The organism is Frankia sp. CpI1-P (genome assembly GCF_001421075.1).
Taxonomy (GTDB): domain Bacteria; phylum Actinomycetota; class Actinomycetes; order Frankiales; family Frankiaceae; genus Frankia; species Frankia torreyi.
This window is the reverse complement of record NZ_LJJX01000020.1, coordinates 1-56,694: the sequence shown is the minus strand read 5'-3', so window position 1 is coordinate 56,694 and position 56,694 is coordinate 1. Positions and strand designations below refer to the sequence as shown.

Sequence of the window (56,694 nt, the reverse complement as noted above, 5' to 3'; positions counted from 1 at the left end):
TGTGGCCGTCGTGGCCGTCGTGGCCGTCGTGGCCGTCGTGGCCGTCGTGGCCGTCGTGGCCGTCCAGGGTGTCACTTCCACTGGCACCATCAGCAGGCTCCTGGTCTGCGTTCCAACCTTCGACCACGCTGGTGGACGTGATTCGTATCGGCGTCAACCTTGCTGCCGGCCTCGGCACTCCCGGTTCCGGCAACCTCATCGACGACCTTGTGGCGATCGCCCGGACGGTGGCCGCCGCCGGGGTGTCCACCGCNTGGCTGCCGCAGGGCTACGGCTACGACGCCATCGGTGTACTGACCGCGGTGGCCCGCGAGGTGCCGGGCATCGAGCTGGGCACCTCCGTCGTCGTCGTCCAGCCGCGCCATCCCCGGGTGCTGGCCGGGCAGGCGTTGACGGCGCAGGCTGCGGCGCACGGCCGGTTCACCCTGGGGCTCGGCGTCAGCCACCCCGGGCTGTTGGAGATCTACGGGCAGCCATTCCACCGGCCGGTCGCCGCGCTGCGCACCCACCTCGACACCCTGCTGCCGATCCTCGACGGACGCCGTGTTCCCGGCGCCACGGGAATCGGATCCGACCCCGCCGGCAGCGCCGTGCCCGGCGCGAGGGTCCGCGTCCCGGTGCTGCTNGGCGCTCTCGGCCCCACGATGCTGCGGCTGGCCGGGGAACGCACCGACGGCACGATTACCTTCCTGGCCGGACCCCGCACCATCGGTGACCACGTGGTCCCGCTGATCGGCGCGGGCGCCCGGGACGCCGGCCGGCCGGCGCCGCGCGTCGTCGTCGGGCTGCCGGTGGCGGTGACGTCCGCACCGGACCGGATTCGCACCGAGCTCAACGCCGAGTACGCCGACTACGCGGCACTGCCGTCCTACCGCACGGCCCTCGACCGCGACGGTTTCACCGAGCCGGGCGCGATCGCCGTCGTAGGCGACGAGAGTGCGGTCGTCGACCGGCTGGCCGCCTATGCCGCGCTCGGCGCCACCGATGTGCTGGTGAGCCTGGTCGGCACGGCCGAGGAACGCGCGCGGACCCTGCACCTGCTCGGCGCCGGCCCGCTCGTCCACGCGAACCAGCCGGCCTCGCCGCGCCGCGGGATCTGACGCCGCAGCCGCTTACCCATCCTCGCGCCCACCGGTGCGCCTCCTTCCACGGCAGGCGGCCGTCACCGTCCCGTTCCCGCGGTCTGGACCGGTGGGGTGCGCAGGACGGCGCGGGCGGGGAGCAGGCTGCCGGCCATGGCCAGGAGCAGGCCCGAGCCCAGCAGAGCGGCGGCCCACTGCGGTGGCACGTACGGCGTGCTGGTCCCGCTGATGCCCCGGCTGAAGGGCACCAGCGTGACGGCGGTGATGGCGGCGCCGACGACGAGGGCGATGGCGGTGATGAGGACGGTGACGGCCTCCGCAGCGAGACGTCCGCGACCACGCCGACCACGCCGACCACGCCGGGGAGGGCACGTAGCCGGGCGGCGAGGTCCGCCGTGGGGCGTACCCGCTCCGGCAGGGCCATGTGCTCGGTGTTTCTCCCATCCCCCGAGCCGTAGGCGAAGGCCAGGTACTGCCGGCGCGCGACCACCAAGGGGACGTCCCGGTAGCGCTCGGTGGGCGGTGAATGGCGGCGCTCATGCAGCGCCTCGGGAGTCCGCTTCCTGTCCTGCTTTCACGCTGCGTGACGTCGCGATGTGGCTAGAGCCGGGCGCTGCACGGACGACGGCCCGCGGTTCGGGGCAGATGCGTGGGAGAGCCGCCACCGTGGTTCTTCTGTACGGTTCGGCGTCCGATTTGTCCGTACAGAACAACCACGTGGCTCCGTTCCCACGCACACCTCTCGCGGGGCGGTTCCGGCGAACCGTCCGGCGGCGAGACGGCACCGTCGGACATCACAGGCCGTCACCGAACACCGGAAAAGGCGCAGGTGAGNGGCTGCGCTAGGCCCCCGGGCGTCCCGTACACGAGCATCTGCCGGTCATCAGGACGCGGAGCGTTCCTCGATCTCGGCGGGCTCGGGCCGGAAGGAGGGGATCTGCTCGCCCGCTTCGATCGGGATCGGGAGGCGGTTCTGCGGCGGGGCAAGCGGGCAGGGAGCGTACGGGGTGTAGGCGCACTGCAGGTTCCCCGCGCGGTTGAGGCGGGTGCGCCAGAGCGAGTCCGGCCCCGCGGGCGACCCGGCGCGGGCGGCGGAGATCCTCGTCGCCCTGGCCCGGCGCCGCGACATCCCGGAGCACCTGCCGCTGGGCGTGAACGCCGCCGAGGGGTCGATCGCCCTGGACCGCCGCCTCCTGGCGGCGGACCTCGCCTGGCACGACGTGAGCCGTTCGNCCGACTTCACCGAGCCCTACCCGGTCGAGTTCCCACCGGACTCCGTGCTCTGACGGAGCTCGGAGGCACGCCGTGCGGTCCGCTCTTCCCATTCCCCCGGCGCCTCCTGTACCCCGGCGCTTCCTGGACGAGTAAGTCCGATCCGGGGCGGGGCGGATTGCGGCGAGGGGTTCTGGTCCGAGGCTACTCAACGTCGATCATCTGCGACCCCGAGTAGATAGGACGTCCAGACCGGCGTGGAACCGCAGCACCTGGGCTCGATGATCGCCGAGGATCGGGCGGGCAGCTTCGATCAGGCCGGCGAGCTCGGCGGCGCGCTCGCGGCTCGGCTCGTGGAACGTCGCGGCCGCCTCCCTGACCAGCCACGCGGTCACGTCGGCCCGCGCGCTGGCACGCAGCCGTTCGTCGGCGTCGCCGAGCAGTCTCAGGTTGGTGGCCAGCCGCTGCCAGGCATCCCCGGCGATCAGCAGCCGGTAACCGGCGAGCCGCAGGGACGGCGGGTTGTCCGCGTCGAGCAGCCCTTCCAGGACGGCCGGTGCGACGGCGCCGATCTGACCCCGCAGAGACGCCACCGCCTGGCGGGCGACCGCGGGCGACTCGTCCCGCAGCATCGGCACCAGCTCGGCTGGCCGAGTGACCCCGAGGCGCCGCAGCGCGCGGATCGCCTCCGCCCGGACGCGGGCCCGCGGATGCGCCAGCCATCGTGCGACGACGTCGGCGTCGTCAGCCACGCCGGTCTCCCCGAGCCCCGCGACGACCCCGAGCTCCCCGGTGACCTCGAGCCCCGCGATCACCCCGAGCTCCGGTGCCTGCCGCGCGGCGAGCCGGCGGTAGTGCTCGGCCGGATCCCCGCCCGTGCGGCGCACAGNCGCCTGCGCGATGCCCCGCACCAGCGGATGCCGATCGGCCAACGCCGCCTCGGCCACGTCGAGGTCACCGGTCACGATCAGCGCCTGCAGCGCCTCGGCCCGGACCAGCGCGGTGCGGCTGGCCAGCATCGCGTGCAGGTGCGCCGGACCGGCCGCGGCCCGGACCGCGGCCCGGGCGCACATCGTTCGGATCGGCAGGTCACCCTCCCTGATCGCCGCCGTCGTCAGCCGGTCGAGGCTCAACTGGCCGGCGGCGATCGCGGCGCAGTAGGCGGCCCGCCGCGTTCCGCGGTCCCGGGCCGACAGCAGCGGGTCCAGCCGCTGCGCCGGCAGGTCCCGCAGCACCTGGTCGACCCGCTGCGCCAACCAGCCGCCCGCACGCCGTCCGCGCAGCGCGAACGCCAGCTCCGCCAGCGTGCTCAGCGCCGGCCCGCCCGGCGGCGACGGCCAACCCTCGACAACCGACCGCGCCCGGCTCCGCACCTCGGCCACCCAGTCGCAGGCACGAAGCGCGAGCACCGCGACCGCCGCCGGGTGTTCGCAGTCGGCCAGGCGGACGACCGCCGCCTCGCGGATCCGCCCGTCATGGTGGCAGCCGGCCACGACCAGCCGCAGCTCGTCCACCTCGCCGTCGGCCAGGTCCGCCGCGAGGCGCCGCGACCAGGCCGGCGCCCACCACCACCGCTGCCGCAACGCCTGGTCCACCGCCAACCACCACGGTGCCCCGGCCGTGCCGAGCGCGGTCACGACCGCCGCCCGCAGGGCCGGGTCGCCGTCGCGGGCCACGATCAGCAGCGCGGTCGCGAACTCCGCCGGACCGACGTTCGGATCGGCTCCCCCGGCCGCGGCAAGGACCCGCTCGGTCGTCGCGGGTGCCGGCAGATGATCCCGCTCGCCCCACCCGTCGGAGGCGGCGGCGACGGCGGGGCGGCGCAGCCACCGCCGCAACCGCCTACCCATCCTCGGGGCCACAGGTGCGCCTGCTTGCCCGGCAGGCGGCCATCACCGTCCCGTTCCCGCGGTCTGGACCGGTGGGGTGCGCAGGACGGCACGGGCGGGAAGCAGGCTGCCGGCCATGGCCAGGAGCAGGCCCGAGCCCAGCAGAGCGGCGGCCCACTGCGGTGGCACATACGGTGTGCCGGTCCCGCTGATGCCCCGGCTGAAGGGCACCAGCGTGACGGCGGTGATGGCGGCGCCGACGACGAGGGCGATGGCGGTGATGAGGACGGCCTCCCAGCGCACCATGCGTAGCACCTGGCGGCGGGTGGCGCCGGTCAGTCGCAGAGTGGCGAACTCCCGGCCGCGTTCGAGGGTGGCCGTGACCAGGGTGTTGACGACGGCGATCGCGGCGAACGCGAGGAGNAGGGCGACCAGGAGGTAGTTGGTCCAGGCGTTGAGGTCTTCCTGCCGCTGTTCGGCGTCGGTGAGGGCGGCATGGTCATGGACGTGCAACCCGGGGTAGGCGGTGGTCAGTGTCTGCCAGTCGAGGTGGGCTCCGGGTGCGGTGTCGACCAGGACGGTCTGGATCAGGGGGCTGGTGGTGTGGGTGGCGACGACCGCGTACGGCAGGAGGTAGTCGCCGAACCCGATGTTGCGCCGGTAGACGGCGACCAGTCGCAGGTCGCGTCGGGTGCCGTCGCCGAGCCACAGCCGGACCGTACGGCCCACGTGTTTGCCGTGGGCCTGATCGGCGCTCAGGGCGACGGTGTCGCCGCGCAGGTCGGCCAGTGAGCCGGCGGTGACGTCGAGGTCGAGCAGGCCGGAGGTGCCACCGGGGGTGCCAGGCGCGCCGCCGAAGGTGACGGCCTGGGCGGCGTAGCCATCCGATCCGCCGGTGACGACGGTGGTGGGGGTGAGGCCGGCCGCCGCGGTGACGCCGGGGGTGGCGCGGACGGTGTCGACGAAGCCGGCCGGCAGTCCCTGCCGGGTGGTCAACGCCTGGTCGGCCAGGACGCGGTCGCGGCCCTGCACCTCGCTGGCGTGGGAGCGGCTGGTCTGGAGAAACAGCAGTGTTCCGCCCAGCGCGGTGCACAGCACGAGAGGGGTGAACACCGCGGTGACCCGGCGGGTGTGGGCCCTGCTGTTGGCCACGGCGAGGAAGCCGGAGGTGCGGGACAGGCCGCGGATGAAGGGGCCGAGCAGGGCGAGGGTCAGGCGGGCCACCAGCGGTCCGAGCAGGCCGGCGGCGAACAGGTGGAGCAGGACGGCTCCGGCGGCGATGGCGGTGAGCACGCCGCCGGTGAGGAAGCGGGTCGTGGCGACCACGGCGATCCCGCCGGCCGCGCACAGCAGCCCGAGCAGGAACCGGCCGAAGCCGAGGCGGGCAGGCGGCGCGGAGGCATCGGACAGGGCCTGCGCCGGGCGCAGGCGACCCGCGCGCAGCCCGCTTACCAGGACGGCGAGCTGCGCGGTGAGCACGGTGGCGCCCGCAGCGACGAGCAGCGGGATCCATCCCACGTCCAGGCGCATCGCTGCGGGCGCCACCCCGTGGTCGACCAGGACGGCGCGAAGAACCCAGGCCAGCGCGGCGCCGCCCACCAGGCCAGGCAGGCAGGCGAGCAGGCTGAGCNCCAGGGTCTCCCCGCCGACCAGGCGGCGGATCTGGCGTCCGGTGGCACCGACCGCGCGCAGCAGGGCCAGTTCGCGCCGGCGCTGCTGCACCGACAACGCCAGGGTGCCGGCGAGGACGAACAGCGCGACCGCCATCGAGATGCCGCCGAAGGTCGCGCTGAGCGCGACGACGTTCTCCAGGGCGCTGTCCACGTCGAGGAACTCGGCGGTGCCCCGGCCGTCGCCGGTGCGCACCGACAGCGGCAGGCCCCGCACGGCCCGGCGGACCGCCTTGGCCACGGCGGTGGAGTCGGCATCGGGGGCGGGATAGACACCGAAGACGTCCACCAGGCCCGCGGTGAGGCGGCTCGCCTCGGCGTCGGAGACGAAGACGGCGGGCCTCGGATCGGCGCTGTGGGGGGCGGCGACACCGACGACGGTGTAACCGCCTGCTACCCGGTCGGTGGCGGCCACGGTCACCCGGCTTCCGGGGGCGAGATGCGCGCCGCGGGCGAGGTCTGTGTCGACCACCACCTCCCCGGGGCCGGCCGGTGCGCGTCCCTTCGTCAACCGGTAGGGGGTGAGCCGGGCGCTGCCCCAGCCGTGGAGCTGCACGGTGTCGGGGGTGATGATCTCGGTTCCGGCTATGGCCAGTCCGACGGGCAGCGAGACGTCCGGGACCACCCCGGCCACGCCGGGGACGGCACGCAGCCGGTCGGCGAGGTCCGCCGCGGGGCGCACCCGCTCCGGCAGGGCCACGTGCTCGGTGTTCTTCCCGTCCCCCGAGCCGTAGGTGAAGGCCAGTGACTGCCTGCCCGCGACCACTAGGGGAACGTCCCGGTAGCGCTCGGTCGGCGGATGGGAGGTGAGCGCGGACTGGAACAATAGCCCGCACGCGGTGATCAGCGCACAGGTACACACCAGGGCGACGACCGAGCCGAGGAAGACGGACCTGCGCGTCCGCAGGGTCCGCAGCGCCAACCAGAGCACCGTCACCCCCCGAGCCCGAGCAGGCGCCGGGCCACCGCCTCCGCCGACGGGTGGGGCACGGTGTCCACGATGCGGCCGTCGGAGAGGAACACGACCTCGTCGGCGAACACGATCTCCGGACAGGTGACCAGCGCCCGGGCGATGGCCACCCGCTGCTGCTGCCCGCCGGACAGCGCCGCCGGGCGGTGTCGGACCCGCTCCTGCAGGCCGGTGCGCGCCACCGCCTCGCGCACCCAGGCGCGGTCGGCGCGGGTTCCGGACAACCGGAACGGCAGCGTGATGTTCTCCAGCGCCGTCACCGCGGCCAGACCACCGCCATAGGACTTGACGACCCGCTCCAGCCCAACCACATCCGCGTCACCGTGCATGACCCATATCTTCCTGCCCCACCGCAACCGCGCGCGTACGCTCGCGACAATCTCGTGGGTGCCCCGCGTGCCGCCAAGGTCGAGGGATGGAGAGATTCCGCCGTTCACCCGTTCACCCCAACCGGGAGGTCGGGGCTGCTGGAAGGGACGTCCGACCGGCCGGTCCAGCGGCATCTGCCGGACCTACTACACCCAGCCATTCCTGGCCCGGATCGCCCAGGACAGCATCGCGTTCCTCGCGCAGTTCGCCGAGCACACCGACGGCGGCATCGACATCCGCGACGGCGACGGCGGCACCGGCGGCGGCCTCCAATGCCACCGCGAGGATCTTGACCAGGCGGTTGTGCCGCTTGGACGCGCCGGGGCTCACGACGACCATGCCCGTCCACGATCTCGATGCCCGCGCACTGCTCCTCGGACCACGACTCGTACTCCCCCGCCGTGATCCGCTGATGCATCCAGACAAGGCTGATCATCCCCGACGTGCTGGCGGGCCTCCTTCGGAGGGCCGGACAGACCACATCCGTTCACCCAGCGTAACGCCGATTTCGCCGCCCCCGATCTGTGGATGGCCGGCTCAACCCGACCTGACCTGAGCCTCGCCGCGGTTCCGCGGAACCGCGGACCCGGCCGGCGGCCCCGCGACCGATCGAGCAGTCATGCCGACCCGACTCGACGCCGACCCCCGACTCGATGCCGACCCCCGACTCGATGCCGGCCCCCGACTCGATGCCGGCCACAGAGCAGGCGTCGAATTTTCGTCCGGGTNCCGTGTCGATCGGCGGCTGTGCCGTTCGACCTGGTGGTGAGAGGGTCGGTAGGCGACCCGTGCTCGAGGAGGTCAACGATGGCGAAGTACATGCTGATCATGCGGGCCACGGACGAGTCCCTGGCGAAGATGATGTCGACACCCTTCGAGGAGATGCTCGAGACGGTGGGCCGTTTCAACGAGGAGCTGATCCGGGCCGGCGTACTCNTCGCCNCCGAGGGCCTCGACGATCCGGCCCAGGGCGTGGTGGTCGACTTCGGCGGCGAGACTCCGGTGGTCACCGACGGCCCCTACGGCGAGACGAAGGAGCTGTTCGGCGGCTTCTACCTGATCGACGTCGCGTCGAAGGAGGAGGCGGTGCAGTGGGCCCGGCGCCTGCCGGCGAGTGCCGGCGCAAAGTGCGAGATCCGCCGGGTGCCGACCATCGACGAGTTCCCGCAGGACAACGAGTGGGTCATCAGGGAGCGGGCGTGGCGCGAGCGGACCGGCCAGCTCTGATGCCCGCGGCCGTCGATGGTCCGCCGCGTGACGAGTCGGCCCGGCGGGCCGTCGAGGCCGTCTGGCGGATGTCCTCCGCCCGGATCGTCGGCGCGCTGGCCCGCTACACCGGGGACGTCGACCTCGCCGAGGATGTCGCGCAGGAGGCGGTGGCCCAGGCGCTCGTCGCCTGGTCGCGCGACGGCGTGCCGGCGAACCCGGTGGGCTGGCTACTCACGACCGCCCGGCGGCGCGCCATCGACGGTTTCCGCCGCCGGTCGGCCCTCGACGAGCGCCACGCCCTGCTCGCCGGCCAGCTCGCCGAGGGCGAGACCAGCTCGAGCCTGTACTCGGCCTCGGGCTCTGCCTCGGCCTCGGGCTCGGCCTCGGGCTCGGTGCCACCGGCGGACCGGTCGGACGACCTGCCGTGGGATCCCGACCGGATCGACGACGACGTCCTCGCGCTGACGTTCGTCGCCTGCCACCCGGTGCTCTCCCCCGAGGCCCGCGTGGCGTTGACGCTGCGCGCGGTCGGCGGGCTGACGAGCGAGGAGATAGCCCGGGCGTTCCTGGTACCCGTCGCGACGGTCCAGGCGCGGATCACCCGGGCGAAGAAGACCCTCAGCGCGGCCAGGGTGCCGTTCGCCCTGCCGCCGGCCGAGGAACGACGCGGCCGGCTCGGTGGTGTCCTGAGCGTGCTCTACGTGATCTTCACGGAGGGCTCGACGGCGACCACCGGGGACAGCCTGCTGCGCCCCGACCTCGCCTACGAGGCCATCCGGCTGGCCCGGACGCTGGCCGCCCTGATGCCCGCCGAACCGGAGGTGCACGGGCTGCTCGCCCTGTGCGAACTCACCGCCGCCCGCTTCCCCGCCCGCACCGGTCCCGACGGCGAGGCCGTGCTCCTGGCGGATCAGGACCGGCGCCGCTGGGACCGCTCGGCGATCCGCCGCGGCCTGGCCGCCCTCGACCGGGCCGCGGCGCTCGGGGCCGCCGGCCTCGGACCGTACGGGCTGCAGGCGGCGATCGCCGGCTGCCACGCGTCAGCGCCGTCGGTTCCGGAGACCGACTGGGAGCGGATCGTGCTCCTCTACGAGGCGCTCGGCCGCGTCGCTCCGTCCCCCGTCGTCGAACTCAACCGAGCCGTCGCCGTCGCGATGGCGCAGGGACCGCGGCAGGCACTGGCCATCGTCGACGACCTCGTCGCCACCGACCGGCTGGCGGGGTCGTACCTGCTCCCGAGCGTGCGCGGCGAGCTGCTCGGCCGGCTCGGCCGAACGACGGAGGCCCGATCCGAGCTGGAACTCGCCGCCCGACTCTGCCGCAACGCCCGCGAACGAGCGGTCCTCATACACAAGGCGGCCGCGCTGGCGTGACCGTCTTCCGCGGTTCCGCGGTTCCGCGCCGCGGGGTCGATGTTCACCCTGTCCGGAAGAAAAAGGGCACCTCAGATCGACCGCTCCACTCATCTGATCGAGCGATCCTGCGCCNCTGCGGGCGGCGGCCTCACCAGCGATGAATGGCGGAGCTATGCCCCCGTGTCCCGGACAAGAGCACCTGCCGGTAATCAGGACGCGGGGTGCTCCCCGGTCTCGGCGGGCTCGGGACGGAAGGTGGGGATCTGCTCGCCCGCCTCGATCGGGATCGTGAGGCGGTTCTGCGGCGGGGCGAGCGGGCAGGGGGCGTACGGGGTGTAGGCGCACTGCAGGTTTCCGGCGCGGTTGAAGTCGAGCACGAGCTGCATGCTGCCCGGGACGGGCAGGGGCGTGATCAGCCGGCGGCTGGCGCGGTAGGTGGTGACGCCGCTCGTCGCATCGGTGAACAGGATGAGTCCGGCGCCCGCGAGATGCTCGGCGCGCAGGAGGATCAGCCGCAGCTCGGCACCGTCGAGGGCGAAGACGGCTTCTCCGATGGCCTCGTGGGTGTGCACGATGCCGTCGACCGCCGCGGCGACCTCGATCGGGCGCGGGGCGGAATACGGCGCGAACTCGGCCGGGATCACCCAGGCGGGGTCGTAGTCGAACGCCGGCGTCCGGACGTAGGTCTCGCGCAGCGGGTGCCGGGGATCGAGCGAGCGGAGCAGGTCGTGCCCGCCGCGGCGGGACAGCTCGACGACGACGTCGCCGAACGACGCCGCCCTGCGGAACTCCCGCTCGCGGACGGGGCCGAAGACATGGCGCCCGGTCACGGCTTCACCGTCGACGGTGAGGGACTCTCCCTCGTCGAGCTCGACGATCGGCCCCTGTTCGCCCGTGGCCCACCGTCCCGGGAAGCCCTCGACGCGGCCGGGCTCGCCGTCGAGGAAGTGCAGTGCGCTGTAGGCGAGGAATCCGTATGGCTCGCGCCGCTGCTGCTCCGCCTCCTCCCGCCACGCGTCCCATTCGGCTCGCGCGGTCTCGGTTGCAGTTGCGGTCTCGGTGGCGGTCGCGGTCTCGGTGGCAGTCGCGGTCTCGGTGNCAGTCGCGGTCTCGGTGGCAGTGGTCATGGTCGATTCCTCACCTTCGATGGTCCGTGCACGTTGACGTCGTTGCCGGTCACGCCGTCGTTGCCGGTCACGCCGTCGTTGCCGGTCACGCCGTCGGGGCCCGGTCGTGCGCCGGGAGACGCGGGAAGATCTCCTGCGCGATCAGCCGAAGTCCGTCGCGGAACTGGGGGGAGGACTGCGGCAGCGGGACGCTGAACAGGTAGTCGGTCGACCGCGTGAACGCGGCGTCCTGCAGGAGCTGCTCGACGACGTCGTCCGGGTCGCCGTACTTCACGTTCGACCTGGTCAGGAACTCCTCGGCCGTGGCCGGCGGGCCGCCCGGGGTGACGTACTGGCCGGGGTTGCGGCGCAGCTCGGAGTCGAGCAGAGCGATCGCGTCGCGCTTGGACGCCGCCGGGAGCACGACGCGGGAGATGCCGATCCGCGGGCTGCGCTCACCGGTGTGGGCGTCGAGGTAGTCGCTGATGAGACCCGCCTGGACCTCGCCGGCGTCCCCGGACGGGACGAGGCGGTGCAGGAGCAGCCGGTCACCGGCGCGCCCGATCTCGGCCGCCGTCCGCGGGTTCCCGGTCGCCTGCCACAGCCGCGGCAGCAGCCCGGCCGGCGGCGGGTACACGCTCACCTCCTTGTCGCCGGCGGCGATCGTGCCACCGAGGGCCCGACGCAGGTCGGCGAGCGCGTGGGCGTACAGCGACTCGCGGTCGTCCTCGGACAGGTTGAAAGCCTCGAAGGCGACGGTGGAGAAACCCCCGCCGTTGCTCTTGCCGACGCCGAACTCCAGCCGCTCGCCGCTGAGCGCGTCGACCAGCGCCGCCGTTTCGGCCAACCGGATCGGGTTGTCGAAGGTGAGCGGGACCACCGCGGTTCCCAGCCTGATCGTCGTCGTGGTCTGCGACGCCGCCGCGAGGAAGGTGAGCGCGGACGGGAGCCCGATGAGGGTGAAGTGCGCCTCCGCGGCCCAGGCCGTCTCGTAGCCGAGTTCCTCCGCGAGGCGGATGACCTCGAGCGACTGGTTGTACGTGCGGGCGGGCTCGCCGTCCGCGGGGATCGTCAGGAACAGCGACAGGCCGCGCTGCGGAGACGACGTCACGTCCACGGTCACCGTCAGGACCTCCAATGCAGGATTGTGGTGAAGTGCGGGCCGCCGACCAGCGCCCGGGGAACGGACCGCGAGCAGCGGGTCCTCACCGTTCGGTCGAGTCGACGAGTTGGCGGGAGTCGGCGGTGCGGGCCGGGGCTTGGGCCTGGGGCTGAGCCGGGGGCTGGGCTGAGAGCTGGCCGCGGCCGTAGACCAGATCCAGCACCGCGCCCGCGTCGAGGCCGCCGAGGTCGCTGCCGTCGCCGCGCCAGGCGACGTGATGGTCCGGCCGGACGAGCGCGTACGGGGCGCCGTACAGCTCGCGCGCCGCCGGATCCGGCAGGTGGATGACCTCGAGCTCGATGCCCCGGGCGTCGGCCGCCGCCTCGAAGGCGCCGACGGTGCTGGCGGTGCCGACGGTGCTGGCGGTGCTGGCGGTGCTGGCGGTGCCGGTGGTGCCGGTGTCGTCGGCGAGGACGAGCAGCGCGACGTGGGAGCCGATCCGGTCGTAGAGGGTGAACCCGAAGGGGTCGAGGTTGCCGTTCGGCGCCCGGTGGCCCGGTCGCGCGTCGTCGGCGTACGCGAAGGCATCCCAGGGCGCCTCGGCCTCGATCTGCCCATCCTCGTACCGGATGACCGACGAGGCGTCGTACCGCTCGTCGAAGACCACCCCGAGCGGCAGGCTGCGGCCCGCCCCGAGGATCTCGCCGATCTCGGCGCGCCGGCGGGCCGCGTCCGGGCTGGTGTCGGCGTCGGCCGGGACCCCGAGGGCGCGGACATGCTCGTACGCGGCCGTGTGCCGCTGATCCTCCGCCAGGGCGTAGTCGGCGATCCGCCAGTTGTGCGGGCGGCGCTCCTCGTCGTAGGAGTCGAGCAGGCGCGGGCCGGCCTGGCCGCGCAGCACGGCCGCGAGCTTCCAGCCGAGGTTCACCACGTCGCCGAAGCCCTCGCACAGGTTGCCGCCCGGCGTGCGGACATGCGCCGCGTCGCCCACCAGCGCGACCCGGTCGCGGTAGAAGGTGTCGGCGATGCGGGTGCTTTTGAAGAACGGGGTGAGCGACACGACCTCGAGGTCGACGTCGAAGCCGAACGCCGCCCGGGCCTGTTTGATCAGCTCGTCCGTGGTCGGATCACGGTCGAGCGGGTACGGCCCGGCGTACGCCCGCCAGTCCGTCTCGTTCAGGGCCGCGAGGAACCCGCAGTAGCGGTCGTTGTAGATCACGGCGGTGGCGGGCNGGAACGCCCCGAGCGCGGCCGAGGTGTCCGAGGTGGTCCGCACGACGAACCGGAAGTACCGCTCCTCGGCGTAGCTGCCCGAGCGCGGAATCTGTGCCAGCGTGCGGACCGTGCTTGTCCCGCCGTCGGCGCCGACGACGTACCGGGAGCGGATCGTGCGCCGCCGGNCGGTCTCGACCTCGACCACCGTCGTCGTCACGCCGTCGGGGTCGCTCGCCAGGTCCTCGACTCGCCAGCCGCCCGAGACCGCGGTGCCGATCTCCGCGAGCCGGTCGAGGAAGACGCGCTGCAACACCGTCTGCGGCCGGCGCAGCATGGTCTCGGTGGAGTACCGGCCGGTCGTGCCGAGCCCGAACGACCGCAGGGTGGTCCCCGCGAGCTGGTGCCCGGCGAGCGAGGTGAGCAGGAGATTGCCGGTGTTCCACTCCGGCGGGAAGGTCCACGCGTGCTGGATCCGTTGCAGCAGCCCCCACCCGCGGATGACCTCGAGCGCGCGGGGCGTGTACCCGGCGGCGCCGGCCCGGACCAGCGTCGCCCCGGGCGCGGCATCCACCACCGCGGCCCCCACCCCGTGCCGGTGGAGCTCGAGGGCGGTGCCGAGGCCGTTGGGTCCGGCGCCGACCACGAGGACGTCGACCCGCTCGGCGGGGTCGGTCCGCGGGAACACGAGGGCGTCGACCTGCCGCTTGCCGCGACTGATCTCGTTGCGTGCGGGCATGGCTACCGCCGCCCCCCGTCGCGGACCGGATCGCTGGACTCCCCCGTCGCGGNGGCGCCGCGCGCCGCGCCGGAGATCCCGAGGTTGTCCCGCAGGGTGTCGTGGGCGTACTCGCGCCGGAACCGGCCGCGGTCCTGCAGCTCCGTCACCACGCCGTCGATGAACTCGACGAAGCCCGCGGGCTGGACGTCGATGTTGATGACGAAGCCGTCCGACGCCCGGGTGTCGACCCATTCCACGATGTCGTCGGCGACCTGCTCCGGGGTGCCCACGATCATTCGCTGGCCGCCGGAGAGGTTGTGGAACAGCAACTGGCGGATGGTGAGCCCCCGGCGTCGCGCCTCGGCGACGAGCTGGTCCCGACGCGCGGTCACCGCCGGCGCGGCCGCGCGCGCCGCCAGCTCGGAGTAGGGCAACTGCGCGTCGAGGTCGAGCCCGGAGACGTCGAACTCCAACTGTGCGGTGAGGAGCTCGACCAGCGGCCCCANGGCGAGCAGCTCGTCCAGCTCCCGCTTGCGCTCGCGGGCCGCGGCCTCGGTCGCCCCGAGGACGGTGAACAGACCTGGCAGGACGAGGAGATCGTCGGGATCCCGCCCGTTCTTCGCCGCGAGCCCCTTGACCTCGGCCGAGAACTCCCGCGACAGCTCCGGAAGCCGCTGCGAGGTGAACAGCGCGTCCGCCCAGCGGGCGCCCAGTTCCTTGCTCTGTCTCGACGCCCCGGCCTGGAAGAGCACCGGGCGGCGGCCCTGGTAGCCGCCGGGCAGCGGGAGCACCCCGGACGTCCGGTAGAACTCGCCCGCGACGTCCACCGGCCGGGTGCGCCGCGCGTCGATGTAAAGGTCGGCCTCCGCGTCGGCGACCACCGCCTCCTCGGGAAGCGAGGCCCACAGTGCGTCGACGGCGGCGATGAACTCCTCGGCCTTGCGGTAGCGCGCCTGCGGTTCGAGGATCTCGTCGACGCCGAGCGCGGAGCGGGTGACGTCCTCCTGGCTGGTGATGATGTTCCAGCCGGCGCGTCCCTTGCTGACGTGGTCGAGGGTCGCGATCGAGCGGGCGAGCAGGAACGGGTTGCCGTGGATGGCCGGGTTGGTCGACACGAGTCCGATGTGCTCGGTCTCGCGCGCCAGCGCGGCGAGCAGGACGGTCGGATCCGTCCCGCGCCAGGGCCGACGGTAGGAGGCGGCGTCGAGCGAACCAAGGCGGTCCGCGATGAAGATCGCATCGAAGCGGGCCCGTTCGGCGAGCCGCGCGATCTCGGTGTAGTAGTCGATGCCGGCGATCCAGTCCGAGGTCGGCGGCAGGGTCTTCCAGGCCGCGTCGTGGCGGCCGGTCGCCTGCAGGTTCAGGCAGAGCCGCACCTGTCTTGTCATGGTCTTCCCTTGTGATCGTCGGGATCAGGTGGTCGGCGGCGTCAGGTGGTCGGCGGCGTCAGGAGACGGCGAGTCCGGCCCGCAACCGTTCGCGCTGCACGCGGTCGGTCGGTCCGGAGGTGAGGGTCGGCGCCGAGCCCACGAGCAGCCGGGTGTAGGGGTGCGTGGGGGCGGTGACGATGCGCGCGGTGTCGCCGGCCTCGACGATCCGGCTGCGGTAGAGCACGATCGTCCGGTCGGAGATCCCCGCGACCGACCCGAGATCGTGGGAGATGAACAGCATCGCGACGTCGACGGTGGAGCGCAGTTCGCGGAGCAGTTCGAGGATCGCGACGCNGTTGGCCGAGTCCAGGGCACTCACCGGCTCGTCCAGGATCAGCAGGCGCGGCTCGCCGATGAGCGCGCGGGCGATCGCCACCCGCTGGCGCTGCCCGCCGGAGAGCTCGCCGGGGAACCGGTCCAGCAGTGACTCGTCGAGCCGGACAGCGCGGAACTGACGGCGGACGGCGGCGTCGATCGCCGCCCGGTCGAACCCGCCGCGGATGCGCAGCGGTTCCGCGACGGACGCGGCGACGGTGTGCTCCGGATCGAGGCTGCGCAGCGGATCCTGGAACACGTACTGGACGACACCGTCGCGGCCGAACGCCCGCCGCTCCCGCCCCGACAGGTGGGTGACGTCGCGTCCGCCGACGTGCACGGAGCCGGCCGTGGCCCGCACCAGGCCGAGCACCGCGCGCGCGAGGGTGGACTTGCCCGCCCCGGACTCGCCGATGACGCCGACGGTCTCGCCCGGGCGGATCACCAGCGAGGCGTCCTCGAGCGCCTGCTTGCGCCCGCGGCCACGGCCGAAGTGGACGCCCAGCCCGTCGACCCGCAGGACCGGCTCCGTCGACTCAGGCGCGCTCGAACTCCTGGGCGCCGGTACCGACACCGATACCGACACCGGCTCCAACACCGACACCGACACCGGCTCCGACACCGGCAGGCGCGGACCGGAGGCGGAGGAGGCGGCGGCGCTCAGGCCGTACTGCTCGTGCTCGGCGACCAGCAGCCGCGTGTATTCGTGCTGCGGAGCGTGCAGGATCGCGGCCGTGGGGCCCTGCTCGACGACGTGCCCCTCACGCATGACGAGCACCTCGTCGCAGAGCTGCGCCACGACGGCGAGATCGTGCGAGACGACGATGAGCGACAGCCCGATCCGTTCCTTCAGCTCGACGAGCAGGTCGAGGATGCCGGCCTGCACCGTGGTGTCGAGCGCGGTCGTCGCCTCGTCCGCGATGAGCACCTCGGGCTCGAGGGAGATCGCGATGGCGATGAGAACGCGTTGCAGCATCCCGCCGGACAGCTCNTGCACGTACTGCTCGTAGACGTAGTCGGGATCACGCAGGTGGACGGCGTCGAGCAGCTCGATGGCCCGCTGCTTCGCCGCGGCCCGGCTGAGCCCCTGCTTGACCCGCAGTACCTCCTGGACCTGCTTGCCGACCCGGATCGACGGGTTGAGGTACGACGCCGGGTCCTGGAAGACGGCGCTGATCGAGGTGCCGCGCAGGGCCGTCCACTCCGGCCGGGACAGGCCGGTGACGTCGCGGCCGAGCAGCTCGATCGAGCCGCCTGCGACCTCGATGTGCTCCGGCAGGACGCCGAGCACGGCCTTGCAGGTCAGCGACTTGCCGCTGCCGGACTCCCCGACGATGCCGACGACCCCGCCGCGCCTCAGCCGCAGGCTCACGCCGTGCACCAGCTCCTCGTCGGCGGCGTCGTTGTGGATCCGCACATCGGTCAGCGTGAGCACCGTGTCGCGGTCGACCGCGTCTCGGTCGGCGGGACCAGCCACGCTCGGCGTCATCTGCTGCTCCTCAGTCATGGCCGGGACGGATCTGCCGGGTCCGCCAGGTCTGCCAGGGCGGCGAGCCGCCGTGTCCGGTTGGACCTGGCGGTCTTCGCGCCGGTCAGGGCGCGGCCGGTCTCGCCCGCGGCGTCCCGGATGGCGTCCGCGAGGAGGTTGNAGGCCAGGACGGCGGCGAGGATGAGCAGGGTCGGGAAGATCGGTGCGTACGGCTTCTGAGCGAGGTAACCCAGATCGGACGCGAGGATCCCGCCCCAGGTCGGGGTGGGCGGCTGGATCCCGATCCCGAGGAAGGTCAGGCTCGAGATCACCACCAGCCCGATGCCGAGGGTGGTGGCCAGGGTGACGGCGATCGACGGCAGCACCTTGGACCACACGTGACTGCGGACGATCCAGGACGTCGACGCCCCGGCGATGGAGGCCGCCTCCACGTACTGCGACCGGGCGACGGACATCGTCGCCGCCCGGCTTACCCGGTAGAACACGGGCGCGAGGAGCATGCCGACAACGATCATGGCCTGGGTGATCCCGTTGCCGAGCAACGCCGTCATGGCGACCGCGAAGACGAGGAACGGCANGGCGATGAACGTGTCGACGACCCGCAGGCTCAGCCACTCGAACACCGAGCCGAGATAGACCGACAGGATGCCGGGGATCGTGCCGAGCACCAGGGCGATCCCGGCGACCTCCAGCGCGCTCACGATGCTCAGCGGCGCGCCGGCGAGGATGCGACTGAGCACGTCGCGGCCGATGTAGTCGGTGCCCAGCCAGTGCTTGGCCGAGGGCCCCGCGAGCGTCTGGTCGCCGCCCTTGAGCGGGTCGTAGGGCGCCAGGACGGGGCCCAGCACGGTCACGAGGGCGATGATCGCGAGCAGCGCGAGGGCGACCCGCGCGGTCGTGAGCCGCAACACGGTTCTGATCACGCCTCAGACTCCCCGGTCGGCGTCAGGGGTGACGCGGTTGAGCACGATGTTGACGAGCAGGTTGAACACCACGACGAGGACGACCGAGACGACGAGCACGCCTTGGACGGCCGGCACGTCGCCGCGGACCGCGGCCTGGCTGGCGTACACGCCGTACCCGGAGAGCCCGAAGATCGCCTCGATGATCACCGCGCCGCCCAGCAGGTTGGGGAACTTCAGGCCGAGGACCGCCAACGCCGGCGCGATGCCGTTGCGCAGCACGTGCACGAAGAAGATCCGGCGCGGGCCGAGGCCGCGCACGATCGCGCCGGTGACGTAGTTCCCGCGGTAGGCCGACACCAGGCCGTTGCGCAGCTGCCGAGCCACGTCGGCGGCCGTGTCGAAGCTGAGCGCGATCGCGGGGAGGAGGAGATGGCTCAGCCACGGGCCCAGCCCGGCCTGGATCGGCACGTAGCCGGCGGCCGGCAGGAGCTGCAGGCTCACCGCGAACACCGCCGCCAGCCCGATCCCCACGATGAACGGCGGCAGCACCGAGATGACCGTGGTGAAGGTGGTGATCGCCCGGTCGGGCCAGCGGGTGTGGAAGTGGGCGGCGAGCGCGCCGAGCAGGAATCCGAACACGATGCCGAGGACGAGGGCGACCCCGGCGGCCGAGAGCGTGATCGCGGCCCGCTGGNCGAGCGCGTGCGCCACGCTGAGCCCGTTGTACCAGCTCGTTCCCAGGTCGCCGTGCAGGACCGAGCCGAGCCAGTCCCCGTACTGGACGAGAAAGGGGCGGTCGAGGCCCCACTTGTGCTCGATGACCGCCACGGCCTGCGGGGAGGCCGCGTCGCCGAGCTGCAGGTAGGCGGGGCTGCGCCCGCTGAGATGCCCGAGCAGGTAGGTGAGGAAGGTGCCGAGCAGGAACACCGGAACGAAGATCGCGAGCAGCCGGGCGGTCGAGGCGGCCNCCCGGCCGATCCGGTGAGCGACCACGCCACGATGGGCGGCAGGCGGCGCGGTGAGCGCGGGCGGTGGTGCGGACACTGGCTTCTACTCCCGTTGATCTTTCGTCGTGCGGGCTACTCGCTGGTCGGCGGGGTCGGTCGGGTCGGCGGGGTCGGTCGGGTCGGCGGGGTCGGTCGGGCAGGCGGGGCCCGTCTGCACGGACCCCGCCTGCGCCGGTTCAGTCGCCGTGGGTGAAGGTGACGCCCTTCCAGCTCAGGAAGCCGTCGATCGCGGGCAGGTCGGACAGCGACTTCTTCTTGGCGATGGCGGAGGCGTAGGTGTAGAGCGACACCGTGGAGCCGTTCTCGTAGCCGGCCTTCGCGGCGGCCTGCAGGCGGGACGGGTAGTCCGGCGAGTCGAGGGGCGTGGCCCGGACCGCCTTGAGCGCCTGCTGGAAGGGCGCGGACGTGTACGGCGAGCTCAGGTTGAGCACCCCGCCGGTGTCGTAGTGCTCGGTGAGCGCCTGGACGTGGGAGTCACGGCCGACGTAGCCGAAGATCGACGCGGCGAGCGTCTTGCCGTAGTACCCCTTGCCCCAGTTGGCGAAGTCGGTCAGCTTGATGGTCGTCCTGATGCCGACGGCCTTGAGCTGCCCCTGGAGGACTTCCGCAACCTGGTCGAAGTTGGTGGCGACGCCGGCGATGTCGAAGGAGATGGCACCGTCCGCGTAGCCGGCCTTCGCCAGGATCTCCCGAGCCCGGGCCGGGTTGTAGGGGTGCTCGGAGTCCAGCGCGTCGACGTAGGCCGGGTGCCCCTTGGGGAAGGGCTGGTGGCTGGGCTCGCCCTCACCGAATCCGANCTTGGTGGCGAACTCGGCGGGGTTGACGGCGTAGCGGATCGCCTCGACGACCTTCGGGTCAGTGAACGGCGCCTTGTTGACGTTGAGGCTCAGGAAGGTCGACCCCCACTGGCGGTTGACTCCCGCCAGGATGTCGAAACCCGCGCTGCGGGCCTGCTGGATCTGCGAGCCGTCGATCTGGGCGAAGTTGTACACGCCGGACTGCAGGCCCGGCACGAGCGTGTTCGCGTCGATGCCGAAGTTGATCTCGATCCGCTTGACGTGGATGTTCGCCGCGTCCCAGTAGCCGTCCCACTTCTCCAGGACGATCTTCGATTCGGGGACGATCTCCACGACCTTGTACGGACCGGCGCCGACCGGGTTCGTCTGGCTGAGCTTGACCGGATCCGCCTGCGCGGCCGCCTTGCTGGGCAGCATGCCGCCGCGCACGGAGAGCAGGCGGGGGATCTGGTAGTCCTGCTGGCCGAGGTCGAGCCGCACCGTGAGGTCGTCGATCACGGTCGCCGACTTGACGTTGTTGTACGACCCCTTCAGCGCCGAGTTCTGCTGCGACTTGATCCGGTCGATGTGGAACTTGACGGCCTCGGCGTTGACCGGCGTCCCGTCCTGGAAGGTCAGCTTGGGCTTCAGCCGGATGGTGATCTGGTCGCCGGCCTGGTTGTACGAGTAGCTCTCGGCGAGAGCCGGCTTCACCTCACGCTTCTCGTTCAGCGTGAACAGCGACTCGTAGATGGGCGTGAGGTAGTTCGTCGCCCCGGTCGATCCGGTGACGACCGGGTCCCAGGCAGTCGCGATCTGCTTGGTCCCCCAGTGGACCGTGTCCGAGCCGCTCCCCCCGCCGGCGGCCGCGCTGGTCGAGCATCCGGCCAGAAGTGCGCCGGCCGTCACCAGTGCGGTGAGCACGCCGATGCGCCGCTTCCTCGTTCTGATCATGTCTCTCCGATCGGGGGATCGTTCGGGTGCCGCCATGGCTGTGCCGGCGGTCGTCGCACGACGGGCGTGATGGTTCGCGCGACGGGAGGGAGGTCCCGTCGCTGTTGTCGACGTCGTTGTCGGGGTTGCCGTCCTCGGCCCGACCGTCCGGCCGGGTCTGGGGGCCCGGCGACGGCGCATCAGGGGGACGTGTCCGAACCCGGCGCCACGCCTCTGGAGCGCGGGTGGACTGTGGAGGGGGAACTACTCAGGAGGGGCCGCTGTTCGGGAGGGGCCGCTGTTCGGGAGGGGATCTGTGCGTGTGGAGCGCTCACGCTCGGGGGCACCGCCTGGGGGCCCCGCCCCTCATCGACAGATGGCGCTACCGGTACGCATGAAGTCGACCTCACGACAGGNGACGAGCGGCATGAGCGCGCGAAGGCCCGGCACCAGGCCCGGCACATCCGCCCTCGGTTCNTCGATCGTCACGCGACCGATCAAAGCCGGCCGGAGCGGCGATGTCAACCCATGTTGTAATGATTCTGTGCAGGTAACCCGATGCAACCCCAGCATGACGTGCGACAGCGACCCCGCATCTCATGCCATCATCCCTTGACGATGACCTGCAGGTTCCGGCAGTCCAAGGAGTCCCTTGACCAGATCCGTTGCGGCCGAACCCACCCCGATGCGCACGACCGCCCGCTCCAGGCCGGTCGACACCGGCAGCCTCTGTCTCGACCTCGTCGCCACCCGCACCCCGGGCGGCCCGGATCTGCTCACCGCGACAGCCGGCGCGGCGGCGTGGCTCGGCACGTTCGACCTGCCGACCCCGGCGGCCGGGCTCACGTCGCGTGACCTGGACCGGATCCAGGAACTGCGCGCCGCCGTGGACCGCCTCGTCCAGGCCCGGCTCGCCGGCACCGGCCCCGATCCCGAGGATGTCGGGCACCTCAACACCTGCGCCGCGGCGCCGACGCCGACATCCTTCCTCCGCGGGGATGCGTGGGCGCGGATCGAGGTCCCGCAGCCCGACCTGGCCGGCGTGCTGTCCGTTCTCGCGCGCGACGCGGTCCACCTGTTGACCACGAGCGAGCCGAGCCGCCTGCGCTCCTGCGAGGGCTGCGGGCTCGCCTTCTACGACCGCTCACCCTCCGGCGGCCGGCGCTGGTGCTCGATGAAGCGCTGCGGCGAGCGCACCGCCTCCGCCAACTACCGCAGACGCCACGCCGATGCCGACAACGGCGGTGCCCCTGACGGCCAGCCGACCCACGCATCGAGTCAACAATTCGGATGATCTGCGGCCGCGCCGGCGGCATCGTGACCGTGCTCGGACTGGCTGAGCCCACCGGTTGCAACGTGACCATGCCGTGGCAGCACGACGGTCACGGCAGTGCGTGCTTGGCTGCTTCGGGCAGCGGCAGGCCGAGCCGCTCCCGCAAGGTGGCTTCCTGATATTCGTGGGGCCACAGCCCTCGGCGTCGCAGGATCGGGATGACGTGGTCGACGAAGGCGGGCAGGCCGTCGGCGATCACATCCGGCATGAGGGTGAAGCCGTCCGCGGCGCCGCCCCGGTACCAGTCCTCGATGATGTCGGCGACCCGTTCGGGTGGCCCGGCCGCGACGAGGTGGCCGCCCCAGCGCGGGCGCAGCAGGTCGCGCACGCTGAGCCCACGGTGGGCCCGTTCCAGCAGCCCGAGGTCGAGGACTCCGACCGCGCCGTCCACGCCCAGCGGCGGCAGCAGGTGGGGCGGGATGGGACGGTCGGGGTCCAGGGTCTCCGGGTCGAGGATGTCCGGGTCGAGGCGGAGTTTGTCGGCGAGGACAGCCCGCGCGCTGTCGCGATAGGCGAGCTCGTCGAGACGGCGCAGCCGATCGGCGGCTTCGGCGTCGCTGCTGGCGATGGAGGTCATCAGGCCGGGCAGGATGGTGATGGAGGCGGGGTCGCGGCCGTAGCCGGCCGCCCGGCCGCGGATGTCGGCGGCATACGCGCGGGCGGCGTCAAGGCTGGTGGCGCCGGAGAAGACGGCGTCGGCGGTGCGGGCGGCGAGGTCGCGTCCGGGGTCGGAGGCGCCGGCCTGGAAGATGACGGGATACCCCTGCTCGGACGGTGGGAGCGGCAGCGGTCCGCGGACCACGAAGGTGGCGCCGCGATGGTCGATCGGAACCAGCTTGCCGCGGTCGGTGAACGCGCCGGTGGCGACGTCGGCGAGCAGCGCGCCGGGCCGCCAGCTGGCCCACAGGGCGCGCACGACGTCGACGAACTCGTTGCCGCGGCCGTAGCGGTCCGCCCGGTCGGCGATGCGGGCCTCCCCGAAGTTCTCGGCGATGACGGGTACGAAGGTGGTGACGGCGTTCCAGCCGACTCGGCCGTGGCTGACGAGGTCGAGGGAGTGGAATCGGNGGGCGATGTTGTAGGGCTCGTTGAAGCTGGTCGACGCGGTGCCGACCAGGCCGATGTGCGTGGTGGCGCGGGCGATCGCGGTGAGGATGACGGTCGGTTCGAGGTAGTACGCCTCCTGGGGGTGGTCGGTGAGATCACCCCACAGCCCGGGCACATCGGAGAGGAAGACCGCGTCGAGCAGGCCGCGTTCGGCGACCTGGGCGGCCTCGACCCACCGGTCGACGCTGGNGAAGGTGTAGGGGTCGGCCTCCGGCCAGCGCCAGGCGCCCGGGTGCACCCCGGTGGCGGCGCCGACCAGGTGTACCGTCAGGTGGAGACGGCGGGAGCCGGTCATCGGGTGGCGAAGTCGAGCACCTCGTCGCGGGCGAGTTCGAGGTCGCCGAGGGCGAAGAAGGTGGGCGGCAGGCCGGCGAGGTCGGTCGCGCGGGCGGGAGCGGCATAGGCCNGGATCGACTCACCGCCGGGTGGGCCGGCCGGGCCGAGGTAGCTGGTCCAGCCACGCAGCGAGGCCGCGCGGTGCCAGGTGCGTTCGTCGTTGATCGCGTGGCTGGAGGCGGTGNGGTGCCGGTCGTCCAGTACCGGGGCGTGCAGGAGGAGCAGCGACGGAAGCGGCTGCCCATGATCGCGCAGGTACAGGGCCAGGCCGGCGGCGATCGCCGCGCCGGCGCTGGAGCCGACGATGGCTGATCGCGTTGGATCGACCCNGAGCTGCGCGGCCGTGTCGTGCAGCCACTGCCAGGCGGCCGCGGCGTCCTGGAGCGCCGCCGGGTAGGGGTNGGTCGGGGCGAGTCGGTAGCCGACCGAGACCACGACTGNCTCGGCTGCGCGCGCATACCAGTCGCAGTGCGGGTCGAACTGCTCCAGCTCGCCCATGGTGAATCCGCTACCGTGGACGAACAGCACCGCCGGAGCCGGGTCGGGCCCGTCAGCCGGGCGGTAGCTGCGTACCGGAACCCGATGGCCCGGATCGACGCCCACCACCGCGTCCTGCGGGAACGTGGCCGGGCCACCCGGCCAGAGTTGATCAAGAACCCGTCGTTGTGGTGGATGCAGGAATCGTGCGCGCAGTTGCGGGTCCAGACGCTCGGGCAGCGGCGTGCTCATCGCGCGGCCGTGGGCTGGGCCGTGCGCCTCCTGCTGTCGGGTCACGACCGCTCCTCCGCACCCCAGGCAACTTTTCCTGTCCGGATATTATGTTGAACGATCGAGTTTAATATATCAGTCAGCGTGTAACGCCGGAGCGATAACCTGGCCGGGTGACCACAGGGAGGAACGCGTCGACACCGCTGCGCGGCCGGATCGACAAGCGGGCTGCCATCCTCGACGCGGCGCTGCGGGTGTTCGTTCAGGAGGGCTACGGCCTGGCGCGCGTCGAGACCATCGCCGAACGGGCCGGCGTCGCCAAGCCGACCGTGTACAACCACTTCCGGGACAAGGAGAACCTCTTCCGCACGGTCATCCTCGATGGGGCGCAGCGCACCGGCGACCGGATCGTGGCCGCGCTCGACCTCCTCCCCGACGACGGGGCGGACCTGGCCGGCGCCCTCACCCGGGTGGCCCGCAACGTCATCGACTGTCAGCTCAACGACGAGGGCTGGGCCCTGCAACGCCTCATGTACGCCGAGGCCGCCCGCTTCCCCGACCTGTTCGACGATGCCCTGCGCCTTGGCGGCGCCCACGTGCACATCGCCCTCGCCGGGCGCCTGGCCCGACTGGCCCATCGCGGTCACCTCGACATCGACGACGCCGACCTCGCCGCCGGCCACTTCCTCGCCCTCGTCTCCGGCGATCTCCCGACGCTGTCCGCTCTCGGCACCCGCGCCGTCACCGACCACGACCTGCAGGCCGCCATCGCCGCCGGCGTCAACACCTTCCTGCGCGCCTTCAACGCCACTCCCCCGGACCCGAACCGCCGGCCGGCACCAACCACCCGCGCCTCGACCTCGCGGTAGCGCCGGCACCCGGCCGTCGCCGGATTCTCGGGCCGGTCGCTCGCAGTCGTCCTTGACCTCGGCGCGGGTTAGCTGAGACACGCCAGCAGGCGCTGGCAGGCGGACGGATCGCCTGTGACGGTGTAGCTGTCCGCCCTGATGGTTGACCCCCGGTAAGCCGGCGCAGGCGGACGTTGTCCTCCACCCCCGGGGGGAGGGACGGTCGCCGCGATCTCCACCCACGGTCGAGCCGCGAAACCCACCGGTACGGCGATGACCGGGAGATCGAAGGATCGGATTCTGTCGGCCATGGGAATTTCAGTGACGGCGGGCGCGGCGGTCACGCCGAGCGCCGCGATCAGCGTCGAAGGTCTGACGAAGCGTTACGGCAGGCACACCGCCATCGAGAACATGTCATTCGGCGTCCGCGGCGGGGCGGTCACCGGCTTCTTCGGGCCCAACGGCGCCGGCAAGACGACGGTGCTCAAAGTGATCAGTGGGCTGGCCCGGCCGAGTGCCGGGCAGGTGCTGCTGAACGGCCGCGAGGCGCGCACGCCGGAAGCGCGCACGTTGGGGGTCTTCATCGAGCCCTGTGGCGCACACCCGGGTCGCTCGGCGCGGGCGCACCTGCGTTCGCTGGCGGCCCTGGCCGGGCTGCCCAGGGCGCGAGTCACCGAGATGGTCGAGTTGGTCGGCCTTGGGCAGGCCGGGCGTCGCAGGGTCGGAAAGTACTCGCTCGGTATGCGGCAGCGGCTTGGCCTGGCGGCGGCGCTGCTCGCCGATCCGGACATCCTGGTGCTGGACGAGCCGATGAACGGGCTGGATCCGCGCGGGATCCAGTGGTTGCGCACCCTGCTGCGCGAACGGGCCGACGCGGGCCNCACCGTCGTGTTGTCGAGTCATTCGCTGANCGAGGTCGAGCGCACGGTCGACGATGTCATCGTCATCGACCGAGGGCGTCTTGTGCATCAGGGCCGGATGGCTTCGATCGCCGAGAGTGGCTTCTCCCTCGAGGACGTCTTTCTTAGGCTGACCGAAGGCGAGGACGCGTGACCGGCCGGCTGGTCAGGGGCGAGCTGATCAACATTCTGACCACGCGCACGCCGCTGGTCTTCGCGGCGGCCTCGGTCGCGCTGACGGCCGCGAACGTCCTGATTGTCACGCTTGCCTCGGGGACGCTCGACGAGGTGGGAGAGAAGGAGGAGGCCCTGTCCGGGATGCCGATCCTGTTGCTGCTGCTCGGGGCGGTCGGTGTCGCCGGCGAGTTCCGGCACCGCACCGCGGCTCCCGCGGCGCTGGCCTCGGGCGCCTCGCGGGAACGTCTGCTGCTCGCGCGGGCCACGGCGTACGCGATCGTGAGTCTGGTCGTCGGGTCGGCCATGGTGGCGGTGTCGCTGGGGGCCGGGCTGCCGCTGTTGGCTCGGCAGCCCGGCCCCGGCCTGAGTGCCCGCGAGGCGACCGCGGTGGCGGTGGGCCTGCTGACGTCGTCGGTGCTCGCGACGATGATCGGCGTGGCCGTCGGCGCGCTGGTTCGCAACCAGGTCCTGGCCGCGGCCGGCGCACTGATCCTCACCTTCGTCGTGAACCCGCTGCTCGACCTCGTCCGGCAGGACGCGTCGGACTACACCCCGTTCGGCGCGGTGGGGGTGCTGACCCGGATGTCCCACGGGCCGGATCGCCTCTCCCTGACTGCGGCGGCGATCGTCCTGGGCGCCTGGACGGTGGGGCTCATGTGCGCGGCGTTGGCCGGGGAACGCCGGCGCGACCTGGCATGACCATCCGGCGCGGGCTGGTGTTCGATCTCGTCGTCACGGTGGCCGCCACGATCGCCGAGCTCAGCCTTCTCCTCAACGACGACCACACCGCGCGGGTGTCGACGGTGCTGCTGGCGGTTGTGTCCGGCGGTGCGCTCACAGCGCGCCGCCGGGCGCCGTGGGTGGTGCTCCTCGCGACGCTCGCTCTGGCTGCCGCGCTGGTGGCTGCCGGTGACGCACCGGGCGGTGTGCCTGTCCTGGTAGCGCTCTTCACGATCGCCGAGGGTGACGACTGGCGCCGCGCGCTCGTCGCGCTCGTGCCCACCGCGGTGCTCCTGGCCGCGCTGTCGATCGTGTCCGTCCCGGTGACGGCCGCGGTGTGGGCGTTGGGCGCGTACGCGCGGACCCGCCGTCGCTACGTGCGCGCGCTCGAGGAGCGCGCCGAGGACCTTCAGCGTGAGCGGGAGTATCTGGCCCGGATCGCGGTCCACGAGGAGCGCGCGTCGATCGCCCGCGAGCTGCACGACATCGTCGCCCATTCGGTGACCGTGATGCTGCTCGGCGTGCGCGGCGCCCGGGACGTGCTGCATACCAGGCCGGACCGGGCCGACGAAACGCTGGCGCGGGTCGAGACGAGCGGGGAGCAGGGCCTCGCCGAGCTTCGGCGGATGCTGACCGTGCTGCGCGCACCCGGCGCCTCCGCCGACTCCCGCCCCATGCCCGCGCTGACGGACCTGGATGAGCTGGTCGGCGACTACCGTGCCGCCNGGCTGCCCGTCGAGCTACGGGTGACGGGGAAGCCCAGAGCGCTGTCCGGCGGACTGGAGCTGTCCGTCTACCGCATCACCGAGGAAGCGCTGACCAATGTGCTGAAACATGCCCGTCCGAGCCAGGTGACGGTCACGCTGGCCTACCGGGACGGAAGCATTGACGTGGCGGTGACCGACGACGGTGCGACCGGGTTGGCGCGGGCGCCGGTCGGTGATGAGGACCCGCGGGACGCCTCGATGACCAGCGAGCCGGCCCGGCACGGCCTCGTCGGGATGCGGGAGCGGGTCGCGGTGCTCGGTGGCGAGCTGGAGTTCGGCCACCGGCCCGGTGGCGGGTTCCGCGTGGCGGCCCGCCTGCCGACGGGCGGTGGGGCAGGAGCGCCCGCCGCGCCGGCCCGTCGAACCACCGGGGAGTGAGGAGGGGAGTCGGATGACCATCCGCCTGTTGATCGTGGACGACCAGGAGCTGATCCGGACGGGCCTGCGGCTGATACTCGAAACCCAGGAGGACTTCGAGGTGGTCGGCGAGGCCGCCGACGGCCGGGAGGCGCTCGCACGGGCCGAGGAACTGCGACCTGATGTCGTCCTGCTCGACATTCNCATGCCGCGCATGGACGGCGTGGAGACCACCGCCCACCTGACCGCCGACGGGCCCACCCCGCCGCCGCGCGTCCTCATCCTGACCACCTTCGACCTGGACGAGTACGTCTTCGGCGCGCTGCGCGCCGGGGCGGCCGGATTCCTGCTCAAGGACGCCTCCCGCGAACGCCTGATCGAGGCGATCCGGGTCCTGCATGCCGGTGACGCGCTGCTGTCACCGTCTGTCACCCGGAGGCTGGTCGAGGCCTTCGCCGGCCGCATCCGCCCGCCGACCCCACCCGGCCTGCTCAACGCCCTGACGCCACGCGAGCGGGAGGTACTGGTCCTGGTCGCCCGAGGACTGTCGAACACCGAAATAGCCGGGCGCCTGGTCGTGACCGAGGCGACCGTGAAGAGCCACCTGGGTGCCGTGCTCGCCAAGCTCGGACTGCGTGACCGGGTGCAGGCCGTGGTGCTCGCCTACGAGAACGGCGTCGTCGTCGCNGGCGAGCCGGCGTAAGCCCGGCCGCCGATGACGAACCGGGCCGCGGGGCTGCCAATCGGATCACACACCTCGTTCCGTCGATCTGGGCTACGACCTCCCCCACCTGCGCCTAACCTGATAAGGACTGGAATTGACGCAGAAGGAGATCTCTATGCCCAGGTGTCCGCACACGTCCTGTCGACGGTCCCGATGAGTGCGCCGGTGGTCGTCGCGGTGGTGGGTGGCGGGGCGAGCGGTTGCCTCGCCGCCGCCCAGCTGGCAAGGTCCGTGGCGGTTACCGGCCGCAGGTTCACAATATTGCTCGTCGAACCGGACGACGTCGGCGAGGGCCTGGCGTATCGGACCCGGGATCCGCGGCACCGGCTCAATGTCCCGGCCGCGAAGATGAGCGCATTCGACGATGATCCGCAGCACTTCCTGCGCTGGCTTCGTCGGCACGTCGCGGTCGACTTTCCAGCCAGGGGTTACGCACCCCGCCAGTTCTACGCCGACTACCTCCGCCACACGCTGGAGGAGACGCTGCGCGCCGCGAGCGGGGTGCACTGCGAGCGGGTGCGCGCTCGCGCGACGGACCTCCGCCGGCATGGCCGCCGGCTGCGCCTCACGCTCGACGACGGGACCAGCCATCCGGTCGACGGTGTCGTCCTCGCGCTCGGGCACGGCGCCGCGACGACGTCGTGGGCCCCGCCGGCGCTGGCCCGGTCGCCGCGGTTCGTCGGTGATCCATGGCGGGCGGATTCCCAGCCCCACGTCCCGGCTGGCAGCGACGTGCTGCTCGTCGGCTCGGGCCTGACGATGGCCGACATGGCCCAGCGCTGGAGCCGGGCCGGCGTGCGCCTGCATGTGACCTCGCGTCACGGGCTGCTTCCGCTCCCCCACGTGCTGGACCCGGCGCCGCCGCTGGCCGCCCCGGAGTTGCCCGCCGGACCGGTGAGCCTCGCCCAGGCCCGCCGGCTTGTCTTCGATCACATCCGCGCGGCCGGTGGCGACTGGCGGCGGGGCGTGGACGCGATGCGCCCGGTGACGGCCGAGCTGTGGTCGCGCCTGGACGCGGCTGCCCGGTCGAGCTTCGTCGCCACGACGATGCGGCGCTGGGACCAGGTGCGCCACCGCGTCGACCCCGCCATCCACGCCTGGCTGGAGCAGCGCCGCGCCGAGGGATCGCTGGTCGTGCACGCCGCGCAGGTCGTCGACGCTTCCGACACCGCGGCCGGCGTCGAGGTCTCGCTCAGCGACGGCTCGCGGGTACTCGCCGCGGCCGTGGTCAACTGCACCGGTGCGGGCGCCGGCGTGCGGACCAGCCATGATCCCCTGGTCATGAACCTGCTTGCCACCGGCCTGGCGACCCCGGACAGCCTGGACCTGGGCTTCGCCACCGAGGCGTCCGGGCGGCTGGTCGCGGCCGACGGACCCCGGCCGGCGATCTGGGCCATCGGACCGTTGCGGCGCGGCGAGCTGTGGGAGAGCACGGCGATCCCCGAGATCCGCGGCCAGGCGGCCTCGGTCGCCCGCGCCGTCGTGGCCGCCCTGCCTGGGCCACAGGGCGTCCGGCGGGTGCGCGACCCCTACGGCCTGCCCCTCACCGCCAGCCCGGAGGCGGCCGGTCGCTATGTCGCCGGGCTCGGACGGATCCTGCGGGTACAGTCCGGAGCCGAAGCGCTGGTGGCCGAAGCGGTCGCGGCCGACCCCCAGTTCGCCCTCGGGCAGGCGGTGCTGGCGCTGCTCGGTGCCGAGTGGGGCGCCGACGTCGACGTGGAAACGGCTCTGCGGAACGCGCAACGCCACGCCGGCCGGGCCGACGAGCGTGAGCGACGCTTCATCGAGGTCGTCGCCGCCCGCATCCGCGAGCCGGGGGGAGCCGGTTCGGCCGCGGCACTGCTCAGCTACATCCACGCCTACCCGGAAGATGCCCTGGCCGTCAGCATCGCTGTGCCGACGATCGCGTTCAGCGGCGCGACGGAGCTCCCGGCCGAGGCCTGGGCCCTGGTCGAAGGCCTGGCTGCCGTCTACCGCGACGACTGGTGGTACCGGGGGCTGCTCGCCTTCACCCGCCAGGAGCAGGAGCGCTGGGACGAGGCGGCCGAACTCGCCGCACTGGCGCTGGCCGTCGAACCGACCGCCGGCCACGCCGTCCACGCGAAGACCCACGTCCACTACGAGACCGGCGACCATGAGGCGGGGCTGGCCTGGTTGGACGCCTGGATCTCGACCTGCGGGTCGGATTCGTCGCATCGGGCGCACTTCTCCTGGCACGCGGCCCTGCACGAACTCGCCCTCGGTGACGACAGCGCGATCCGGGCGCGTTTCTCGACCCAGCTCGCGCCGCCGGCCGTCTCCGGCGTCCGGGCGCTGATCGACTCGGCGTCGCTGCTGTGGCGCGGCTTCGCGGCCGGCGCCTGGACGTCGGTGGAACTCGGACCGGTGTTGGAGACCGTTCCCGCCGCGTTGCTCGTCGATCCGCCGACGCCCTTCGTCGGGCTCCACTCGGCGGTCNCCCTCGCCGCCGTGGGGGACTGCCGCCGACTCGCGCAACTGCGCCGGTCCGCGGCCGCCCGGAGCAACGCGGTGTTCACCGACACCGTCGCGCCGCTGGCCGACGCCCTGATGCATCTCCTGCACGGTGATCCCGACCGGGCGACCGACGCGCTGATCGCGTTGCCCGGCGTCGAGCGGCTCGGGGGCAGCGCCGCCCAGCGCGAGATCGTCGAGGACACCACGATCTACTGTGCCATCCAGGCCAACCGGCCCGACATCGCCCAGTCGCTTCTGCGGACTCGACTCGACCGCCGCTGCTCCCCCCGCGACGTCCACCGCCGTGCGCAGCTCCTCACGAGCCAGCAGACCGGACGCCCGTCACCGACCGACTGACCCGAGCGAACCGAGTGACCGGTGCTTCACCCGGGCCGGCGGCGGCAGCCCCGCCGCCGGCCCGGGAGTCCGAACACTCGTGCGGCGACCACCGCTCACGCCGCCGACAGCGCTATCGCGGAGAGATCCGCTCGAACTTGGTCCAGCCGCGCCAGCCGCGTTCCTCGAGCCGCGCCAGGAGCCGACGGGCGATCGGCACCGAGTTGAGGAAGACCGCGTCGAGGAGCTCCGCGAGCTCATCGGTCATCTCCTGGTCGCGGCTATCCCATCCCTCGGCATCGGCGGCCTCGAGAGAGGCGACGAGCCGGTCGGCCAACGCCGTCAACCGCGGGTCGTCCACCTCCCAGTCGATCATCGCGACGAAATCCCAGTAGAGGTCGACCGTCGCCGGGTCGTCGAGCTGCTGCTGCTTCATTTTCATGTAGAGCGGCATGTGCTCCGGGAGTTTGGCGGCCACCAGGATCCAGGCGTCCCGCTCGCCCTCGATCATCAGGTCCGGCAGTCCGAGCTCGCGCAGCCGGTCGAGGTACGCCACCGCCTCCGGCGGCAGGGCCAGGCTGTCTCCGGCTGCCAGCTGCGCGATCCGCTCGCGGTGCCGCTGCCGCTGCCTGATCTCCGCGCGCAGGCGCCGGTCGATGTCGGCGACGGCGGCCGCGAACTCCTCCTCGCCCGCGGCCAACAGCTCGCGGACGCGCGCGAGCGGCACGCCGGCGTCGGCGAGGGTCCGGATCCTGACGAGCTCGACGACGGCGTGGGCGTCGTAGCGCCGGTAGCCGGAGTGGTCGCGCTTCGGCTCCGGCAGGAGACCCTTGGCGTGGTAGTGNCGCACCGCGCGCACGGTGACGCCCGCGTACGACGCCAGTTGGCTGATCGTGAGCACCGCGCCAGTGTCCTATTTCCCGGGCACGCGGAGGAACAGCCGACGCGACCAGAGGTAGCCGAGCAGCGCGATGGCGACGCACCAGCCGATCGCGAGCCACCGGTNGGAGTCCGTCGCGGCGCCCGTGGCGAGCGCGCGGAGGGTGTTGATCATCGGGGTGAACGGCTGGTACTCCGCGAACTGGCGCAGCCCGGTCGGCATCGCGTCGGTCGGCACGAAGGCGCTGCTGACGAACGGCAGGATCATCAGGAACAGCGGGGTGTTACTGGCCGTCTCGACGCTGTCCGCCGCCAGGCCCAGGCCGACGGTCAGCCAGGTGAGCGAGAACGCGATGAGGATCAGCAGCCCGATCACACCGAGCCAGCCGAGCGGGCCGGCAGCGGAGCGGAACCCGAGGAGGAACGCGAACGCCGTCACGATCACCACGGCGAAGCCGGTCCTGATGACAGCGCCCAGCACGTGGCCGGTGAGCACCGACACCCGGGCGATGTTCATCGTGCGGAACCGGGCGATGATCCCGGTGGTCATGTCGGTCGCGGTCGAGATCGCGGTGCCGAGCGCGACGCTGGCGACGGTCATGAACAGGATGCCCGGCGTGATGAAGACGAGGTAGCCCCTGCGGTCTCCGCCACCCNCCTGGCCCGTCTGGCCCGGCAGGCCGGCGCCCAGGGTCCCGCCGAACACGTACACGAACAGCAGCAGGAACAGGATCGGCTGTGCGACCAGAATGATCGACAACGAAGGGTAGCGGCGGATGTGCCGCAGGTTGCGCCGCAGCATCGTCGCCGAGTCACGGACGATGTAGGTGGTGCTCATGCGGGGATCCGCTCGGATGCGGGCGCCTCGGATGCGGGCGCCTCGGATGCGCGGCCGGTGAGCGCGAGGAACACGTCGTCGAGGTCGGCGGAGGAGACCGTCAGGCCGGCGACGCCATCGTCGTCGAGGCCGTCGAGCACGCGGCGCAGCCCGGCGATGCTGCCGTCGCCCGGCACCTGCAGGGTGAGTGCCTCGGCGTCGGTGGTGGCCTCCGGGTGCGCCGCCGCTGCCGCGGCCAGCCCCGCGGCGTCGGTGAACTGCACCGACACGTGCCCGCCGGGCACCCGCCGCTTCAGTTCCGCCGCCGTGCCCTCGGCGACCAGGCGGCCACCGTCGAGGACCCCGATCCGGTCGGCCAGCTCGTCGGCCTCCTCGAGGTACTGCGTCGTCAGCAGCACCGTCACGCCGTCGGCGACCTGCTCGCGCACGATCGCCCACAGGGCGCGACGGCTGCGCGGGTCGAGACCGGCCGTCGGCTCATCGAGGAAGATCAGCCGGGGCCGGGCGATGAGCGTCATCGCCAGATCCAGCCGCCGCTTCATGCCGCCCGAGTAGGTCTGTGCCCGCCGGTCGGCCGCGTCGACGAGGTCGAAGCGCTCCAGCATCACGGTCACGGCGGCGGTCGCGGTCGCCCGGTCCAGGTGCGCCAGGTCGGCCATCAGCCGCAGGTTCTCAGCTCCGGTGAGCAGCTCGTCGATCGCCGAGAACTGCCCGGTGACACCGATCGCGGCGCGCACCCCGGCGGGCTCGCGTCGGACGTCGAAGCCGGCGACGCGGATCTCGCCGTCACCGGGGGTCAGCAAGGTGGAGAGGATGTTGACGATGGTCGTCTTGCCGGCGCCGTTGGGTCCGAGCAGGGCGTAGACGGTGCCCTCCGGGACGGTCAGGTCGACGCCGTCCAGCACGGTGTGGTCGCCGTAGGACTTGGTGAGTCCGGAAGCCTCGATCGCGGGGCTGGTAGCGGTCATGCCGCCATGCTGGAACCCCGACGCAGGGTCAAGGTCAAGCCGGCGCCCGCAGAAACCTTTCAGGACAACTCGCAGGCAGCGGCAGAAGCCCAGGAACATGGCCCGGTTCTGGCGGACTTCGCGGGAGGATCTAGGTCGAGGAGAGCGCACCCCAGATCGGCATGCTGCAGGCGGCGGCGGTGATCGCGGTCGCCACTGCGAGAACGGCTGTGGTCAGCAGCGGTGCGGCCTGCCGCCGCAGTCGAACGGTGAGCTGCGAGCTACCGCCCGGGGTGGCCCTGACCTCCTGCAGGATAACGAAGATCAGCACCAGCAGGAATACCAGCGCGTCCTGCAGCGCGAAGAGAAGGTAGCCCTCGTTGGAGCCGGGCCCGTACGCGGCAAGGTAGCACCAGCATGCGGCGAGAGGCAGGATCACCATGGCGATGTACGGCGCGACCATCCGCAGCGAGATCGCGTTGCCGTCGCCGTCCACCCCCTTCTTGGTGATCATATAAGGCTTCTTGACTCGTAGCACGACCTGGACGAGCGCGGAAAGAACGATGATCCAGCGGGCGGCGTGTAGCACCATTCCCCGCCAGGTGAGCCGCACACCGGCTGGCAGGTGCCAGGGCCGGCTCCACAGCCAGATAGCTGCGGCCATGGCGGTCATCGGGAAGCTGTGGCCGACGAAGTCGAGGTAGTGCACCTTCGCGATGCGCTGATTCAGGCAGAGGGAGATCAGCGGCAATGTGAACAGGATGAGCATCGACAGTGACCAGAAGGTGTACCAGGTCTGCGCGAAAAGGAACTGCATCGCCTGACGTGGCTTGTACTGCCGGAGCAGTCGGGGCGTGTGGCGAAGCAGTACCTCGATCATCGAGTAGGCCCAGGCGAACTGCTGCGACAGGTAGGTCTCAAATGTTTCCGGCCCGTCGCCGACCGCGAGGATGTCGGGGACGAAGACCCCCTGATATCCGCGGGCGGCGAGGCAGACGGTGTCGAGGTGGTCCTCGGCTCGAGTCGGCTGAAACCCGCCTATCTCGCGGATCGCGGCGGTGTCGTACGTGCAGTGGCTACCGATGATGAACGGTGTTCGGGAGAATCCGTAGAAACCCATCTGGAGCGGTCCCTGGAGACCGAGTTCCTGTTCGGCGGCGCCCCGCGCGGTCCAGTGGGTGAAGTTACCGTAGACGCTGGGCGCCTGTACCCATTTCACCTTCGAGTCGGCGAAATAACCGAGGACCCTGTCCAGGTAGTCCGGATTCGGGATGTGGTCGATGTCAAGCTGCGTGAAATGGCTGTAATTGTGCCCATAGGCGTCGAGCCAGCTGTTGACGTTGCCGGCCTTCGTCTTCCGCTTGAAGGGTGGGAACCGCCGGTTCCAGCCGGCCACGCCCACCTTTCCCCAACGGGCCTCGTCGTGGCGCGAGAAATACTTGACCCCCATGGATCGGGCCAACGCCTCTATTTCTGGAGAGGAAATTTTGTCGACGAGTATCCAGCTGTCGTGAGGATAGCTGATTCGACTCATGGCGACGAGTTGGCGACGCACGATGTCCAGCGACTCCGAGCCGGGCACGGTGAGACTCAGAACGGCTACCCGTCCGATCGGCGCGGCGCGCTCGGCGTGGGCCACTGGAATCGGGGTCGGTCGCCGCATGTGTCCCACGAAAAGCATGTACATCGACGACAGGAGCACGCCCACGTAGAAAAAAGAAAATGACATGAGTATGAACAGCGGAAGCGAGCCGACGTGATCCCCGCGCAGCCACCATACCCAGAAGAAGAGCACAGCGAGGATCCACCCGGCCACGATCAGCCAGTACTGCCGTCGCTGCCGGCGACTCATCGGGGAGGTGGACTGGACGCGGATCTCGGACTGCCCCGGGGCCACCTCCGCCCGACGCGGCGCGGAAGGACGGTATTCCAGGGGCATGGTGAGCTGTCCCACGCCGTCGGCCAAAAATGCGGTCGCGTTCTCCCCGCGTAGCGGACTCCGCACCGTTCCCCCAATCCGCGCACGGTCGGCGCACGGCAAAAAGACCAATAACGGAGCGCGCGTGATCGGCCCGAGAAAGGACGACCAGTTCCCGGCCGGCAGATCAGCATCCAAACGGGGTTCGCCCCGTGGTCGGCTACGCTGTCGCGCGATTGGCCGAGCTACTCAACGAAGGCAAGGGTCACGTCACGCGACGCTTCCGCGCGCCCGTGTGGTCGGCAGGCCGAAGACCCTGTCGCACGTTGCCCCCCAGTCCCTGCGCCCCACGAGGATCGCGACATATTGATCGAGGACCCTCGGACTGTTCGTTACGCTAAGGCATCATCTGTCAATTAGCAAAATTTGCACTATCGGCGATAAGGGGTGCACGGAGGGTGACTTTTCATCGGAGATGTACCGATTCGATACTATTCCTCCGTAATCAGCATGACTTCCGCCGCCGAAGCAGGCCTACGTCCGTTGCGGTTGCGGGCATCACACACACGAACGCAGGCTTCTCGTCCTGGAAAGACACGACGGACACCCTCCGGGCGGGCCCGGGGTGGGTCTGCGGTCCACCCGACGCGATCGAGCGCTCGGCTGGGGGGAGTGGACGCTGGTGCAGGTCAGAGGCGTACGGATGATCCACCTGGCCAGCGCGGCGATCGTGGTCGGGCTGCTGATCGNCGTCGTCATGGTCGCGCCGTGGCGGCCCGCGCCGTCCGCCGGAGTCCCCGGCGTCCGAGGCGCGGACATCTCTTTCACGCTGCAGGAGGAGGCCGCCGGCACGGCCTTCTCCGACGGAGGTGAACGTCTGCCGATCGAGCGGATACTCGCGGCCCACGGCGCGAACTACGTCCGGTTACGGGTATGGGTCAATCCACCCCCGGGATACAGCGACGAGCGGTCGGCACTCGAGCTGGCGCGGAGAGCGAAGGACGCTGGCCTGAAGATCCTGCTCGTGCCCCACTACTCGGACTTCTGGGCCGACCCATACAGCCAGCAAACACCGGCCNCCTGGCACGGAGCNGACCTCGCCGCCATGCTCGGCACGGTCAGAACCTATACACGTGACCTGGTCGCGACATTCGCCGAACACGGCACACCGGTCGATATGATCCAGATCGGGAACGAGATCACCAACGGCATGCTCTGGCCACTCGGCGCAGTCCAACACGGCGCGGCGCAGGACTGGTCACCTTTCGCCACGCTGGTCAACAGTGCGATCACCGGTGCCCGCGAAGGTGAGCCNCACCGTCACCTGTCCGTCGTCCTCCACATTGACAGCGGCGGCGACGCCAGCCGTTCACAGTACTTCTTCGACAAACTCATGCACGCCGGGGTCACAGCTTTCGATGTGATCGGCCTCACCTATTATCCGTACTGGAACGGCTCGCTGGCGGATCTGCGTGCGAACCTCGCGAACCTGGCCGCGCGCTACCACAAGAAGATTCTCATCGTGGAGACCGCCTACCCATGGACCCTGGCCGGAACGAAACCCGGCGACTGGGTCAGAACGGCCGATCAGCTACCGGACCGAAAAACTCTTCCCGCTACGGCGGAAGGCCAGGAGAACTACTTCAGGCAACTCCGGCGGCTACTCCAGGAAGTGCCAGACCATCGCGGGCTGGGATTCTTTGTCTGGGAGCCCGGCTGGCTTACCGTCGACCCGAAGGCCGGCGAACGAATTCCGACCGCCAACCTGGCGATGTTCGACGGGCACGGAGCCGCCCTGCCCAGCCTCGACGCATTCTCCGCGCAGGATGGGTCCGCCGCACGACCACGACCACGACCATCGGAATGATGTCGGCGCAGCTTCGACACCTGATCAGCTATCCGAGCGATGTCCCTCGCGCCGNCATTCCATCCGCGATTGCTGCTGGTCGGCCGTTTCTATTCGCGCGATCGGCGCAACATCGACCGCGTACGGGCAGGTCGGTGGCGAACCGGAAGATCATGTTTTCGTGGCGGCGGAACCCGTGGATCAGCGTCCGGGCGTCGACGGCCAGCGGGCTTCGTTTCCCGGAGTTGTCGGTGTCACCGCAGGCGAGCGCGCCGGGCTGCCCCCACGCGGCTATATTCCTGGGGGCAGCCGCACCAGACCCGGAGCACGAAATGACCCAGCCTTCCCCGGAGCAGGACTGGACGGCAATCGTCCGCTACGGGCCGTTCTGCCTCACCGTCACCCACGGGGTGACCCCCCGGAACCTGCTGGAGCGTTACGAGGCCGATCCGACGACAGCCCGCCTCCTTGCCTTCGGCGAGACCGACGCCGTCGTCCAGCCCGGCCCAGACCGGACGATCCTCACCAGTGGAACCCTCGGGGACTGGACGTTCGGCTTCGAGACCATGAGTGTCGAAGGCGTCATGCCCGAGACCCTCGCCGCGCTGTCCCGCGGCACGCAGACACTGGCCCTCAACGACTCCGCCAACGCCATGCACACCCTGAAGCACTGGGTCGACGGGCAACCCCAGGAAAGCTTCGAAATCGGGAACCCGGTCACCCGGCGCGCCGCCGGCCCCCATCCGCTCTGGGACGCCACCGAACGCCACCGGGCCACCCATCCCGACCAGTCGGACATCGTCGCCGCTCTGCGGGCCGTGAACGACCACCTCGGCGGNCACCTCGCCCCCCGCATGCTCGCACGCCCGCTGCTCACCGCCATGCTGCCCGAGCGTCGTCCCCCGCTCTCCGCACCCAGACCCGCCCTCCCACTCGTCCACCCAAGAGAATCGACGCCGCTCGGCCAATACCTCGGCACCCTCCGCCCGCCCGAGGAGAGATGACGCCGTTTCCGGCAGACAGAAGCAGCGCCGGGAGTCCACCCCGGCGAGAACCGCAACATGTTCACTTCATCGCGTCGCCTCCCTGTCCGACGCGGCCACCGGTGCGCCGACGGCCTGGCGTTGGGGGTCCCGCCGTATACAGGTGACGGCTCCGGAGGTGTCTGCTGGGAGCACAGGGCGTCGCCGACCCGATGCAGCAGGACCCTCCAGTCCCGGCGGCTCGGGAGCCGGGAGTGTCAAGTTAACGGCTTTGGCTCACGTGCGGTGGTGACGCCGGGTAGCAGGCATCACGATCCGTCAGATATACGGATTCGTCCAAAGATAGCGGGGCTCGACGCCGTCGCCGCTTGTGGCGGACGGCCTGATCGTCGACCGGAGCTGCTTGTGGATCGTCAGGTTTGAGCCGCACCGCCCCGATCTCCTCGAGGGCTGCCTCGCCGGCACCGGCCCGACCTGGGACACGTCATGATCCCGGCCAGAACCAGCATGACCCAGCAACATCATGATCCAGCGAAACCACACATTAAAGATCAGTATTGTGGCGGCATGGGATTGCTGGGGGATCTGATCAAGATCGTGTCCGACCTGGTGACGAGCAGTCACCGCCGGGGGGAGGCGCCNTCACGGGAGGCGGGACGGGAAGGTCGGCGGCGGTCGACATCAACGCCGACGGCCCGTTCCTCCTCGCCATCCTCCTCGCCATCCTCGGTGGCAGCCGCGCGCAGTCACCCGGCCCGGGAGCGGGCGGGGTCGTCCCGCGCGCAGGCGGAGGTCTCGCCGGGCGAGTCCGGGCCGGACGCCACCAGGGAGGTCGATCCGGATCGCATCGGGCCGGTGCGGATGAGCTACGCGCCGCAGTCGNACGGGGCCCCGGATCCCGGCGAGATCGTCTGGACGTGGGTGCCGTTCGAGGAGAACGACGGACGGGGCAAGGATCGGCCGGTCCTCGTGGTGNCCGTCGAATCCGCGGGCACCTACCTGGCCGTGCAGCTCACCAGCAAGGATCATGACGGCGAGGGCGACTTCGTGTCCGTCGGCGCGGGCGGGTGGGACAGCGAGCACCGACCGTCCTGGGTCAACCTGGACCGGGTGATCCGGGTGCACGAGGGCGGGATGCGCCGAGAGTCGACGGCCCTGCCGCGCGAGCCGTTCGAGCGGGTCACGGACCGGCTGCGGCAGCGCTACGGCTGGCGCTAGCTAAGACGACACAAGCTGCAGATGTGTGCAAACCATGAGGGGTGGCTACCCCGGGTAGCCACCCCTCATGAACCAATGTTCCGCGCGAACCTTTCCATTAGATCAGTCCGCCTCTCTGACCCTTCATCGACCCAACGGTCACCAGGCCAATAGATTAAAACTATTTATTCAGGTCAAACGCTTGGCGAGTTTCTGGCGTCGGCGACTGCCCCAGTCTCGCAGGTCGGTCCACGTGGTGAGCTCGCCGAAGGTCACGAACGTGATCAGCGGCCGGCGGCCGATCAGACGGGTCGCCATGAGCCCGCTGAGTCTGCGCTTGTGGCTCAAGGAAGCGACGTCGGTGTCCAGGACGACGAGCTGCACGGCGGCGACTCAGGCGACGTCGCGNCGACGCTCGGCGTAGGCGAACGCGAGGAACTCGTCGAGCTCCTCGTCGGAGTCGAAGGTGTCGGCCGCCAGGTCGTCGAGAGACCGGATGGGTGATGTACCTCGCGCGGCCAGGAGCTCCTCGGCGGTGACCGGAGAGCGCAGCGGCGGGTACGGCGGAGGGCCGGTTTCCGGAGTGCTCATGGACGCGGCCTCCTCGCGGGTGTTTCCGGCTGGCTGCGAACCAGGACCAGCATATGGCAGCGCCCAGGTCGCGATCTGTGACCGGCTGTAGTCGGCGGAAGCCGTCGCCTTGTCGCGCACACCGGCAGACATCGGGGCGGACATCGGGCACCCGGCCTCTTCGGGGCGTTCCCCTACCTGCCGGGCCAGGCTGGCTACAACAAGCTGCTACGACCAGTGTTACCACTGGTCAAGGGCATGATCGGGCTTGTGGCGGCGGACAGTGAATTCTGGTTCGACAACCACTGGATCAGCGATGCGACCACCGTGCCGTGCGGAATGTCGCGGCCGACGGTGCAGCACGTGCAGCACGTGGAGCTGGCCGGCTACAGCTACTGCGCGTCGCACTCCCGATTCCACCGGGGGCTGAAGCTGTACGGGGAATTGCCACCTCGTACCATCCTGCCCTCGGCGGTGTGGAATCCTCACGGTGGGCGAAGACGGCCCGCCGTGATGTCAGGAGCATCGCAAGCCTGGTGTTCCCACCCCCGGGTGCTCACCTATTTCACCGTGCTGAGGAGATCTGGGCTGGTGCGAGTTTCGATGTTTCGCCGCCGTTGGGTGGCGGGGTGCGCCGCGGTGCTGGCGTTCGGCCTGACCGCGTGTTCCGGCTCGTCGAGTGGGTCCGGTGGGGTGAGCCCGTCGGCCACGGGGTCCGCCACCGAGTCGCGTTACGCGACGCCGCTGAAGGGGATCTGCCCCTCCACGGTTGTCATCCAGGCGAACTGGTGGCCTGGCCTTCCCGACGGGTACCTGTACCAGCTTCTAGGCCCCAACCCGACGATCGACGTGAGCAAGAACCGGGTTGAGGGACCGCTGGGTGCTACCGGCGTGAGGCTCCAGGTGCGCGCCGGCGGGCCGGCGACGGGTTTCCAGCCGGTGACCTCGCTGCTGGCTCAGGACGACAGCATCCTGGCCGGCTATGTGGGAACGGACGAGGCTGTGCAGGCCTCCGGGAGGCAGCCGCCGGTCGCCGTCTTCGCGCCCTACGAGAAGTCTCCGCTGGCGCTGATCTGGGGCGACCCGGCGTGGAACTTCACCAACGTCGCCGAGATCCGCCAGTCGGGCGCGACGGTGCTGGCCAGCGCGAGCGGGACGTCCTTTCCCGACGTCTTCGTCCGGGAGGGGTCNCTGGCCAAGTCCCAGGTCGACACCTCCTATCAGGGGTCCCCGGACCGGTTCGTCGCCGCCGATGGCAAGATCGTGCAGCAGGCTTTCGTCACCAACGAGCCCTACCTGCTCCAGCACGACGTCAAGGCGTGGGGCAAGCCGGTGAAGCACCTACTTCTGCAGGACGAATACCCTGCGTACATCTCCGCGTTGGCCGTTCGGCCGGACAAGGTGTCGACCCAGNGCGCCTGCCTGGCCAAGCTGGTGCCGCTGTTGCAGCGGGCGCAGCGGGACTACGTCGCTAATCCGGCGCCGGTGAACCAGCTCCTGCTGAAGGTCGTCAGTACGCTGCACACGGGCGGGTTCACCCTTTCGTCGGGGCTGCTCGCGTACGGCAACGCCACGCAGAAGCAACTCGGGTTGATCGCCGATGGTAGTGACGGAGTGCTGGGCAGCTTCGACACGGCCCGGGTAGGGACGCTGATCGGCCGGCTGGTCCCGGTCTTCACTGCGAAGGGCAGTACGCCGAAGGCGGGGCTGGTTCCTTCGGACCTGGTGACCAACGAGTTCCTCGACAAGGCAGTGACGTTGAAGTAAGGGACGCCGGCGGCAACGGAAGAAGAGTGACGTCCGGGGCGGGGCCGCCCCGGACGGTCCCTATGATGAGCATCGGGTTCTTGTGACCACGCGGCGAAGGGAACGTTACTCATGAGCGACGCTTCGGCACCCGTTGTCGACATCACCGTGCCGCACTCGGCGCGGGTGTGGAACTACTGGCTGGGCGGGAAGGACCACTATCCGGTGGACCGCGAGTTCGGCGACCGGCTCTACGAGTTGCTCCCCGAGATTGTGCAGCTCGCCCGGCAAGCTCGGGCCTTTCTGGGCCGCGCGGTCACCTACCTGGCCGGTGAGGTGGGTATCCGGCAGTTCCTCGACATCGGTACCGGCCTGCCGACGGCCGACAACACCCATGAGGTAGCGCAGCGGATCGCCCCCGACTCGCGGATCGTCTACGTCGACCACGATCCGCTGGTCCTGGCGCACGCGCGGGCCCTGCTGGTCGGCACGCCCGAGGGGGCTACCAACTACGTCGACGCCGACGTCCGCGAGCCGAAGAAGATCCTCCAGNCCGCCCGCGAGACCCTGGACTTCACCCGGCCGATCGGCTTGATCATGCTCGGGATCATGGGAAACGTGGCCGACCTCGACGAGGCATACGCGATCGTGCGCGAACTGCGCGAATCCCTGCCCTCCGGCAGCTATCTTGTGTTCAAGGACGGCACCTACGCCATCATGGGCGAGGACCGTGCCGACGCCATCCACCATCTCCACGAGCACGAGAGCTTTCCGTACCACATGCGCACCCCCGAGCAGGTGGCCCNTTTTCTCGACGGTTTCGAACTCGTCGAGCCGGGTCTGGTCTCGACGCCGTTGTGGCGGCCAGACCCCTCGGCCGAACCGCCCCTGGCGATCGACGACCTGTGTGGCATCGGCCGGAAGCCCTGACGTCCGCCAACCGGGCGGAGGCGGACGTCACGCAGCGTGATACGAGGCGATTTTTTTGATGACCTTTACCGTGTCGTCGGGCGTCGTGCTCTTGAGTGCCAGATTGTCCATGGCGAGCGTGTAGCGGGTGACGTCGTCCGGCTTGTCGAGATAGACGGAGCCCGTGAGATGCTCCAGGTAGACGACATCGGCGATATCNGGCTCACCGAACCGCAGAATGCTGAACGCGCCCCCCTCGGCGGGGTGGGGGCCGACATTGAATGGAATCACCTGGATGGTGATGTTCGGGTTCGCGTTCAGGGCGATCAGGTGTTCGAGCTGGCCTTGCATGACGGCCGGCCCGGCGACCGAGCGCCACAGTGCCGCCTCGTCAATGATCGCCCATGCCCGGGGCGGATCTGGCCGGTCGAGAATGGCCTGCCGACTTATCCGCGCCTGGACCCGACGTTCGACGGCGTCGGCGCCGTCCACCTGGCGGGCTCCGGCCATGANGGCGCGGGCGTAATCCTTGGTCTGGAGGAGGCCGGGGATGAATTGAAGCTCGTAGGTCCGGATCAGGATCGCCGCTTCCTCCAGGCCCAGGTAGGGCTGAAACCATCCCGGCATCACGTCGGTGAAACCCTGCCACCAACCGGGCTCGTTGGCCTGACGGGCGAGTTCGAGCAACGGCGAGCGGTCCCTCTCGTCCGTGACGCCATACAGTGTCAGCAAGTCGGCCACATCGCGTTCCTTGAAACTGACCCGACCCAACTCCAACCGACTGATCTTCGACTCGGAGGCCCGGATGCTGTAGCCAGCATCCACCCGGCTAATGCCTTTCGCTTCCCGGATTCTCCGTAGCTGTGTGCCCAGTACAACGCGGCGCACTATCGGCCCGCCCGCCCGTTGCAGCGTCATTCCCCCGCCCTCATCCGGCCGCCCTCATGCGGCCACGTTCCCTTCAGCGTACCGGATGATGATGGAAGTCATGTAGCCGGGTTCACCCACAGCGCCGGGACAACCGAGCTGGCGGNCCTCGCTCCGGGACTGTTTCCCGGCCATGACACCGGGGACGGCATCAGGGTGCGTCCGGTAACGCCTCGTGCCCGGGGCTACGATTCGCTCAGATTAAGGACGCCGGCATGTCGCCGACGGCCCGGCTCCGTGGCAGGAAGGGAGAGACGGTGCCCCTTGCGCCGGGGATCGCATTGGCGTTCGACGACGTGGGAAAGACCTTCTCCGACGGCACCGACGCGTTGCGGGGAGTGTCACTTACGGTCGCCGACGGCGAGTTCGTGACGGTGGTCGGGCCTTCGGGCTCGGGGAAGTCCACACTATTGCGGATCGCGTCGGGGTTGACCGAGCCCTCCAGCGGGACGGTTGCCGTCGGGCCCAAGGCCCCCGGCTACGTTTTTCAAGATCCCACGCTACTGCCGTGGCGCACCGTCGAGGGCAATGTCGGCCTGTTCGCCCAACTCGACCGCGTGCCGAAGAAGCGGCGGCGCGAACTCGTGGCCGCGGCCATCTCCCTCACCGAGCTCGAGGGGTTCGAGCGCCACCGGCCCACGGCGCTGTCCGGCGGCATGCGGATGCGGGTCTCGCTCGCCCGGGCGCTCACGGTGCGGCCGTCGCTGTTCCTTTTCGACGAGCCGTTCGGCGCGGTCGACGAGATCACGCGGCAGCGGCTCGGCGAGGAGGTGCAGCGGCTCCACGCCCGCGAGCGGTTCGCGGGCGTGTTCGTCACCCACTCGGTCGTGGAGGCGGTCTGGCTCGCCAGCCGGGTCGTCGTCCTGTCAGCCCGACCGGGGCGCGTCCTCGCGCAGGTCGACGTCCCGTTCGCCTACCCGCGGCCCGCCGACCTGCGCTTCGACGCCGCCTTCGGCGACGTCGCCCGGACCGTCTCGGCGGCGCTGCAGGAGTCGTTCACATGACGGCGACGGCCCGGGCACCGCTCGCGGCCCCGGCGGCCGAGAGCCCCCGCCAGCATGGCCGCCTGCGCCGCACGGCCCGCGGGGCCGGGCCGCCGCTGGCCGTGCTGGCCGCCGTCGTCGGCGTCTGGTACGCGGTGACCTATCTCGCGCTGGCCCCCCGCCGCCGCTTCCTGCTGCCGCCGCCGCACGAGGTCGTCACCGACGGCTTCGGGGACTGGACCACCTTCCACGAGACTCTGCGGGGACTGGGCGCGACGGCGAAGGTCGCGCTGGTGGGGCTCGCCATCGCCGCCGCCCTTGGGATGATCTTTGCCGTGCTGATGAGCCAGGCGGGCTGGGTCGAGCGGTCGTTCTACCCGTGGGCGGTGGCGCTCCAGACGATCCCGATCCTCGCGATCGTGCCGCTGATCGGGTTCTGGCTGGGGTACGGATTCTGGTCCCGTACCGTCGTGTGCGTCCTGGTCGCCTTGTTCCCCATCATCACCAACACCCTGTTCGGNCTCCAGTCGACCGACGCCCAGCAGCATGACCTGTTCACGCTGCGCCAGGCTGGCCGGTGGGCAAGNCTCGTCCATCTCGAGTTTCCCAGCGCCCTGCCCGCGGTGTTCACGGGGCTGCGTATCTCCGCCGGGCTGTCGGTCATCGGCGCGATCGTCGGTGACTTCTTCTTCCGGCAGGGGCAGCCGGGCATCGGCAGCCTCATCGACGACTACACCCAGCGCCTCCAGTCCGCACCGCTGTTTGCCGCGATCATGGTGTCCTCCCTGTTCGGCCTAGCGCTGTTCTGGCTGTTCGGGCTGGCCGCCCGCATCGCCGTCGGCGCCTGGGACACCCCCCGCCGCCGATCCTGACCCCAGCGGCGTCACGCTCGCCTCGGGCCAGCGCGTCGAGGCGGACTATCTGGTGCTGGCCACCGGCTCCGACTACCCGTGCCCGGCGAAGGCCGGTCGCGACCACCGTCAGCAAGGCCCTGGACGACCTTCGTCGGACCCGTCAGGAGGTCGTCAGGTCCGAGCGGGTGCTGATCCTCGGCGCCGGGCCGTCCGGTGCCCGGGTCGCGGGAAGTGCGGCGAGCAGGGTCCGCGTGTAGGCGTGGGCCGGCCGGGCGAAGACCTGGCGGACCTCGCCGGTCTCGACGAGCCGGCCGGCCCGCATCACCGCGACCCGGTCGCTGACCTGGCTCACCACCGCGAGGTCGTGGGAGATGAACAGCATCGCGAGGCCCTCCTGCTCCTGTATCTCCGTGAGCAGGTCGCCTGTCAGGCCATAGGACTTCTCGGCGTCCCGCTGGCCGAGCGCGGCCTTCACCCGGGCCAGACCCCAGTTGTAGGCGAACCGGGCCGCCCCGGCGTGNCGGCGCAGGCCGGCGAGCTGGACCTGGTTCGGGTCGAGCGCGAACCGGTACGCCTGAAGAGCCTTCACTCGCCGGCCTCAGTGGCCGCGGCGACTGCGCGGGCGGCCCGGTTCGCCGCGGCCCGGCGGCCGTACAGCCGGGCGCACATCGAGGTCAGGATCTCGGTGATGTCACCGACCAGGTCATCGTCGACCTCAGCCGGGTCGACCACCAGCAGGCGCCGCCCCTGCGCGGACAGCGCGGCCTCGACGTACTCGGCACCGAACCGGNCGAACCGGTCCCGATGCTCGACGACGATCGTCGTCACGGCCGGGTCACGTAGCAGGCCGAGGAACTTCCGCCGATGACCGTTGAGCGCCGACCCGACTTCGGTCACGACCCTGCCGACAGCCAGGTTCCGGCTGGCTGCCCAGGTGACGATCCTGGCGACCTGCCGGTCAAGGTCCGGCTTCTGATCGGCCGACGAGACGCGGGCGTATACGGCCACCGCCTCTACCGGGACCTGCTGCGCGGGCGGGTCGATGAGGATCAGCCCACCGACCTTCCGCGCGGAGACCGGGAGCTTGCCGTCCAGGAACCACTGGCGGGCGGTGGAATACCCGACCTCGTTCGCGGCGGCCCACTCCTTGAGGTTCACACCGCCACCATACAGCTCTATCCGGCGCTATCCGGCGCTATCCGGCGCTAGACCGGCAGCAGTTTTCACCCTCTGCTCCGGGAGCCGGACGGGCTCGGTGATCCGGCTGGTCCCGGTGTCGCGCTCGAGCAGCCCGCCACCGTGATCAGCAATGCGGGCAGCACGAGGCCGAGCAGGGTCCGAGAAGCGGCGAAGCGCACGGAGCGACCCTCTCTGGAGTGAGTTGATGAGGTGGATGGTTTTATACACCAAACTAGTGGGGTATGAACACCCAGGTCACCGCAACGGCGGAGGACAGGTCTGGGGAGGAGCCCGGCCATCGGGGGCGCGGTCCTGTTCTTCACGTCTCCGGCGGCCGGCGGGTTAGGCTGACCCGGTGAGTTCCGCCGTGATGCCTTCGTCCCGCGCGTCCGGTCAGGCACCGCTGGAGAGGCTGGGGGCCGGTGCCGCCGCGCTGGTGCGGTGGAGCGAAAGCCGGCGTATCCGGGCGGAGATCGCCCGGCGCTCGGACTGCCGCCTGCCGCCGAGCGAGCTGCGGCTGCTGGAGTTCTTCGACCTGGCGGAGCCGCTGCGGATCTCCGACATCGCCGAGTGCATGCAGATCGACATCTCCACCACCTCGCTCCAGCTACGCCAGCTCCGGGAGAACCGTCTCGTCGAGGCGATCTCCGTCGAGGGAGACCGCCGCACGACGCTGATCGCCATCACCCCCGCGGGCCGCACGGCGGTCGAGAAGGTACGCGCCGCACGGCTCGAGCTCCTACGGGACGTGTTCGCCGACGTCCCCGGCGACAAGCTCGACCAGGCCGCCGACGTCCTGCTGCTCATCCATGAGCACATGCTCACCGGGATGCGGGAGAAGCTCGGGGCCCGCCCGGGCCCGGGCGGTGGCTCCCAGGCCGACCCGGCCGGCTGAGCGGTTCCCCACGCGGCTCCCCGCCCCCGGCACGACCCGCGCCGAAGATGTTTTGATCGAACAAAGCATTTGGCTGACGCCGAGGGAAGCCGGGGCGTGCCCCGGTCTCCGGGGGCGGCGGAATGGCCGTCGCCGCGATGGGGGACGCGGTCACGGGCAGATGGGCTGGCACGTTCGGGGACGGACCGGCGGGCGACGGGTATCTCGACCGTCGTGTGGAGCGCCCAGGCGAGGATCAGCGACGCTAGGTAGCACGCGGCAATCACGGCCGCGCCCGCCGGGACCGGCCAGGAGTTCTCCCTGAGGTCGGGATTACCGGGCGCCAGACCAGGGCCCGGCGCCACACCGGGGGCGTTCCCGCCTACCAGGTGGGCCCGTCGGCGATCCGCCCGTCCACGTCGGACCCGTAGCGCCGCAACCGCTTGTCCCCTGTCTCGGCGAGCAGGTCGGCCAGCTGGCGCGTGGCGTACTCGTCGCCGGCGTCGGCGCGCTGGCGTAGGACGTCGATCGCGCCCGGCCGGTCCCCTGCCTCGGCGAGCAGGTCGGCCAGCCGTCTCGCGGCGTCCCCGTCACCGGCGTCCGCGCGCTGGCGCAGGCCGTCACGGTCCCCCGCCTCGAAAAGCAGGTCGGCCAGCCGGCTCGCGGTGACCCTGTCGCCGGCGTCGGCTTGCTGGCGTAGGAGGGGGACGGCGAGTGTGTAGACCTGGTAGTTCAGGGCGGTGTTGGCGAGGCGGGCCAGGTCGTCGGGGNGGGTGGGGTGGTCGCGTAGCGCGGTCCACAGGCTGGCGGGGGGCCGTTCGCCGCGGCGGGTGTGGGTGGCGTGTTGGAGGAGGTAGTCGGCGACGGTGTAGCCGGCGATCCGGCCCATGCCCATGCCGTTGCTGGTGGAAGCGAGGGCGGCGGTGGCGCCGTGAAGTTCCTCGGTGGCGTAGGCGAGGGCGTGTTCGAACCAGTTGGCGGGGGCGGTGGCTTGCTGGTGGGGAGTGCAGTAGTCGGGGGCGGCGTCGCGGAGCAGGCCGGCGGTCAGGGGTGCGCGGGCGCCGAGGCGGGCGGCGTCGAGCGCGGCGGTGAGGACCCCGCCCAGGCGTAGGGATGGTCGGTGTGAGCGCTGGTCCAGCGGCGCAGGAGTTCGGGGGCGGCGGCCAACGTCTGGGTGAGCCCGTAGCCGCTGTTATCGAGCCCGGCCTGGATCCGCCGGTCCTGTATGGCGGCGTGGCGGGCGCGGGCCTGTTCGGCTGGGCTGAACCGGTCGTCGACGTCGACGACGGCCGCCAGGCGCAGGACGTCGCGTTCCCAGCGGTAGGGGTCGGGTTCGCCGGGTTTCGGCAGCGCGGTGAAGCGGCGGTAGTACTCCGGCCAGAGCGTGCCCACGACCACCACCGGGCCGACGGCGTCGAGCAGGGCGCGCAGAACACCGGCGGTCAGGCCGTGTTCACCGCCCAGATAGTTCTGGAGTTCGTCGAGCCAGAGCACGGTCCGGGCGGGGGGTGTGCCGGTGAGGGCGGTGATCTGCGCGGCGCTGGCGGGGTGGATCAGCCGCCAGTCGCCCAGTTCGGCTTTGACCNCTTCCACCGCGCAGCGGGTCTTGCCGACCGAGGATCCCCCGACCAGCAGCACGAACCCACCCCACCCGGCCGCAGCCCGTAGCCGGTCCCGGACCCCGTTGCGCGCCTGGTCGATGTCACGTTCCACGTAGACCGGCGGGGTGGTGTCCTCAAGGTCGGGCAGTTGGATCGCCCGGTGTACCCCGAGGCGGTACGGATCGGCGTCGGCGACCCGCAGCCGGCCCGGGAACACCGGCTCCGGGCCCACCCCTGCCCGGCGGGCCGGCCCCCGCCGGGAAACGACGGTTCAACTGTCGGCTTTCCCCGCTCCCCGCGGGCCGCGGCGACCAGCCGGGTGGCCGCGGTATCCGGGTCGAGGTCGAACAGATCGACGCTGACGAGCTGGGCGAGCAGGCCCGGCCGGGGGCAGTCCTCGATCCGGAACACCAGCAACCGGCGATCCTCACCGGACGGATCCTGCTGCCAGGCGGCCTGCCACTCCGCCTCCGCATACGCCGAGGACAGATACGCCGCCGAGAGCACCGCGACGGTCCGCGCCGCGTGCTGCGCGGCCCGGTGCATCTCGGTGACGAAATGCGCCCCCGCCCCGAAGTCCCACGCCTGGATCCGGGTGGTGTAGCCGGCGGCTTCCAACTGCCAGGCCACCCACACCGCCCACGGCTCATCCACCCCGGTGTACGAGACGAAAAAGTTCACCGAACTCGGCAGACCCGCTGCTGCGCCGGCCCCTGCCGGATCCCCCATGCCCATAGCCGACAGCCTGCCAGGCATCACCACGAACCGTCACAACCCCGCCGCGCAGCGGACAAGCGTCGGCGTGGATGGCGTCCAGGTCGTCGACGTCGGTCATGAGCTCCACGTGCAGCCCGTCGAGGAGGGGAGGACGGGGTACCGCATCAGCATCACGCGTCCCGGGTAGCCTGCCCTCACGGACTATCGCGTGATGACCGTGACACGGCTGCGATCCCGCCGGGCGGGGACACCCCGGCCCGCTCTCGCCGGCGCCGGGACCGGCCGGTGGTGATCCGGACCGACACCGGCGACCACCCCCTGTCCCTGCAGCTCTCCGCCGCGGTCCGCGCCGTCACCGGCGCCGGCGGCGAGGGGCCCGTCCTGACCCCGACCGAGACGGGGCGCGTAGCGGTCAGCCTCGGCGGGGTCGCTCTGGGCCACGTGAGCCTCAGCCCTGGCCCTCGCGGCGGCCGGGGCTGGCAGGCCGCAGCATTGGCGGCGGCGGTGCTGTCCAGGTCTGGCGGACCGGCCGGAGGCAGGACACCCACCCCACTCGCCAGTCCGCGGCAGCCGCGCTGCTCCACCAGTTGGCCTACTGGCCGACCGCGCTCGACGCGCCTCCCTGCACGCCTGAACGGCGTCTCGAGGGCGAGGAACGCTGCTGCCAAGTAGCGAAACCTCCCGCGTCAGTCCTCTCGTACGAGCGTTCATCCGGTCATTGCGGCTTGGACACGAGCAGAATGAAGAAAAGGGGATCGCTCGGTCAGGGGCGTGCCGTGCCGCAGCCGCGCGCAGAATCGGCCATCCGCATCACAGGGGAGAAAGGATCGGGGTTGTGAGCTCCCAGTCCCAGGAGGGGTTCGGTCCGGTGCAGCTCGCCCGCTGGCTTGGGATGAAGGAGTGGCAGCTGCGTCGCGCCCAGAACCTGGGTCTGATACCGCCGCCCGACCTCCACGCTCATCGCTGGTCACACGCACTGGCCCGGACGCTGCCCGACCGGGTCGAGCAGATCCTCGCCGAGGTCGGCGAACGCCCCGAGCCGACGGCCGACGGTAAGACCTCCAGGCCACGCAGCCGGGAAGGGTTCGGCCCAGTGCAGCTCGCCCGCTCGCTCGGGATCCAGGAATGGCAGCTGCGTCACGCACAGTTCCGGGGGCTGGTACCACCTCCCGACATCGAGGGCCGCCGCTGGTCGGACGCCCTCGCTGAGACGCTGCCCGACCGGGTCGAGCAGATCCTCGCCGAGGTCGGCGACCATCCGGGTATCGGCTCGGAGAAGTCCGCCCAGTACCTGGCCGAGCGCACCGCCCTGGACGTCCAACGTGCGGACGTCCAGGCATTGCACGAACGCGGGATCCTTCGCCCGACGGGCGAGTTCCGCGGCTGGCCCCTCTACGCGGTCAAAGAGCTGGACGCGCTCGCTCCCGATCAGCTCCTTGCAGTCGTCGCCGACCGCCAACGTTGGCTCGCGGCAAGCTTGACCAATGCCGAGGCCGCCGAGCTGCTCGGCTGGTCCGTCGGTCGTTTCGAGGTGACCGCCGAACGCGGCGGCCTGGCCCCCGGCCGATTCGGCCGCTACGCCCGCGCCGATGTCGAAGGTCTGCGTCACGACCGCTGAGATTTGGTGAGCACCGCGGGCCCGTGACCGGCCCGCGGGCGGGTCTCAGCCAGGCCCGATCCGGACGCGCCGGCGGGCCCGGTGCAGGGCTTGGCGCACGGCCTCCCCCTCCAGGGCGACCCCCCTTCCTTCAGCCCCTCCAAAAGGCTCCACAAGGCCCTCCGTCTTTATTCGGAGGGGGCTGACAGTACGGTCGGCGCGTGTTGAGCAGNATGTCGACGTTGCCGACCGCGTCGGTCAACGCCTGCCGGCGGCGTGAAGCTGCGCAGAACGACGAGTACCTGCCCATGGCCTCCGGGGCACATGTCGCTCTCTGTAGCCGCCCACCGAGGCTTCAAGATTAGTTGCTGTCGCAACGGCATCACATCGACCACTTGTCGATCTTCGCGACGACCGGGACGCCACAAAAGGCCTGGTCAGAGGGGGTGGACCATGTGTACCAGTATCCGAACCGCTTGATCTTGGTTGCTGGCCCTGAAATCACTGTCCGACCGGTCGTTACCCGAGCCCCAGCCAGGGACGAAGCCCAGTGACCGCGCCGACCGGAACATCATCTACCGGATCGAACAAGCGTTCCGAACACCTGATGGTTCCGGACACCTCGGCCCGTCTGGTGACCNTGACCGTCGCCGTCGTGGTCGCGTTGACGTTCCTATTCGGTTTGGCCTCGGGGAAGGTGCTTGCGCTCGGGCACAACTCACTGAGGAGGGGCTGGCGGCGAGTACGTCCACACCCAGGGCAACGTGCCCGCAGCCAGTGCGGCTGGTCGAGTTGGCTGGCGATGAGTGGGAACTCGGCTTTGAGTAGCGTCAGCAGTTGCTCCTGGAGTTCCCGCAGCGCGGCCGTGGCGATTCGCCACACGATGGACCAGTCGACCTCAAAGTACGTGTGAACGGCGATGTTGCGGAATCCGGTGACGGACCGCCACGGCACGTCNGGCCACCGTCCGCGGATCTCGGGCGAGACTCGTCCGGCCGCCTCGCCGATCACCAGGAGTTTCTGGAGGACAGCACTCTGGATCAGATCGCTTTCCAGGAACGCGGCCTCGTCGACCTCCTGGACGAACGCCGTCGCGGCGACCGCGGCTTCGATCATGTCGACGAGGTAGAGCTCATCACGCCGCATAGAGGACCCGAGCCTCCGCGAGCACTCGATCGCGGATGACCCACTTCAGCCGGGATTTGGGTACCAGGTCGACGCGACGACCGACGATCTTTTCGAGATCGTCCCGGAGGTCGACGATCTCGAAGCCAAGCGCCGAGTCGGGCGCCAGCACGTACAGCAGGTCGACGTCCGACTCGTCGGTGTCGTCGCCGCGANCCACCGAGCCGAAGACGGACAACTCGGCGACGCCGTAGCGCCGGCACACCTCGGCGATCCGACTGTCACGAAGGTCGACGGTCACCTCGCCATTATCGCCTCCAGACAGCCACGACCGCACGACCCAGGCACCGCCTCACGCGCGATGCCCGCCGGCGTCCTGCGTGCCGCGCGAACCACCCAGCCGCGACCCGAAGCGCCGTAGAGCAGTCCGACGCACGAGGTGCGTCTGGTCATGCGTCCCAGTCGTCGGCGCCGCTGAGTTGCTCGATCTACTCCGCGGGCAGCTTGCCGCGGGATTCACGCCCGGAGTCCAAGCGCGGGGGCATAGTCGCGGCGGCGGTGCGGTTGGGTGAGGATCTCGACGCTGTCGATGNCCTGGTCGATCGCGCCGGGGAGATGGCCGAGCGGGCCGTCGGGTCGGTGTCCGAGCCCGGTGGGGAGGGCTCGCAGCTGCGGATCGCTGATCACATCGGTCAGCGCACGAGTGAGGCGTTGCGCGCCGAGTACCTGGATGTCCCGGGTATGAAAGCGGCGCGGGGTCTACGGGCTCGGCCAGGCCAAGCTGGTCCGTGGCGGCGNCAAGATGGCTGGCCGTGGCGCACAGCGCTGCTTCGCGTTCCCGCCACCGCGTCGCGCTGAGCGCGTGGCGCAAGTGCCGACCGACCTGGTCCGCGAGGGCCGACTGGGCGAACACGGTCATCAGCCACTTGCTGTACGGGGCCCAGCGACGTTCGAGGAGAAAGCCGATCCGGACGAGGTCGCGGGCCACGCGCGCGGCGAGCATGCGCGAGCCGAGGTCGCCGCCGCGGCCGCCGGTGCGGCCGACGAACGGTTCTTCCTGGCTGACCCGCAGCCAGCCGGCCGCCAGGACATAGCGCCAGACGTCGTCGGGGTACCAGGTCAGTGCCCGAAGCCGCGCGGTGAGCAGATCGAGCGGGTCGTGCAGGACCACGCCGCCCGTGAGGCTGGCCATGATCTGGGTCGGGGCCAGCANCCAGTCCGCCAGATCCATCCCGCAGGCGGGGTCGACACCGAGCCGGTCGAGGAAGAACGCCTGCGCGGTGGTCACCTCCACCTGGTGGTGTGGTCGGCCGTCGTGTCGGTCGCTGTCGGGGTAGACGACCGGGAAATCGTCGAATCGAGCTGGCAGCCTCTCCAGGGCGACGTCGATCGGCGTGGTATCGAGATCCGGGGGGACGAACAATTGCAGGCGGGGGCCGAAATCGTGGTCCGTGGAGATTCCGTGCCAGGTCACGCCGTTCGGCGGCAAGGACGTCGATGACCTGCCCGACCTGGTCGATCGCCCGGTACAGGTAGGTCCACCGGCCGGCGACCTTGACGTAGGTTTCGTCGACGAACCACCTGTCTCCAGGGCTGGGTCGGCACGGCCGGGCAGCCTCGACGAGCAGCGGAGTGAACCGCTGGACCCAGNGGTAGATCGTGGCGTGATCGACGGTGATGCCGCGTTCCGCGAGCAGCTCCTCGACGTCGCGGTAGGACAGGCTGTACCGCAGGTACCAGCGGACGACCAAGACGATCACCTCGGGTGGGAACCGGAACCCGACGAACTCCGAAACCGGTTAGTGAGCGAAAGCCTCGGTACCGAGCACTCGGAGTAGGTCGAGGCGGCTGGCGTCCTGGCTGTCCGGCTCGGCGGAGTAGACGATGATTCGAAGAGCGCTGCCGGGGGTTTGCAGAACATCGCTGTCGAGCGTGAGGTGACCGACGTGAGGATGCTCGATGCGTTTGCGAGCGGTTCGATGTCGGACGGGGCGACCGGCGATCCACCTACTCACGAAGTCGGTGCAGTGGAGTCCACGGACGTGGTGTACGGGGTGTGATCGTCTAGCGACTCACCGGAGTGGCGGTCCGTGACGTGAAGCGACCACCGCGTGATCCTCATTCGAGAACAGGCAAGAACTCGAGGAGGAGAAACGCGATGGCCGTGCGTCCGACTGTGACCGACGTCGAAGGGTTCGGCAAGGAGCTGGTGGCGGCGAGTCCGGATCTGTTGGGCTCGATGGTGAAGGCGTTCGCGGAGGCGTTGATGAGCGCCGAGGCCGACGGGGTCTGTGGCGCCGAGTACGGGGAGATATCACCGGATCGGACGAATCGTCGGAATGGCTACCGGATGCGGGAGTGGGACACCCGGGCGGGAACGATTGATCTGGCGATTCCGAAGCTGCGGTCCGGTTCGTATTTCCCGGAATGGTTGTTGACGCGCCGCCGGCGGGCGGAACAGGCGTTGATCTCGGTGGTGGCCACCTCGTATCTTCTCGGTGTTTCCACCCGGCGGGTCGACAAGCTCGTGGAACAGCTCGGGGTCGCGCATATTTCGAAGTCGCAGGTGTCGGAGTTGGCGAAGCATCTCGACGGGCAGGTCGAGGCGTTCCGCTCGAGGCCGCTGGATGCCGGCCCGTACCGGTTCGTGCAGGCCGATGNGCTGACGATGAAGGTCCGCGAAGACGGCCGGGTTGTGAACGTCCACTGCCTGCTCGCCGTCGGGGTCAACGGCGATGGTCACCGGGAGATCCTCGGCCTCGACGTCGTGAGCAGCGAGGACGGGGCAGGGTGGTTGGCGTTCTTCCGTGGCCTGGTCGCCCGCGGCCTGTCCGGGGTCCGCCTGGTGACCTCGGATGCCCACCGGGGCCTGGTCGCGGCGATCGGGTCGACGCTGACGGGTGCTTCCTGGCAGCGGTGCCGGACGCATTACCTGCGTGACTTGTTGACGTTCACACCGAAGTCGTCGCAGCCGTGGGTGGCAACATTGGTCCGGACTATCTTCGAGCAGGCGGACGCAAAAGAGGTGACGGTGCAGTTCGACCGGGTCGTCGACGCCTTGGCCGAGAAACTGCCCCGCGCCGCGGAACACCTGTCCGAGGCGAAAGCGGACCTGCTCGGGTTCACCGCCTACCCGCGGGAGATCTGGCGGCAGATCTGGTCGTCGAACCCGCAGGAACGACTGAACAAGGAGATCCGTCGGCGGACCGATGTTGTGGGTATCTTCCCGGACCGCGGTGCCATCGTACGTCTCGTCGGCGCCGTACTCGCCGAGCAACACGACGAGTGGATCGAAACCCACCGCTATTTCGGCCTGGAAATCCTCGGCAAAGTCGACGCGGGGAACACGCCGGCCGACACACCCGAGATCAGCGTGACACCCGAAGCGCTCACCGCCTAAACTGAAACTAGGATCACGCGGAGTTACCTTCCGTACACCACGCCGCTGGACGTGACCGAACGAGGTCGGCCTCGACCACTATCAGGTCCGGCTTTACCATGCCTGGTATCGGCATATCACGCTGG

Annotated in this window: 41 protein-coding genes and 53 pseudogenes (1 of these 94 only partly in view); 33 read left to right on the top strand and 61 right to left on the bottom strand. The window is 70.8% G+C overall.

Annotated features, from left to right (window positions below):
• Positions 1–90, bottom strand: part of the annotated coding region (locus FF86_RS34790; protein ID WP_131729377.1) for a helix-turn-helix domain-containing protein (this coding region is incomplete at its 3' end). Its footprint begins 717 nt before the window's first position; 90 of its 807 annotated nt are in view.
• Here FF86_RS34790 and FF86_RS64120 point away from each other — a divergent pair.
• The 3 genes and pseudogenes from FF86_RS64120 to FF86_RS49100 all read left to right on the top strand — a co-directional run.
• A pseudogene (locus tag FF86_RS64120) lies at positions 69–253 on the top strand (hypothetical protein); the annotation flags it as partial. The gene FF86_RS34790 and the pseudogene FF86_RS64120 overlap by 22 nt on opposite strands.
• A gap of 1 nt (position 254) precedes the next feature.
• Positions 255–625 (top strand): annotated as a pseudogene (locus FF86_RS49105) (LLM class flavin-dependent oxidoreductase); the annotation flags it as partial.
• A gap of 1 nt (position 626) precedes the next feature.
• A partial coding sequence (locus tag FF86_RS49100; protein WP_242418804.1) for an LLM class flavin-dependent oxidoreductase occupies positions 627–1,100 on the top strand: 474 nt, incomplete at its 5' end.
• Positions 1,101–1,162: 62 nt separating this feature from the next.
• Here FF86_RS49100 and FF86_RS34235 read toward each other — a convergent pair.
• From FF86_RS34235 to FF86_RS32000, 9 genes and pseudogenes are all read right to left on the bottom strand, one after another.
• Positions 1,163–1,330 (bottom strand): hypothetical protein, encoded by a 168-nt coding sequence (locus FF86_RS34235; protein WP_157866950.1) that lies wholly within the window; start codon positions 1,328–1,330, stop codon positions 1,163–1,165.
• 635 nt (positions 1,331–1,965) lie between these two features.
• Complete coding sequence (locus FF86_RS49095; RefSeq protein WP_095212178.1) at positions 1,966–2,211, bottom strand: DUF1684 domain-containing protein; 246 nt, start codon at positions 2,209–2,211, stop codon at positions 1,966–1,968.
• 301 nt (positions 2,212–2,512) lie between these two features.
• A complete protein-coding gene (locus FF86_RS66545; RefSeq protein WP_396229896.1) occupies positions 2,513–3,046 on the bottom strand; it encodes a HEAT repeat domain-containing protein in 534 nt (177 codons plus the stop codon).
• A 138-nt stretch (positions 3,047–3,184) separates the two neighbouring features.
• Positions 3,185–4,132: pseudogene (locus FF86_RS49090) on the bottom strand (hypothetical protein); the annotation flags it as partial.
• 54 nt (positions 4,133–4,186) lie between these two features.
• A pseudogene (locus FF86_RS66540) lies at positions 4,187–4,546 on the bottom strand (FtsX-like permease family protein); the annotation flags it as partial.
• A 1-nt stretch (position 4,547) separates the two neighbouring features.
• Positions 4,548–5,753 (bottom strand): annotated as a pseudogene (locus FF86_RS66535) (ABC transporter permease); the annotation flags it as partial.
• A 1-nt stretch (position 5,754) separates the two neighbouring features.
• Positions 5,755–5,947, bottom strand: a 193-nt coding sequence (locus FF86_RS66530) for an FtsX-like permease family protein (RefSeq protein ID WP_396229895.1), incomplete at its 3' end; no start/stop codon positions are given.
• Between the two features lie 779 nt (positions 5,948–6,726).
• On the bottom strand, positions 6,727–7,092 hold the full coding sequence (locus tag FF86_RS15050; RefSeq protein WP_044885870.1) for an ATP-binding cassette domain-containing protein: 366 nt from the start codon (positions 7,090–7,092) through the stop codon (positions 6,727–6,729).
• A 295-nt stretch (positions 7,093–7,387) separates the two neighbouring features.
• Positions 7,388–7,568: pseudogene (locus FF86_RS32000) on the bottom strand (Uma2 family endonuclease); the annotation flags it as partial.
• Positions 7,569–7,939: 371 nt separating this feature from the next.
• Between FF86_RS32000 and FF86_RS62470 the strand changes: the two are divergent.
• The 3 genes and pseudogenes from FF86_RS62470 to FF86_RS15035 form a co-directional block, all read left to right on the top strand.
• A pseudogene (locus FF86_RS62470) lies at positions 7,940–8,068 on the top strand (transcription initiation protein); the annotation flags it as partial.
• 7 nt (positions 8,069–8,075) lie between these two features.
• Positions 8,076–8,359, top strand: a 284-nt coding sequence (locus FF86_RS15040) for a YciI family protein (protein WP_242418802.1), incomplete at its 5' end; no start/stop codon positions are given.
• On the top strand, positions 8,359–9,714 hold the full coding sequence (locus FF86_RS15035; RefSeq protein WP_199865413.1) for an RNA polymerase sigma factor: 1,356 nt from the start codon (positions 8,359–8,361) through the stop codon (positions 9,712–9,714). The genes FF86_RS15040 and FF86_RS15035, both read left to right, overlap by 1 nt.
• Before the next feature lie 191 nt (positions 9,715–9,905).
• Here FF86_RS15035 and FF86_RS49080 read toward each other — a convergent pair whose 3' ends face one another.
• The 17 genes and pseudogenes from FF86_RS49080 to FF86_RS49010 form a co-directional block, all read right to left on the bottom strand.
• On the bottom strand, positions 9,906–10,526 hold the full coding sequence (locus FF86_RS49080) for a DUF1684 domain-containing protein (protein WP_255355804.1): 621 nt from the start codon (positions 10,524–10,526) through the stop codon (positions 9,906–9,908).
• Between the two features lie 382 nt (positions 10,527–10,908).
• Positions 10,909–11,925 carry an LLM class flavin-dependent oxidoreductase gene (locus FF86_RS15025; protein ID WP_044885923.1) on the bottom strand — a complete coding sequence of 339 codons (1,017 nt, stop codon included), beginning with the start codon at positions 11,923–11,925 and terminating at the stop codon, positions 10,909–10,911.
• Positions 11,926–12,007: 82 nt separating this feature from the next.
• Positions 12,008–13,136, bottom strand: a pseudogene (locus tag FF86_RS49075) (FAD-dependent monooxygenase); the annotation flags it as partial.
• 1 nt (position 13,137) lies between these two features.
• Positions 13,138–13,304, bottom strand: a pseudogene (locus FF86_RS49070) (FAD-dependent monooxygenase); the annotation flags it as partial.
• Between the two features lies 1 nt (position 13,305).
• Positions 13,306–13,855: FAD-dependent monooxygenase (locus tag FF86_RS49065; RefSeq protein ID WP_242418801.1), on the bottom strand; the 550-nt coding region annotated here is incomplete at its 3' end.
• Positions 13,856–13,908: 53 nt separating this feature from the next.
• A pseudogene (locus tag FF86_RS49060) lies at positions 13,909–14,342 on the bottom strand (nitrilotriacetate monooxygenase); the annotation flags it as partial.
• Between the two features lies 1 nt (position 14,343).
• On the bottom strand, positions 14,344–15,225 hold an 882-nt coding region (locus FF86_RS49055; RefSeq protein ID WP_242418800.1), incomplete at its 3' end, for an NtaA/DmoA family FMN-dependent monooxygenase.
• Positions 15,226–15,283: 58 nt separating this feature from the next.
• A pseudogene (locus FF86_RS49050) lies at positions 15,284–15,561 on the bottom strand (ABC transporter ATP-binding protein); the annotation flags it as partial.
• A gap of 1 nt (position 15,562) precedes the next feature.
• Positions 15,563–16,573: pseudogene (locus FF86_RS49045) on the bottom strand (ATP-binding cassette domain-containing protein); the annotation flags it as partial.
• A gap of 1 nt (position 16,574) precedes the next feature.
• A partial coding sequence (locus FF86_RS49040; protein ID WP_242418799.1) for an ATP-binding cassette domain-containing protein occupies positions 16,575–17,071 on the bottom strand: 497 nt, incomplete at its 3' end.
• 14 nt (positions 17,072–17,085) lie between these two features.
• A pseudogene (locus FF86_RS62465) lies at positions 17,086–17,230 on the bottom strand (ABC transporter permease); the annotation flags it as partial.
• Position 17,231: 1 nt separating this feature from the next.
• A pseudogene (locus FF86_RS49035) lies at positions 17,232–17,648 on the bottom strand (ABC transporter permease); the annotation flags it as partial.
• A 1-nt stretch (position 17,649) separates the two neighbouring features.
• Positions 17,650–17,994: pseudogene (locus tag FF86_RS49030) on the bottom strand (ABC transporter permease); the annotation flags it as partial.
• Positions 17,995–17,997: 3 nt separating this feature from the next.
• Positions 17,998–18,670, bottom strand: a pseudogene (locus FF86_RS49025) (ABC transporter permease); the annotation flags it as partial.
• Position 18,671: 1 nt separating this feature from the next.
• Positions 18,672–18,943, bottom strand: a pseudogene (locus tag FF86_RS49020) (ABC transporter permease); the annotation flags it as partial.
• A 216-nt stretch (positions 18,944–19,159) separates the two neighbouring features.
• Positions 19,160–19,779 (bottom strand): annotated as a pseudogene (locus tag FF86_RS49015) (ABC transporter substrate-binding protein); the annotation flags it as partial.
• A 1-nt stretch (position 19,780) separates the two neighbouring features.
• On the bottom strand, positions 19,781–20,713 hold a 933-nt coding region (locus FF86_RS49010), incomplete at its 3' end, for an ABC transporter substrate-binding protein (RefSeq protein ID WP_242418798.1).
• A gap of 631 nt (positions 20,714–21,344) precedes the next feature.
• Here FF86_RS49010 and FF86_RS14990 point away from each other — a divergent pair.
• The gene (locus FF86_RS14990; RefSeq protein WP_044885860.1) at positions 21,345–21,986 is read left to right on the top strand and encodes an ABATE domain-containing protein; all 642 of its coding nucleotides are present in this window, start codon (positions 21,345–21,347) and stop codon (positions 21,984–21,986) included.
• An 88-nt stretch (positions 21,987–22,074) separates the two neighbouring features.
• On the opposite strand, the pseudogene FF86_RS14985 reads toward FF86_RS14990, so the two are convergent.
• From FF86_RS14985 to FF86_RS49000, 8 genes and pseudogenes are all read right to left on the bottom strand, one after another.
• A pseudogene (locus FF86_RS14985) lies at positions 22,075–23,092 on the bottom strand (NtaA/DmoA family FMN-dependent monooxygenase); the annotation flags it as partial.
• Between the two features lies 1 nt (position 23,093).
• Positions 23,094–23,321: pseudogene (locus FF86_RS49005) on the bottom strand (nitrilotriacetate monooxygenase); the annotation flags it as partial.
• A gap of 1 nt (position 23,322) precedes the next feature.
• The coding region (locus FF86_RS62460; RefSeq protein WP_255355803.1) for a hypothetical protein at positions 23,323–23,427 on the bottom strand (105 nt) is incomplete at its 3' end.
• Positions 23,424–23,538, bottom strand: a pseudogene (locus FF86_RS66525) (alpha/beta hydrolase); the annotation flags it as partial. The pseudogene FF86_RS66525 and the gene FF86_RS62460, both read right to left, overlap by 4 nt.
• A gap of 1 nt (position 23,539) precedes the next feature.
• A pseudogene (locus tag FF86_RS66520) lies at positions 23,540–23,652 on the bottom strand (alpha/beta hydrolase); the annotation flags it as partial.
• 1 nt (position 23,653) lies between these two features.
• Positions 23,654–23,797: pseudogene (locus FF86_RS66515) on the bottom strand (alpha/beta hydrolase fold domain-containing protein); the annotation flags it as partial.
• 1 nt (position 23,798) lies between these two features.
• Positions 23,799–23,869 (bottom strand): annotated as a pseudogene (locus FF86_RS66510) (hypothetical protein); the annotation flags it as partial.
• Positions 23,870–23,909: 40 nt separating this feature from the next.
• On the bottom strand, positions 23,910–24,242 hold a 333-nt coding region (locus tag FF86_RS49000), incomplete at its 3' end, for an alpha/beta hydrolase (protein WP_396229891.1).
• 107 nt (positions 24,243–24,349) lie between these two features.
• Here FF86_RS49000 and FF86_RS14975 point away from each other — a divergent pair.
• The 8 genes and pseudogenes from FF86_RS14975 to FF86_RS14950 all read left to right on the top strand — a co-directional run.
• On the top strand, positions 24,350–25,045 hold the full coding sequence (locus tag FF86_RS14975) for a TetR/AcrR family transcriptional regulator (protein ID WP_044885858.1): 696 nt from the start codon (positions 24,350–24,352) through the stop codon (positions 25,043–25,045).
• A gap of 288 nt (positions 25,046–25,333) precedes the next feature.
• A pseudogene (locus FF86_RS48995) lies at positions 25,334–25,904 on the top strand (ATP-binding cassette domain-containing protein); the annotation flags it as partial.
• 169 nt (positions 25,905–26,073) lie between these two features.
• The gene (locus FF86_RS14965; RefSeq protein ID WP_044885856.1) at positions 26,074–26,799 is read left to right on the top strand and encodes an ABC transporter permease subunit; all 726 of its coding nucleotides are present in this window, start codon (positions 26,074–26,076) and stop codon (positions 26,797–26,799) included.
• Positions 26,796–27,545: pseudogene (locus FF86_RS62455) on the top strand (sensor histidine kinase); the annotation flags it as partial. The gene FF86_RS14965 and the pseudogene FF86_RS62455, both read left to right, overlap by 4 nt.
• 21 nt (positions 27,546–27,566) lie before the next feature.
• The gene (locus tag FF86_RS66505; protein WP_396229894.1) at positions 27,567–27,965 is read left to right on the top strand and encodes a sensor histidine kinase; all 399 of its coding nucleotides are present in this window, start codon (positions 27,567–27,569) and stop codon (positions 27,963–27,965) included.
• A gap of 13 nt (positions 27,966–27,978) precedes the next feature.
• Positions 27,979–28,147 (top strand): annotated as a pseudogene (locus tag FF86_RS48985) (response regulator transcription factor); the annotation flags it as partial.
• A gap of 1 nt (position 28,148) precedes the next feature.
• Positions 28,149–28,631: pseudogene (locus tag FF86_RS14955) on the top strand (LuxR C-terminal-related transcriptional regulator); the annotation flags it as partial.
• Positions 28,632–28,659: 28 nt separating this feature from the next.
• Positions 28,660–31,125, top strand: a pseudogene (locus FF86_RS14950) (FAD/NAD(P)-binding protein); the annotation flags it as partial.
• A 487-nt stretch (positions 31,126–31,612) separates the two neighbouring features.
• Here the strand turns inward: FF86_RS14950 and FF86_RS14945 are convergent.
• The 7 genes and pseudogenes from FF86_RS14945 to FF86_RS14930 all read right to left on the bottom strand — a co-directional run.
• Positions 31,613–32,323 (bottom strand): annotated as a pseudogene (locus FF86_RS14945) (MerR family transcriptional regulator); the annotation flags it as partial.
• 1 nt (position 32,324) lies between these two features.
• A partial coding sequence (locus FF86_RS62450; protein WP_255355802.1) for a hypothetical protein occupies positions 32,325–32,380 on the bottom strand: 56 nt, incomplete at its 3' end.
• Positions 32,381–32,392: 12 nt separating this feature from the next.
• Positions 32,393–32,484 (bottom strand): annotated as a pseudogene (locus tag FF86_RS48980) (ABC transporter permease); the annotation flags it as partial.
• Between the two features lies 1 nt (position 32,485).
• A pseudogene (locus FF86_RS14940) lies at positions 32,486–33,014 on the bottom strand (ABC transporter permease); the annotation flags it as partial.
• A gap of 1 nt (position 33,015) precedes the next feature.
• Positions 33,016–33,196, bottom strand: a pseudogene (locus tag FF86_RS48975) (ABC transporter permease); the annotation flags it as partial.
• Positions 33,193–34,164 carry an ABC transporter ATP-binding protein gene (locus FF86_RS14935; RefSeq protein WP_044885851.1) on the bottom strand — a complete coding sequence of 324 codons (972 nt, stop codon included), beginning with the start codon at positions 34,162–34,164 and terminating at the stop codon, positions 33,193–33,195. The gene FF86_RS14935 and the pseudogene FF86_RS48975, both read right to left, overlap by 4 nt.
• A 130-nt stretch (positions 34,165–34,294) precedes the next feature.
• Entirely contained in the window at positions 34,295–36,259 is a 1,965-nt protein-coding gene (locus FF86_RS14930) for a glycosyltransferase family 2 protein (RefSeq protein ID WP_242418797.1), read from the bottom strand.
• A 559-nt stretch (positions 36,260–36,818) separates the two neighbouring features.
• Here FF86_RS14930 and FF86_RS48970 point away from each other — a divergent pair.
• From FF86_RS48970 to FF86_RS48945, 7 genes and pseudogenes are all read left to right on the top strand, one after another.
• A pseudogene (locus tag FF86_RS48970) lies at positions 36,819–37,139 on the top strand (glycosyl hydrolase 53 family protein); the annotation flags it as partial.
• A gap of 15 nt (positions 37,140–37,154) precedes the next feature.
• Positions 37,155–37,375, top strand: a pseudogene (locus FF86_RS48960) (glycosyl hydrolase 53 family protein); the annotation flags it as partial.
• 1 nt (position 37,376) lies between these two features.
• Positions 37,377–37,928: glycosyl hydrolase 53 family protein (locus tag FF86_RS48955; RefSeq protein ID WP_242418796.1), on the top strand; the 552-nt coding region annotated here is incomplete at its 5' end.
• A 152-nt stretch (positions 37,929–38,080) separates the two neighbouring features.
• Positions 38,081–38,745, top strand: a pseudogene (locus FF86_RS66500) (DUF6461 domain-containing protein); the annotation flags it as partial.
• Positions 38,746–39,532: 787 nt separating this feature from the next.
• Positions 39,533–39,772 (top strand): annotated as a pseudogene (locus tag FF86_RS66495) (type II toxin-antitoxin system PemK/MazF family toxin); the annotation flags it as partial.
• 1 nt (position 39,773) lies between these two features.
• Positions 39,774–39,865, top strand: a pseudogene (locus tag FF86_RS48950) (type II toxin-antitoxin system PemK/MazF family toxin); the annotation flags it as partial.
• A 1-nt stretch (position 39,866) separates the two neighbouring features.
• The coding region (locus tag FF86_RS48945; protein WP_396229890.1) for a type II toxin-antitoxin system PemK/MazF family toxin at positions 39,867–40,108 on the top strand (242 nt) is incomplete at its 5' end.
• 168 nt (positions 40,109–40,276) lie between these two features.
• On the opposite strand, the gene FF86_RS14910 is transcribed toward FF86_RS48945, so the two are convergent.
• Entirely contained in the window at positions 40,277–40,471 is a 195-nt protein-coding gene (locus FF86_RS14910) for a hypothetical protein (protein WP_199865407.1), read from the bottom strand.
• A gap of 2,064 nt (positions 40,472–42,535) precedes the next feature.
• On the opposite strand from FF86_RS14910, the pseudogene FF86_RS48925 reads away from it, so the two are divergent.
• The 3 genes and pseudogenes from FF86_RS48925 to FF86_RS48915 all read left to right on the top strand — a co-directional run.
• A pseudogene (locus FF86_RS48925) lies at positions 42,536–42,955 on the top strand (SAM-dependent methyltransferase); the annotation flags it as partial.
• A gap of 1 nt (position 42,956) precedes the next feature.
• Positions 42,957–43,208 (top strand): annotated as a pseudogene (locus tag FF86_RS48920) (SAM-dependent methyltransferase); the annotation flags it as partial.
• 1 nt (position 43,209) lies between these two features.
• Positions 43,210–43,333: SAM-dependent methyltransferase (locus tag FF86_RS48915; protein WP_242418813.1), on the top strand; the 124-nt coding region annotated here is incomplete at its 5' end.
• A 27-nt stretch (positions 43,334–43,360) separates the two neighbouring features.
• Here the strand turns inward: FF86_RS48915 and FF86_RS48910 are convergent.
• The 3 genes and pseudogenes from FF86_RS48910 to FF86_RS48900 form a co-directional block, all read right to left on the bottom strand.
• Positions 43,361–43,531: pseudogene (locus tag FF86_RS48910) on the bottom strand (Scr1 family TA system antitoxin-like transcriptional regulator); the annotation flags it as partial.
• A 1-nt stretch (position 43,532) separates the two neighbouring features.
• Positions 43,533–43,824 (bottom strand): annotated as a pseudogene (locus tag FF86_RS48905) (DUF5753 domain-containing protein); the annotation flags it as partial.
• Between the two features lies 1 nt (position 43,825).
• The coding region (locus tag FF86_RS48900) for a Scr1 family TA system antitoxin-like transcriptional regulator (RefSeq protein ID WP_242418795.1) at positions 43,826–44,230 on the bottom strand (405 nt) is incomplete at its 3' end.
• Positions 44,231–44,454: 224 nt separating this feature from the next.
• Between FF86_RS48900 and FF86_RS14885 the strand changes: the two genes are divergently transcribed.
• From FF86_RS14885 to FF86_RS48885, 4 genes and pseudogenes are all read left to right on the top strand, one after another.
• Entirely contained in the window at positions 44,455–45,243 is a 789-nt protein-coding gene (locus FF86_RS14885) for an ABC transporter ATP-binding protein (RefSeq protein ID WP_199865561.1), read from the top strand.
• A pseudogene (locus tag FF86_RS48895) lies at positions 45,240–45,742 on the top strand (ABC transporter permease); the annotation flags it as partial. The gene FF86_RS14885 and the pseudogene FF86_RS48895, both read left to right, overlap by 4 nt.
• A 1-nt stretch (position 45,743) precedes the next feature.
• Positions 45,744–45,808 (top strand): annotated as a pseudogene (locus tag FF86_RS48890) (hypothetical protein); the annotation flags it as partial.
• Between the two features lies 1 nt (position 45,809).
• On the top strand, positions 45,810–46,094 hold a 285-nt coding region (locus FF86_RS48885; RefSeq protein ID WP_242418794.1), incomplete at its 5' end, for an ABC transporter permease subunit.
• Between the two features lie 142 nt (positions 46,095–46,236).
• Here the strand turns inward: FF86_RS48885 and FF86_RS64115 are convergent.
• The 5 genes and pseudogenes from FF86_RS64115 to FF86_RS48870 all read right to left on the bottom strand — a co-directional run.
• Entirely contained in the window at positions 46,237–46,398 is a 162-nt protein-coding gene (locus FF86_RS64115; RefSeq protein WP_313949812.1) for a hypothetical protein, read from the bottom strand.
• A gap of 81 nt (positions 46,399–46,479) precedes the next feature.
• A pseudogene (locus tag FF86_RS48880) lies at positions 46,480–46,596 on the bottom strand (helix-turn-helix domain-containing protein); the annotation flags it as partial.
• A gap of 1 nt (position 46,597) precedes the next feature.
• A partial coding sequence (locus FF86_RS62445; RefSeq protein ID WP_255355801.1) for a hypothetical protein occupies positions 46,598–46,665 on the bottom strand: 68 nt, incomplete at its 3' end.
• Positions 46,662–46,866: pseudogene (locus tag FF86_RS48875) on the bottom strand (IS607 family transposase); the annotation flags it as partial. The pseudogene FF86_RS48875 and the gene FF86_RS62445, both read right to left, overlap by 4 nt.
• 1 nt (position 46,867) lies before the next feature.
• The coding region (locus tag FF86_RS48870; protein WP_242418793.1) for an IS607 family transposase at positions 46,868–47,234 on the bottom strand (367 nt) is incomplete at its 3' end.
• Positions 47,235–47,610: 376 nt separating this feature from the next.
• Here FF86_RS48870 and FF86_RS14865 point away from each other — a divergent pair.
• Positions 47,611–48,150 (top strand): MarR family winged helix-turn-helix transcriptional regulator, encoded by a 540-nt coding sequence (locus FF86_RS14865; protein ID WP_082122371.1) that lies wholly within the window; start codon positions 47,611–47,613, stop codon positions 48,148–48,150.
• A gap of 1,565 nt (positions 48,151–49,715) precedes the next feature.
• Here FF86_RS14865 and FF86_RS31970 read toward each other — a convergent pair.
• Positions 49,716–50,459, bottom strand: a 744-nt coding sequence (locus FF86_RS31970) for a toll/interleukin-1 receptor domain-containing protein (protein ID WP_131729376.1), incomplete at its 3' end; no start/stop codon positions are given.
• Positions 50,460–51,282: 823 nt separating this feature from the next.
• Here FF86_RS31970 and FF86_RS14845 point away from each other — a divergent pair.
• Positions 51,283–52,065 carry a hypothetical protein gene (locus FF86_RS14845; RefSeq protein ID WP_199865560.1) on the top strand — a complete coding sequence of 261 codons (783 nt, stop codon included), beginning with the start codon at positions 51,283–51,285 and terminating at the stop codon, positions 52,063–52,065.
• Between the two features lie 620 nt (positions 52,066–52,685).
• On the opposite strand, the pseudogene FF86_RS48865 reads toward FF86_RS14845, so the two are convergent.
• From FF86_RS48865 to FF86_RS31960, 9 genes and pseudogenes are all read right to left on the bottom strand, one after another.
• Positions 52,686–53,001: pseudogene (locus FF86_RS48865) on the bottom strand (DUF86 domain-containing protein); the annotation flags it as partial.
• A 1-nt stretch (position 53,002) separates the two neighbouring features.
• A partial coding sequence (locus FF86_RS48860; RefSeq protein ID WP_242418812.1) for a DUF86 domain-containing protein occupies positions 53,003–53,160 on the bottom strand: 158 nt, incomplete at its 3' end.
• Positions 53,161–53,179: 19 nt separating this feature from the next.
• Positions 53,180–53,384, bottom strand: a pseudogene (locus FF86_RS14835) (nucleotidyltransferase family protein); the annotation flags it as partial.
• Between the two features lies 1 nt (position 53,385).
• Positions 53,386–53,434, bottom strand: a pseudogene (locus FF86_RS62440) (nucleotidyltransferase); the annotation flags it as partial.
• Between the two features lie 533 nt (positions 53,435–53,967).
• Positions 53,968–54,361: DUF4037 domain-containing protein (locus FF86_RS48855; protein ID WP_242418811.1), on the bottom strand; the 394-nt coding region annotated here is incomplete at its 3' end.
• A 21-nt stretch (positions 54,362–54,382) separates the two neighbouring features.
• Positions 54,383–54,643, bottom strand: a pseudogene (locus FF86_RS48850) (hypothetical protein); the annotation flags it as partial.
• A pseudogene (locus FF86_RS48845) lies at positions 54,639–54,819 on the bottom strand (DDE-type integrase/transposase/recombinase); the annotation flags it as partial. The pseudogenes FF86_RS48850 and FF86_RS48845, both read right to left, overlap by 5 nt.
• 1 nt (position 54,820) lies before the next feature.
• Positions 54,821–54,929, bottom strand: a pseudogene (locus FF86_RS48840) (IS6 family transposase); the annotation flags it as partial.
• Between the two features lie 39 nt (positions 54,930–54,968).
• A complete protein-coding gene (locus FF86_RS31960; RefSeq protein WP_242418792.1) occupies positions 54,969–55,184 on the bottom strand; it encodes a hypothetical protein in 216 nt (71 codons plus the stop codon).
• A gap of 143 nt (positions 55,185–55,327) precedes the next feature.
• Here FF86_RS31960 and FF86_RS48835 point away from each other — a divergent pair.
• Positions 55,328–55,829: pseudogene (locus tag FF86_RS48835) on the top strand (transposase); the annotation flags it as partial.
• Position 55,830: 1 nt separating this feature from the next.
• A partial coding sequence (locus FF86_RS48830) for an IS256 family transposase (RefSeq protein ID WP_242418791.1) occupies positions 55,831–56,569 on the top strand: 739 nt, incomplete at its 5' end.
• Positions 56,570–56,694: the final 125 nt, after the last annotated feature.

What these genes read in the sequence shown, in the direction of transcription:
- FF86_RS15035 (WP_199865413.1), top strand. Translation starts at nt 8,359, where the DNA reads ATGCCCGCGGCCGTCGATGGTCCGCCGCGTGACGAGTCGGCCCGGCGG.
- FF86_RS14885 (WP_199865561.1), top strand. Translation starts at nt 44,455, where the DNA reads ATGTCGCCGACGGCCCGGCTCCGTGGCAGGAAGGGAGAGACGGTGCCC.
- FF86_RS49095 (WP_095212178.1), bottom strand. Translation starts at nt 2,211, where the DNA reads ATGTCGCGGCGCCGGGCCAGGGCGACGAGGATCTCCGCCGCCCGCGCC.
- FF86_RS64115 (WP_313949812.1), bottom strand. Translation starts at nt 46,398, where the DNA reads ATGCGGGCCGGCCGGCTCGTCGAGACCGGCGAGGTCCGCCAGGTCTTC.
- FF86_RS14935 (WP_044885851.1), bottom strand. Translation starts at nt 34,164, where the DNA reads ATGACCGCTACCAGCCCCGCGATCGAGGCTTCCGGACTCACCAAGTCC.
- FF86_RS15050 (WP_044885870.1), bottom strand. Translation starts at nt 7,092, where the DNA reads ATGCACGGTGACGCGGATGTGGTTGGGCTGGAGCGGGTCGTCAAGTCC.